The organism is Tistlia sp. (assembly GCF_040905785.1).
Classification (GTDB): Bacteria; Pseudomonadota; Alphaproteobacteria; order Kiloniellales; family DSM-21159; genus Tistlia.
The window spans coordinates 62866-113083 of sequence record NZ_JBBDQW010000045.1 but is presented as its reverse complement, the minus strand read 5'-3'; the positions used below and the strand labels follow the sequence as shown (position 1 = coordinate 113083).

Below are 50218 nucleotides of genomic sequence, written 5' to 3'. Positions count from 1 at the left end.
CCCCCCCCCCCCCCCCCCCCCCCCCCCGGCCCCTCCCGCGAGCCCCATTGCGCCCTGCGCCCGACCTGCCTACCTGGCGCCGCGGCGCCGGTCGCGATGATGGTCTGCGAGCGCCCCGACCAAGCTTCGGGCTGACGGCACCGCTCGTGCCGCCTCCGCGCGGCCCGCGCCCCTTCCTGCCTCTTGCCGCTTGCGGGCCTGCCCCGCGGAAACGAGAAACGGCGGAGCGCTGGAGCCCCCCCCCGTTCCAGGGCCGGCGGCCCTGGAACGCCTGGCCGGTCGAGAGGCTACTGGGCCGGTTGCTGGTCCGGCTGCAGGTTCTGCAGCACGCTGGTGATGCTGTCGGCCGTGTTGGAGGTGGAGCTGCTGCTCGAGGTCGCGTTCTGGCCACCCTCGGAGCCCTGGCCGACCTCGACCGCCCCGGTCGCGTTGTTCAGGATCAGGCAGCTCGAGTTCGCGGTCGCGGTCGAATCGCCGCCGCCGCCGCCGCACACCAGGGTCGTGGTGTCGTAGTTGATCGTCGGCTGGCCCGCCGAGCCGTCGCGCCGCTCGAAGAAGCCGCTTTCGGCCTGCTTGATGATGACCGCGATCCCGGCGCGGTCGCGGGCGCCGGCCGACCAGGGACTGTCGAACATCTGGGCCTGCGCGGCCTCCGGATGCATCAGCGCCACGAGGGCGGTCAGCGCGGTGGCGGCGAGGGCGCAGTCGGCGACGAGGCGGCCGGCGCTGCGCTTCTGGGTATGCTGGATCGTCATGATGCCGTCTCCCGGCTTGGAAAAAGGCGGGGGAGGGCGAGGCCAGGCCCCACCCTCCCCCCAGGGGACGAAGGATCAGTCGTCGCCGAACGGATCGCCGCCCAGGGGCGAGGTCACCGTGACGCTCAGGTTGTTGCCGATCGCCGTGGCGACGGAGGAGACGATCGGGCGATCGATCGCCGCCAGGTTGTCGTAGTTGTTGATCGAGACGTCGTAGACGTTCGACAGCGCCGAGACGTCGGCGTAGGAGAACTGCTTGACGTCGGCGATCAGGATCGCGTCGTCGGCCGTGGCGGCCGCCACCTCGACGCTCTTCAGGTTGCCGACCGCGGTGGCACTGCTGTCCACCGTGGCGTTCAGGATGTCGTTCACCTGCGAGGTTGCCGAAACCTGCGCCGGCGTCAGGAACGACAGCGAGGCGAGCGCACCGGAGAGGTCGCCGACCTCGCCGGTGCCGAACAGCACCTGCGCCTCGTGGATGTCGGTCTTGACCTCGCTCTGAATCGAAGAGGCGTTGCCGACCGCGGTCGCCGAGCTGACGACCTCGGGCAGTTCGAGCGCCGCGTCGAGGACCAGCGCCTCCGCCGGGTCGCCGATCAGGATCGTCCCGAGGTCGACCGACGCGCTGTCGGTTCCGCCCGGGTTGATGCCGCCGCCCGCGACGCCGACCGTCAGGTTGCCGGTTGCGCCCTGCGGGCCGGTGTAGGTGGCCGTCGCCTCGGTATCGATTGCGATGCCGACCGAGGAGGCCTCGAGCTCGAGCTCGAGGCTGCCAAGGTCGACCTCGATCTGGCCGCCCTCGCCCTCGGGCCGGTTGTTGTCGACGCCCGAGACGTAGGATTCGGCGGTGACGTCGCCGATCTGCACCTGCAGGTTCTCCAGAGCGACGATGCCGCTCGGATCGAGGAAGGTGTAGATGTCGATCTCCTGGTCGATGTCCGTCCAGGCGTCGAGATGCCACTTCCACTCGACCTCGGTGAAGGCCATGGCGGGGGCGGCGAGAAGTCCGGCCACCGCACCCAGTGCAGAAGCCGACAGAAGACGGGACCTATTCATTGCTTGCTCTCTCCTCGTCGTCAGAGAACCGCTCCAGGTGATCGCTCATGAAGTCGGTCCTCACGAGGTCGCACCCAGGGGATTTCGGCAGGCCGAGGAACTCCGTCAGGATCTGGTAGACGGACATTTCGACGACCGACCTGACGCCGAGCTGGAGCGGTTCGTTCCTGATGCGCCCGGCGTCGAACTCGACCAGCGTGTCGCCGAAGAAGCGGAAGATGTTGGCTTCGACCTCGAAGCCGTAGATCTGCTTCTGCAGGCTGGTCACGTAGGGAACGGAGAAGTCGCGCGAGTTCACGACGCGCAGGTCGAGCGCGACATTGATGATCACCGTGCGCGCGCCGCCGCCGATGCCGCGGACAAAGAGCTGCGCGCCCTCGCTGACGATGTTGTAGTTGAGCTCGGTCAGCGCCCCGACGACGACGAAGTCGGACGCCGGCAGCCGGGTGTACTGAGTTAGCGGGCGGGTCAGCCGGCCCTGCTCGGCCAGGCGCACCTCCGCGAGCGGGATCCGCAGATCGAAGCGCTCGACCAGGTTCGCCTTGCCCGACTTGTAGAAGGCGCTCATCACCATTTCGGTGACGCCCTGGGACAGGGCGTAGCCGTTCTCGTCGTAATTGATCTGGCCGGTCTTGTCGGCGACCTCGCCGACCGCGAAGACCGGCAGATTGGTCGCCGTGAAGTTATGCAACTCCGCCAGGCAGCTGCTGTAGGGCGTCTGGTTGTCGGTCACCGGAAAGCTGTAGACCGGCTCGACGCCCTTCTTGGGGTAGGGTCCGGTGGCGCAGCCGGTGAGGCCGAGCGCGCCCGCCAGGGCGATTGAGACGATAGGTTTGATCATGTTCGACCCCGTGGCCCCCCAAGGCCTTCGCTCGTTGTTCGATCAGCGCCGAGTGGCGCGCTTGGTCGGATTGTCCCGGCAAAGCGGGTCCGGCTGGAATCGACCAAACGGACAGAAAGGGCGGAATTCCGCGCCCTTCGCATCGCCCGAACGGGCCGATCCGGCGCAGGCGAGGGCAGGCGAGCCCCTTCGGGCTATTCCTTTGGAGGGCGCCGGTCCGGCCCTTCCGCGTGCTTGAGACTCGTGGCGCGCCTCACGCTAACTGGAGGAATCGTGGCGGCTTCGGGACCGCGCGCTGCAAGCCCGCGGACGACGGCGTCGCTCAGCTCGAGCCCGGGCGGGCGGCACGGACTGGCGGCATTGCGCGGCTGAAGGACAAGGCCTGGACATGCGCATCCTCGTGCTTTGCGCCGATCGCTCGCAGGCCGAGTCGATGGCCGAGCGCCTCAGTGCCGGCAGCATCCACCAGGTGGTCAGGGCGAGCGGGTTCGAGCAGGCCCTTCACTACGACCTGAACGGCTTCGACGCGGCCCTGGTCTGGTTCTCGCTGCTGCACGCCCTGGAGGAGTCGATGCTGCACGCCTATACCCAGGTCTCGCGGCGCATGCCCGTGGTCGCGGTCCTGTCCCGCAGCGCCTGGTCGGAGCGCCGGCCGAGGGTTCTTCTTGCCGACGGCTGGGTCTTCCTCGACGAGGGACCGGTCGAACCGGCGGCCGCGATCAGGCTGGCGACCGCCGGCTACTGGGTCCTGCCGGATTTCGTCGTCCGCGAGCGCCTGAGGCTGGCGGTGCCCAGCGTCGCCTGCCGTGCGCTCAGCAACCTGCAGCTGACGGTGCTCCGGCAGCTCGGCACCGGCCGGACGAACCGGGAGATTGCGAACCACCTGCGTTTCTCGGAGCCGAAGGTGAAGAAGGTCGTGCACGAGCTCATCACCCGGCTCGGGCTGACCAATCGCACCCAGGTCGCGGTCTTCGCCGCGCTCGCCGAAGAAGGTGGCGAGCGGGAATCGCAGGCGGGGGCGCGATGACGCGCGACGCCCTGGGCCGGCGTCGCGCGAAACCGAGTGTGACCCTGTCTCCCCCGGGCGGCCGAACGACCTGGCGGAATCGCTGTCGCGACGCCCGCCAGGTCGCGTTCCTGCCCCCTAGGCGGAGCCCAGGCTGGCCGGGCTGGCGACTCGCGCGCCGGCAACCGGCGGCGTGCAGTTGCGCTTCAGCGCCCACATCGCCGCCTGCGTCCGGTTCGAGGCCCGGGTCTTCTTCAGGATCGATTTCAGGTGGACCTTCACCGTCGATTCGGTGATCGCGAGCTTGCGCGCGATCAGCTTGTTCGAGTCACCGGTGATCAGGCAGCGCAGGATCTCGGCCTCGCGTGCCGACAGGTGGCAGGCGCGGATCTTGTCCATGCAGACCTGCGGCTCGACCAGTTGCCGGGTGTAGTCGACCATGATCGAGGCTAGGCGCGACGGGAAGACCTTCTCGCCGACTTGGACGAGCCGCAGGCTGTCGGCGAGCGAGTCCCGGCCGATGTCCTTGAGCAGGTAGCCGTCGAGTCCGGCCGCGAAACACCCGCCCATGTTCTCTATGTCGATATCGTCGCTCATCAGCACGACATGCGTCTTCGGAAACAGCGAGCGCGCCTCGGTGACGGTGTCGACCGGGTCGGAGGTTCCGGTCGCGGTTTCGATCAGGATTAGCCCCGGGGACTTGCCGCCCCGCGCGCGAACCAGGTTCGCAAGCTCGCGCAATCCGACGGCCTCGATGATCTCGCCGAGCTTCATGTTGCTGATCAGGGATGCGAGACCGGCCCTGAACAGAGTGCTGTTGCCGATGACGCCGATTGTGGCCCCCTCGACGGCTGTGATCCCCTCCTTGTCGCTGAGCATGACATCTTCCCTCCTGTAACGAGCGGACAAACCGCTTCAGCTTTTTTTGAGTCGAACGCCCCCAAAGAAAGCCCCGTGCCCCGGCGCTTCGAGATGTCGGCCCCTGCCATGGTTCCCTCGCGCTCGGACGAACTGAAGAACGCGAGTACAACCACTGAGAAGCGACTCTAGATTGAAACGCCGGAGATTGTAAATGGTCTGTGCTAGTCGCCTACTTGTGCAAGCGCCTGGGTGAAGCCGACCAGGGAGATCGGCGCGATCACCATTGCCGATCCCGCCTGGTAGGCGACGACGCCCTCGCGGGCTCGCTTGAAGGCCTGCTCGACCTCCGGGCCAGCCTTGACGCTGACGGCGGCCTGGCAGAGTGCATCGCTGCAACTCGAAACGGCGAGGCCGGCCGACCAGCCGCCGTTCAGGCGGATGCCGACCGGCTGCCCGACCGTTGCCTTGGGATCGAGGCGCAGGAGGATGCGGCGGCTGCCGCCGTCGGCGGGCACCGCGACGACGATCTGCACTCCCTGGGCGTCGTAGTGGGCGGCACAGCTTTCCTGGTTGCAGGTGACTCTCCATTCCTCGACAGCCCGGGTTTCAGCATTCGCCTTGCCCGTTTCCGCCAGAAATCCAAGAGCGCTTCCCAAGATCCCGAATCCTGCTAATAGTTTGTAGGTGCAACGCATCGTGGCCTCCCTATAGTGCGATCTGATACTCACGATGGGAGCCATCTTAACCCGAACTTCGGCAATGAAATCATTGCCCAGGCTTGGCAAAGCCAACCTAATCTGTACTAGCCAGATTACGTCACTTCCCCCTTTCGAATAATGCGGCTAGCCCGATCCGGACGGACAGGTAACGACGCAAAGGGGGTATCTACCCTTAAATGCCGTTGAGACTTGCTGCGGGTGACCCCAGTCTCCGAGACTGATGCTCGTGCCTCCCGCGACCGGCGGGGGTGCGGCCGGTCAGAAGGAATACAGTTGTCATGTCAGCGATCTCTCTCTCGCGCCTTTCGCTAGCCGCACTGGCCCTGCTGGGCGGCCTTGCGCTGGCCCAGCCGGGGCAGGCGCAGCTCAACAACCAGCCCTTTTCGTTCCGCACTCCGGACGGGGGCCCGGGAATGAGCTTCGCCGGCCGCCAGGCGATCATCGACGCGAAGTTGCTCGACGCCCGGCCGGCCAATCTGCTGCGCGGTCCGGGCGGGGAACTCGTATCGGTCGAGAAGGGCCCGGGCGGGACCGCGATCGTCCGCGATTCCTCGGGCGCGCCGCTGCCGGGCTATCGGGGCAGCAGCTGGCGCGGCCCGGGCGACTTCGCCGGCTCGTTCAACAGCTTCTTCGTCCCCGGACCGGGCGGCGTCGGCTTCGGCTTCCGCTTCGCCACCGCGGCGGGTGCGGTGATCGGCGGCTGGACCGATCTGCTGGGCGCCTCCTTCAGGGCGGCCGTCTCCTCCTATGCGGCGGAGAGCCCGCTCAACGACTGGATCGCCATGGTCGCCTTCCTGCCGCCGCTGCCAGGGACAGAGCCCGCGGAGGCGGACGCACAGCCCTGAACCGGACGCGGTCGAACGCGGACCGGGCGGGACCGATCCCGCGGCTCAGTCGCCCTGCTAGATGCCCGCGGCCGCGCCCGGCCTGCGCGATACGCCGAGCGCGCGTCGGACGTCCCGGCTGGCCGCGCGGTAGGAGGCCGCGCGCACCTTGACGCCTTCGCCGAGCAGCCGGTGGACGGCGGGCAGGGCGTGGAAGGGGGCCGCCGGCCAGGCGTGGTGCTCGGCGTGGTAGGGCATGTTCCAGGCCAGCAGGCGCAGCAGCGGCCCGGTCCGGGTCGTGCGGCTGTTGGCCAGCGGGTCCGCGACCTCGGGGCAGCCGGTGTGCTCGGCCAGCAGGTAGAGCCGCAGCAGCGGCTGGCCGACCAGCAGCGGCAGCAGCCAGAGCCAGACCGCCGCCCAGCTCTGGAAGGCGAGCGAGAGCGCCGCGACCAGCGCGTAGACCGCCAGCATGATCCGCGCCTCGGCGGCGACCGCCCGCCGCTCGCGCGGCGGCACGAAGGCATCGGCATTGCGTCCCGCCGCGTTCCTCAAGATCGTCGCCACGGTGCCGCGCCAGAGCGGCAGGCCGCTGACGTGCAGCAGGTAGGCGCCCAGCCCCTGCGGCCTGGGCGTCGCCAGCTCGGGGTCGCGCGCGGAATCCTGGGTCCAGCGGTGGTGCGCCAGGTGGAAGTGACGGAACCAGCGCGGCGGGATCAGGATGACCAGGCCGCAGAGCCACGCGAGGGCGCGGTTGAGCCCGCGCGCGGCGAAGGGCGTGAAATGGACCGCCTCGTGCAGCGCGCAGAACAGGAAGACCAGGGCGACCCCCTCGGCGAGCAGTGCCGGCAGCACCCACAGGCTGTCGCGGGTGAGCCAGACCAGCGCGCCGGCCGCCGCGATCAGGCCGAGGTGGGCGGCGAGCTGCGCCAGGCCACGGGCGTCCGACGGCACCGAGAGGGCCTTGAGGGCGGCTGCTGTCGCGGCATCGAACGTCGGCATCCTGGCATCCTAGGGCGGGGAGCGGCCTTCAGTCGATGCCGCCGAGCGCGCGCAGGCTCCGCCACAGCCGCGCCGCCTCCTCGACGCGCCGAGGCGCGCCGCTCTGGCCGTCCTCCTCCCATTGAAGCCGCCCCGACGCCTCAGGCGCCGAGGAAGACGCAGCGCACGAAGGCGCGGTAGAGCAGGATCTGGCGGCTCAGCGCCTGTGGCTCGCGCATCACCTTGGCGACGATGATGCCGCCGTCGGCGAGCGCCGAGAGCATGTCGGCGAGGTCGTCGAAGTCGACCGCCACGCGCGGCGGATGGTGCTCCGCAATGGCGTCGAAGCGCGCCCGGAAGCGGCGGCGCCAGCGCAGCATGCCGGCGGCGTTGAGCTCGTGGATCTCGCGCTTGAAGAGGTTCTCCTGGTAGCAGACCGAGGCGACCAGGCAGCCCGGGTGGCCGTTCGGCAGGTCGGCCAGGGTGTCGGCGAGCATCTTGAGGCCGACCAGGAAGCCGTGGAGCGGATCCTCGTTGAGCGCGTCGGCCCGCCCGAACAGCTCGTCGAACAGCACCTCCTCGCGCTCCAGGTAGCGCTCGAGCAGAGCGGTCGCGAGCGCGCCCTTGTCACGGAAATGGTAGAAGAACCCGCCCTTGGTGATGCCGACGGCGCAGATCAGCTCCTCGATGGAGGTCGCGCCGAAGCCCTTTTCCAGGACCGCGGTCTCGGCGACGTCGAGGATCTGCTCGCGCGTGTCGCGCCTTGGCCTGGGTGTCGCCGCGCCGGGCGCGGCGGTCGTCGGCGCCGGCGCGCCGGGTGCGGGCTGGGGTGCGCCGCGGCGCAGCGCCCTCGTTCCAAGAGCCTGCATGTCCTGCCCCTTTCAGCCGTTCCCCGACCTCATGCAACCATGGGAAGGCAGCGAATTTCGCACAACCTTTACCACCGGTACAGTGGCCATGCGACGAGGCTGTGCAGCTGCTACCCCGGCCCCGGCAACTACACTTCAGCGGGGCGGGGCCAAGGGCGCGGCGCCGGTGGCGTTGCCAGCCTCGACCGCCGCGCCTATAAACCGGCTCGATGACGACGATGGTCCGGGTGCCCGCGAGGCAGCCGCCCGGCGTCGCGAGAGTTCGGGAAAGGGCCCCCGGGTGGACTACGCAACCGCACGCCTCAACATGGTCGAGAGCCAGCTGCGCACGAACCGGATCGTCGATCCGGCGCTGATCGCGGCTTTCGAGCAGCTGCCGCGCGAGCGCTTCGTGCCGGAGAGCCGGCGCGGCTTCGCCTACGTCGACGAGGACCTGCCGATCGGTGGCGGCCGCTACCTGATGGAGCCGATGGTGCTCGCCCGCCTGATCCAGGCGGCCGCGGTCGAGCCGGGCGATTCGGTGCTCGACGTCGCCGGCACCGGCGGCTACGGCACCGCGATCCTGGCCCGCTTGGCGGCAAGCGTCGTGCTGCTGGAGCCTGACGGCGCCCTGGCCCAGGCCGCGGAGGCGACGCTCGACCGCCTGCAGGTCGACAACGCCGTGGTCGTGACCGGCGACCCCGCCGAGGGCTACGCCCGCCAGGCGCCCTACGAGGCGATCGTCGTCGAGGCCGCCCTGGCCGAGGTGCCGGCGGCGCTGCTCGACCAGCTCGCAGAGGGCGGGCGCCTGGTCGCGCCGCTGCTCGAGCAGCCGGGCCTGTGCCGGGGCGTGCTGCTGCGCAAGGATCGGGGCACGGTCTCGCAGCGCATGCTCTTCGATTGCTCGACGCCGGTGCTGCCGGGGTTCGAGCGCAAGGCGGGCTTCGTCTTCTAACGCTGGAAAATCCCACGGGAATCAGGCACAGACTCTGCGGAGGCTTGGCGGCCGGTCCCGAGTGAAGGCCTCGCCCAAGGAGGCGGGTCGACGACGGGAGGGGCTCCCGGGCCCGCGCGGCAAGGGACGGAAGGTTCTCGGTGGCTCGAAACGCAGCGCGAAACGGCTTCCACTCCGCTCCGACCGGTGGCGGGTTGCGGGCGCTGTTGCTCGGCGGCCTGGTGCTGTCGGCCGGGCTGCTCGCCGGCGCCGGCGCCCAGGGGCAGACCCTGGTGGACGCCCTCTCGACGACCTACAGCAGCAACCCGACGCTTTCGGCGGCCCGCGCGCAGCTGCGCGCGACCAACGAGCAGGTGCCGCAGGAGCTGTCGAACTGGCGGCCCAGCGTCGCGGTCACGACCTCGGCCGGCGTCGCGACCAGCCGCAGCAGCACGCCGACCACCCGGCGCGCCGGGGAAGACGACTTCGAGGGCACGACCCCGCTCTCGGCCGACCTGACCGTGACCCAGCCGCTCTACCGTGGCGGACGCACGGTCGCCGGCACCGAGCGCGCCGAGAACGAGGTCTATGCCGAGCGCGCCCGCCTGGCCTCGACCGAGCAGCAGGTCCTGCTGAACGCCGTCACCGCCTTCATGAGCGTCTGGGCCGACGAGGCGGTGCTGCGGCTCAACATCAACAACGAGCAGGTGCTGCAGCGCCAGCTTCAGGCCAGCCAGGACCGCTTCGAGGTCGGCGAGATCACCCGCACCGACGTTGCCCAGTCGGAGTCGCGCCTGTCCGGCGCGACCGCCCAGCGCGTCGCCGCCGAGGGCAACCTGCGCGCCAGCCGTGCCGTCTACCGGGAGGTCGTCGGCACCGCCCCGGGCACCCTGCGCCCGCCCGGGCCGCTCCAGGGCCTGCCCGAGACCAGCGGCGAGACGGTCGCCAGCGCACTGGTCCAGAATCCAGACGTCGTCGCCGCCTCCTTCTCGGAGCGCGCCGCCGAGCGCGCCGTGCGCCAGAACATCGGCGCGCTGCTGCCGAGCGTGAATCTGGTCGGCGAGCTGACCCACACCGACGAGACGAGCATCCCCGACAGCAGCGGCGACAGCGGCAGCCTGCTCGCGCAGCTGAGCCTGCCGATCTACCAGCAGGGCTTCGTCTCCAGCCAGGTGCGCGAGGCCAAGCAGATCCTCAGCCAGCGCCGCCTGCTGGTCGAGGAGGCCCGGCGCAATGCCGAGCAGGAGGCCGTCGACGCCTTCGAGGCCCTGGCGACGGCGCGCGCCCAGATCCTCGCCTTCCAGGCCCAGGTCGATTCGGCGCAGATCGCGCTCGAGGGCGTGCGCCAGGAGAATGCCGTCGGCGCGCGCACCGTGCTCGACGTTCTCGACGCCGAGCAGGAGCTGCTCGATGCCCAGGTCAGCTTGGTCGGCGCGCAGCGCGACGTGATCGTCGCCGGTTTCCAGGTGCTCGCCGCCCAGGGGCGGCTGAACGCCATCGAGCTCGGCCTGCCGGTCGAGGTCTACAATCCGGAGCTCGACTACCGCGCTGTGCGCGACAAGTGGTTTGGCTTGAGCGCTCCCGGTGAATAGTCTATGGGCCCGAATCACCGGATCGTCTTCGATTCGTAACCTGAGGCGCGTCCCGCACGCGATGGCTGCATGAGCGACAATCAGGGCCAGAGCGAACCGTCCATGGAGGAGATCCTGGCGTCGATCCGCCGGATCATCTCCGAGGAGGACAGCGACGAGGCCAAGGCGCCGCTCGACCCGGCGGCCCCCGCGGCCGAGGGCGACCCGGAGGAGGCGCCGGGCGAGGGCGAGGGCGACGAGGACGATGTCCTCGAGCTGACCGAGCAGGACGCCCTGCCGGAGGAGGAGCCCGACGCCGTCCTCGAGCTCGAGGAGGCCGACGCGCTGCCCGAAGACCGGGAGCCAGAGGTCCCGCCCGAGCCGGCGCCGGCGCCGGAGCCTGAGCCGGAGCCTGACCTCGAGCCCGAGGCGGCGGGGCCCTTTGCGGTCGCCGCCGAGGCCGAGGTCGCCGCGCGCGAGGTGGCGCCCGACGCGGCCGACGAGGACGCCGCCTACCAGGAGGCAGGCGACGAGGACGCAGGTGATGCGGAGGCGGGCGGCCGGGACGTCTTCGAGGCCGCGGCCGCCCCGGATCACGAGGAGGCAGGAGAGCCGGCGATGAGCGACCGCCCCCACGATGGCCTGGTGTCGGCCTCGACCGCCGCGGCGACGACGGCCGCGCTGTCCGAGCTCACGCGCCGGCGCCGCGTGCCGGCCTCGACGGCCGCGCCGAGCGGCGGGGAGAGCATCGAGGCCTTCGTCGCCCGCCTGCTCGAGCCGCACCTGCGGGACTGGCTGGACGAGAATCTCGAGCCGTTGGTCGAGCGGGTCGTGCGCGAAGAGGTGCGCCGCCTGGCGCGCCGCGCCGAGGACGACTGAGCCGGGAAGGCCCCCGCCGCGCCCGTTGCGCCGATACCACGCCGGGCCGCGCCCGTCTGGACATCCCGTCATCGCCGACTATTGTGGCGCCGCCGCGTTTCGCCCGGCCCGCCGGCTGGCCGGAACGCCGCCTCTGACAGCGAACCCCTGACCGGGAGACCGATCGGCGATGGCCGAGCTCGAGAAGACCTACCGTCCCAAGGAGGCCGAGGCCCGCCAGTACGAGCGCTGGGAGGACAGCGGCGGCTTCGCCTGCGCGCCCAAGGCCGGCGCCCGGCCCTACACCATCATGATGCCGCCGCCGAACGTCACCGGCAGCCTGCACATGGGCCATGCCCTGACCTTCACGATCCAGGACGTGCTGGTCCGCTGGCACCGCATGCAGGGCCGCGATGCGCTGTGGCAGCCCGGCTCCGACCACGCCGGCATCGCCACCCAGATGGTCGTCGAACGCCAGCTCGCCGAGCAGGGGATCGACCGCCGCGACCTCGGCCGCGAGGGCTTCGTCGAGAAGGTCTGGGAGTGGAAGGCGCAGTCGGGCGGCACCATCAACCGCCAGCTGCGCCGGCTCGGCGCCTCGCCGGACTGGGCGCGCGAGCGCTTCACCATGGACGAGGGCCTGTCACACGCGGTGCGCCTGGTCTTCGTGCGGCTGCATCGCGCGGGCCTGATCTACCGGGACAAGCGCCTGGTCAACTGGGACCCCAAGCTGCTGACGGCGATCTCCGACCTCGAGGTCCAGCAGACCGAGGTCCAGGGCCAGCTCTGGCACTTCCGCTACCCGGTCGAGGGGCAGGAGGGTCGGTTCCTGGTCGTCGCCACGACCCGGCCGGAGACCATGCTGGGCGATACCGCGGTCGCCGTCCATCCCGACGACGAACGCTACCGCGACCTGGTCGGAGGGCACCTGGTCCTGCCGATCGTCGGGCGCCGGATTCCGGTCGTCGCCGACGAGCACGCCGACCCCGAGACCGGCTCGGGCGCCGTCAAGATCACGCCGGCCCACGACTTCAACGACTTCGAGGTCGGCCGCCGGCACGGCCTGGAGATGATCAACATCTTCGACGCCCAGGCCCGCCTCAACGAGGAGGTGCCCGAGGCCTACCGCGGCCTCGACCGCTACGAGGCGCGCCGGAAGGTGGTCGCAGAGATCGAGGCCGCCGGCCTGCTCGAGCGCGTCGAGGAGCATCTGCACACGGTGCCGCACGGCGACCGCTCCGGGGTCGCCATCGAGCCCTGGCTGACCGACCAGTGGTACGTCGACGCCAAGACCCTGGCCCAGCCCTGCATCGAGGCGGTCGAGCAGGGCCGCACCGTCTTCGTGCCGCGCCAGTGGGAGAACGTCTTCTTCGAGTGGATGCGCAACATCCAGCCCTGGTGTATCTCGCGCCAGCTCTGGTGGGGCCACCAGGTGCCGGCCTGGTACGGCCCGGACGGTGAGATCTTCGTCGAGATGAGCGAGGCCGACGCCCAGGGCGCGGCGCGCGCGCACTACGGCCGCGAGGTCGAGCTGCGCCGCGACGAGGACGTCCTGGACACCTGGTTCTCTTCCGGCCTCTGGCCCTTCTCGACGCTCGGCTGGCCGAGCGAGGAGGCGGACGTCCAGCGCGACCTGGCGCGCTACTACCCCGGCGACGTGCTGGTCACCGGCTTCGACATCATCTTCTTTTGGGTCGCCCGGATGATGATGATGGGCCTGCACTTCATGGGCGAGGTGCCCTTCCGCACGGTCTACATCCATGCGCTGGTGCGCGACCAGCACGGCCAGAAGATGTCCAAGTCGAAGGGCAACATCATCGATCCGCTGGAGCTGATCGACGAGTACGGCGCCGATGCCCTGCGCTTCACCCTGGCCTCGCTGGCGGTGCCCGGCCGCGACGTCAAGCTGGCCCCCGAGCGGGTCGCCGGCTACCGCAACTTCGCGACCAAGCTGTGGAACGCCGCGCGCTTCTGCCAGCTCAACGGCTTCGCTCTCGCGCCGGGCTACGATCCCGCCGCCAACCGGGTGACGCTGAACCGCTGGATCGTCTCCAAGCTGGCGAGCCTGGAGCGCGAGGTCGCCTCGGCGGTCGCCGCCTACCGCCTCAACGATGCCGCCGCCCAGCTCTACCAGTTCGCCTGGAACATCTTCTGCGACTGGTACATCGAGCTCGCCAAGCCGACGCTGAACGGCGTCGAGGCGGCCGCCGCCGCCGAGGTGCGGGCGACCGGCGGCTACGTCATGAACCGGTTGCTGCGGGTGCTGCATCCCTTCATGCCGTTTCTGACCGAGGAGCTCTGGTCCGCCTTCTCCGCGCCCGGGGAGCGGCTGCTGATGACGGCGCGCCTGGGCGACCCCGACGCCCTGCCGGGTGCGCCCGAGGCGATGCGCGAGATCGACTGGCTGATCGAGACGATCACCCAGGTCCGCTCGCTGCGCTCCGAGATGTCGGTGCCGCCGTCCGCCGCGCTGGAGCTGCTGGTGCGCGACGCTTCGCCGGAGACCGAGCGCCGGCTCGGCGAGCTTGGCGAGCCGCTGCGCCGCCTGGCCCGGCTCAGCGCGGTCCGCGGCGGCCAGGCGGCGCTGCCCCGGGACGCCGTGCAGTTCGTCGTCGAGGAGGCGACCTACGGCCTGCCGCTCGGCTCGGTCATCGACGTCGCCGCCGAGCGCAAGCGCCTGGAGAAGGAGGTCGGCAAGCTCGACAGGGAGCTGGCCAAGATCGAGGGCAAGCTCGGCAACGAGCAGTTCCTGGCCAAGGCGCCGGAGACGGTGATCGCCGAGAACCGCGAGAAGCGGGACGAGCTGGTCGCCCTGCGCGACCGCCTGCGCCTGGCGACGGCGCGGCTGGAAAGCATGTAGGGGACCGGGCGCCCGGCGCATGACCGCCATCCCCGAAGCGGGATGGCGGCGGCTGGGGCGCCTGGGCTACCGTCCCAGCGAAGACAGCGCCCACGGCCGGGAAGGGCCGGGACCGGGAAGGGGAGAATGCCGATGCCGCTCGACCACGCACCGCCGAGGTTCGACAAGTCCAAGCTGCCGAGCCGCCACGTCTCGGTCGGGCCCGACCGGGCGCCGCACCGCAGCTACTACTACGCGATGGGCATGACGGCCGAGGAGATCGCGCAGCCCTTCGTCGGCGTCGCGACCTGCTGGAACGAGGCGGCGCCCTGCAACATCTCGCTGTCGCGCCAGGCCCAGGCGGTGAAGATGGGCGTCAAGGCCGCCGGCGGCACCCCGCGCGAGTTCACCACGATCACCGTGACCGACGGCATCGCCATGGGCCACCAGGGCATGAAGTCGTCGCTGGCCAGCCGCGAGGCGATCGCCGACACGGTCGAGCTGACCATGCGCGGCCACTGCTACGACGCTCTGGTCGGGCTCGCCGGCTGCGACAAGTCGCTGCCCGGCATGATGATGGCGATGGTCCGCCTGAACGTGCCCAGCGTGTTCATCTACGGCGGCTCGATCCTGCCCGGCCGCTACAAGGGCAGGGACGTGACCGTGGTCGACGTCTTCGAGGCGGTCGGCCAGCACCAGGCCGGCAACATGGCCGACGCCGACCTCCACGCCCTCGAGTGCGCCGCCTGTCCCTCGGCCGGCTCCTGCGGCGGCCAGTTCACCGCCAACACCATGGCCTGCGTGTCCGAGGCGATCGGTCTCGCGATCCCCGGCTCCGCCGGCGCGCCGGCGCCCTACGAGAGCCGCGACGCGCTCTGCGAGCAGTCCGGCCACGTCGTCATGGATGCCCTGGCCAGCGGCATCCGCCCGCGCGACCTGGTCACCCGTAAGTCGCTCGAGAACGCCGCGCGCGTCGTCGCCGCCTCGGGCGGCTCGACCAACGCCGGCCTGCACCTGCCGGCGCTGGCCCACGAGGCCGGCATCGACTTCGACCTCCACGAGGTCGGCCGGATCTTCAAGTCGACGCCCTACATCGCCGACCTCAAGCCCGGCGGCCGCTACGTCGCCAAGGACCTCTACGAGATCGGCGGCGTGCCGGTCATCATGAAGGCGCTGCTTGACGGCGGTTACCTGCACGGCGACTGTCCGCAGGTCAACGGCAAGACCCTGGCCGAGAACCTGGCCGACGTGACGATTCCCGAGGATCAGGACGTCGTGCGCACGACCGCCAAGCCGATCACCCCGACCGGCGGCGTCGTCACCCTGCGCGGCCGCCTCGCGCCCGAGGGCGGCATCGTCAAGGTCGCCGGCATGAAGGTCCTGAAGTTCCGCGGCACCGCGCGCTGCTTCGACTGCGAGGAAGAGGCCTTCGCCGCGGTCCAGCGCCGCGAGATCAAGGAAGGCGACGTCGTGGTGATCCGCTACGAGGGCGCCAAGGGCGGCCCCGGCATGCGCGAGATGCTCTCGACGACCTCGGCGATCTACGGCCAGGGCCTGGGCGAGAAGGTCGCCCTGATCACCGACGGCCGCTTCTCCGGCGGCACGCGCGGCTTCTGCATCGGCCACGTCGGCCCCGAGGCCGCGGTCGGCGGGCCGATCGGCCTGCTGAAGGACGGCGACGTCATCGTCATCGACGCGGTCGAGGGCACGCTCGACCTCGAGGTCTCCGACGAGGAGCTGGAGGCGCGGCGCAAGACCTGGAGGCCGCGCGAGACCGACTACCAGTCGGGTGCGCTGTGGAAGTACGCCCAGCTCGTCGGCCCGGCCGAGAAGGGCGCCGTGACCCACCCGGGCGGCGGCGCCGAGACGCACTGCTTCGCGGACATCTAGGAGTCGGCTATCCCTCGGTCGGTGCCCGCACGCTTCCTGGTTCGACAGGCTCACCATGAAGCGATGGAGAGTCCGCGCCGACTTCCGGGCGCGCTGCGTGGTTCGACAGGCTCACCATGAAGCGATGGGGAGTCCGTGCCGGCTTCCGGGCGCGCTTGATGGTTCGACAGGCTCGCCAAGAAGCGACGGGGGAGGCTGCGCAGGCGTCCGGGCCTGCTTCATGGTGAGCCTGTCGAACCATGAAGCAGGCGCTGCGCCGAGCGAGCGGACGACGCCCAGGTGACCAACCCCGACCAGCGCACGGCCTACGGCGTCGCCTGCATCATCTCGGCCAGCTTCTTCACCTCGCTGGCCGGGCCGATCGTGCGCGAGGTCGAGAACGCCGACGGCTGGGCCCTGCAGTTCTGGCGCCAGGTCTGGTTCCTCGGCTTCATCCTGCTGTTCCTGCTCTGGCGCCACGGCCGCAGCGGCCTGCCCCGGGCCTTCCTGGCGATCGGCCGGCCGGGGCTGATCGGCGCCGGCGCGCTCGCCGTCTCCTTCGCCGCCTTCATCTTCGCGATGATGGAGACGACGGTTGCCAAGGTCGTCTTCATCGGCGCGACCTCGCCCTTCATCGCCGCGCTGATCGCCTGGGTCGCGCTCGGCGAGCGGCTGAAGCCGATGACCTGGCTGGCCATGGGCGTGGCACTCTGCGGCATCGTCGTGATGGCCGGCGACGGCCTGACCAGCGGCCAGGGCCACGGCGTCCTGCTGGCGGTGATCACGACGCTCGGCTTTGGCATCACCCTGGTCTGTCTGCGCAGCCGCGCCGACCGTGACATGCTGCCCTCGATTGCGCTGGCCGGCCTGCTGGCGCTGCTGGCCGGCGCGGTCATGGCGCCGTCGCTCGCGATCAGCGGCCACGACATGCTCGTGGCCGCCGCCTTCGGCGTCCTGCAGCTCGGCTTCCAGTACGTGCTGATCGCGATCGGCGCGCGCCACGTCCCGGCCGGCGAGGTCGCGCTGCTCGGCCGCCTGCAGCTCGTGCTCGGCCCCTTGTGGGTCTGGATGACGGTGGGCGAGCAGCCGAGCCTGCTGACCGTGGTCGGCGGCGCCATCGTGGTTTCGGCGATCGCCCTGCAATCGACGATCGCGCTGCGCCGGCGGGCGCCGATGACGCCCTGACGGCGCCCTGACGGCGCACCGACGGCGCCCTGGCGGCGCGCTGGCGGCGCAGGTCAGTCGTCGCCCGCGGTCTCGTCCCGGCGGACCCGGCGCGGCAGGCGGCGGCGCAGCTGGCGGCCCAGGCTGCGGCCCAGGCCGCGAGCGCGCTGCAGGCCGTGCATGGCCTCCAGGCGCTGGCGCAGGTTCGGCCGGTGGAGGGCCGAGGCGACGATCGCCTCGACCAGCTCGTCGAGCTGCAGGCCGGCGCGCAGGACGCGGCCGTCCTCCACGACGCGGGCGACCAGGGTGGCGCGGCCGATCCGCAGACGCGCGCCCGGCTGCAGCGGCGCCTTGAGGTGGGCCGCGAAGCCGTCGGCGACGCTGAGGCCGCGGTCGGCCTCGCCGAGGTCCAGCTCGTAGAGCTCGGCCACCTCCTCGAGCTGCGCCTCGCCGTGCAGCGCCAGCTCGCCGAAGGGCGCGGTCAGGCGGCGGGTGACGTCCGGCGATTCCTCGAACAGGCGGTCGAGGCGCTGCACGCGGTCCGGCGGGGTCAGCATGTAGACGTAGTCGCCGACCCTGAGGCCGCCGGCCTCGGCGGCGTTCAGGATCTCCTTGTCGCGCACCACCAGGACCGCGCGTGCCCAGGGGGGCAGGTGGTTCAGGGCCAGGATCAGGCTGTCCGGCGCGATCGGATAGCCGACCATCTCCTGATCGACCTGTCCGGGGATGTCGAGCTCGATGCGCCGCACGCTGGGCGCCGTGCGCTTCAGCGCCATGCCGAGGAAACGGGCGACGCCGGTCAGGGTCCAGCCCTGGATCAGGAGCGAGGTCAGCACGACGAAGAAGGCAATGTTGAAGAAGGCCTCGCCGAAGGCGACGCCCGAAAGGGTCGGGATCGCCGCCAGGAAGATCGAGACGGCGCCGCGCAGGCCGACCCAGGAGATGAAGAGCTTCTCCTTGTCCTCGAAGCCGAAGGGCCAGAGGCACAGCCAGACGGCCAAGGGGCGGGCGACCAGCAGCAGCACCAGGGCGATCAGGATCCCGGGCAGCGCGTAGTCGAGCAGGGTGGCGGGCGTGACCAGCAGGCCGAGCACCAGGAACATGACGATCTGGCACAGCCAGGTCGCGGCGTCGTGGAAGCCGACGATCGAGGGGTAGGCGCGCACCGGCCGGTTGGCGGCGACCAGGCCGGCCAGGTAGACGGCCAGCAGGCCGCTGCCGCCGAGCAGCGAGGTCGCGGCATAGATGAGGACGGCGCCGGCGACGACGAACAGGGGATGCAGGCCGCCCGGCATCTGCAGCCGGTTGAGCAGTGTCACGATCGCGAAGCCGCCGGCGAGACCCGCGGCGGCACCGATCGCGCCCTGCTCGACGAGCCGGCGCAGGACCTCCCAGCCCGGCGTGTCGGCGCCGACGAGCAGCAGCTCGGTGAGCGCCAGCACCAGGAAGACGGCGATCGGGTCGTTGGTGCCGGACTCGATCTCCAGCACGGCGCCGACCCGGCTCTGCAGGCGCAGGCCGCCGGTGCGCAGCAGGAAGAAGACGGCGGCGGCGTCGGTCGAGGCGACGATGGCGCCGAGCAGGAGGCCCTGCAGCGGCGACAGGCCGCCGATCAGCAGGGCGGCGACGGCACCGGTCACGCTGGCGGTGATCACCACGCCGAGCGTCGCCAGCAGCAGCGCCGGAGCGAGCGCGCCCCGGAAGATCGCGAGGCGCGTGCGCAGGCCGCCGTCGAACAGGATCACCGACAGCGCCAGCGAGCCGACGAGGTAGGTCGTCTGGTAGTCGTAGAAGACGATGCCGCCGGGCCCGTCCTCGCCGGCCAGCATGCCGAGCACCAGGAAGACGAGCAGCAGCGGCGCGCCGAATCGGGTCGCGACCAGACTGGAGAAGATGCCGAGCAGAACCATGGCTGCGCCGATCAGCAGGATCGCGTTGACGAAGGCGACGCTGGCCATGGTGGAAGAGGCAGCCCTTTCGATCGGCACGGCGGCGCGACCGGCTCGCGCCGACTCGATCATAGCAGCACGGGCCGGCGCTGCGAGCCTTGGTTGCGGCGCCGTGCGAGGAATCAGGAACAAGGATTGCGCTCGACCGTTCCTCTCGGCGGGGGCCTCCGGGCCATGGGGGGCGCATGGACAAGCATTGGAGCAGAGCCATGGCTCGTTCGACCTTCTTGCCGCTGCTCGCCGCGGCCGCCCTGGCCGGTGGCGCGGCGCTGCCGGCCTACGCCCAGTCCACGACCACGACGACGACGACCACCACGACCAAGTCGGTGGGCGGCATCACCAGCCGGACCACGGTCACCGAGGAGACCTCCGTGCTCGGCGAGCCGTCCGACGCGCTCGAGATCGACCGCCAGGCCGTCCCGGCGCCAGGGACCGCCGTGCAGTCGGGCACGTCGGCGGCCGTGACCGGAGCGCCCTCCGCGCAGGACGAGGTGATGACGCGGGACGGCATCCGCTACGCCTGCACCGGCGTCGCCCTCGACAGCCGCGAGGATCCGCGCTGGCGCGCGTTCCCCGCCAAGCTGGTCTTCACCGTCAAGGGCGGCGGCTACCTGCCGGACGTCTTGACCCGGATCGAGGACCGGCAGGGCAAGGCGGTCTTCACCGCCAAGTGCGACGGCCCCTGGCTGCTCGTCGACCTGCCGGCGGACCGCTACCGGGTCGTGGCGACGGCCGAGGATCCTCAGGGCAGGGTCCACCAGCGCACGGCCGACATCTCGGTCGGCGCCGGCAGGCAGAGCGAGACGATCATCCGCTTCGACGAGATCCCCGGCTGAACCTTGCCGCCGTGACCAGGGGGACCGGCGCCGCGGGCCGGCCAGGGGCGCGCCCTTCCTGCCCAAGCCCTTACACCGAGGAGGAACTGGCGGCGGCCCTGGGCCGCCTGCCGCTGCCGGAAGCGGCCAGCGCCCAGTCAGGCAGCGACCAGTCAGGCAGCGACCAGTCAGGCAGCGACCAGTCAGGCAGCGCCCCGGCCGGCGCTGTGCGGCAGGCGGCAGGGCGCGCGCCTTAGCGCGCCGGCGGAGCGCCCTTCGAGGGCCTGATCCACTCCAAGGGCCAGGGGTTCAGCCTGCGGTTCTACCGGCTGGCGGCGTAGGCCGTTTCCTTCCGCGCCGCCTCCAGGCGCAGCTCGCCGAGCGCCTGCCGGATCACGCTCCCGGCACCCTGCAGGGCGAGCGTGGCCATGATTGCCGCGACCAGCACGTCGGGCCACAGGGTCCCGGTGCCGAAGACGCCGAGGGCCGCGACCAGCACCGCCAGGTTGCACAGCACGTCGTTGCGCGAGCAGATCCAGACCGAGCGGCGGTTGCTGTCGCCGCCGCGGTGGCGCCACAGCAGCGCCAGCACGACCAAGTTCGCCGCCAGGGCGGCGAGGCCGACCAAGCCCATGGTCGGGGCGTGGGGCAGGCCGCCGGCGGCGATGTGCCAGGCAGCGGTGCCGAGCACCCAGATCCCGAACAGGCCCATGGTCGCGCCCTTGACCAGCGCGGCACGCGCCCGGGCGCGCAGACCCAGGCCGACGACCAGCAGGCTGATCGCGTAGTTGCCGGCGTCCCCGGCGAAATCGATGGCGTCGGCCTGCAGCGACACGGAGCCGGCGGCGAAGGCGGCAACGATCTCGATCAGGAAGAAGCTGGCGTTGATAGCCAGGGCGATCCATAGGATCCGGCGATAGCCCGGATCGGCTCGGTTGTCAGCTTGCGGATGGCCGTGGCAGCAGTGGGCGCTCATGCACGAAAGGTAGTCGGCCCGGGGGCCGATGCCCAGACACCGGCTGCGCGTCAAGCTGACCCGCCGTGACGTCGTCCTCGGCCTCCCTCCCAGAATGCTCCGCACAGCTTCCTGCCGAAGGTTGGGACGGCTGCAGGGGCTGCGCGAGGCGATTTCCGAGCGTTGACTTTTTTCTTCTTGTGCTTCTCTGGGCGCCCGTCAGAGTCGCTCCTCCTGCAGGCCATGCGGGATTTTACCGTTGCGGGTTCTACTTTTAATCGACACACCCACATTGCGAGTGGGTCGGCTATTCGAGGGCGGGAGCGATGGCGCTGGGCGGGGCGGGGAGCGGCGGCTTGGCGCGCGCGATCGCGCGCCGATTCCATCTCGCGACCGGGTGCCTCGTCCTCCTGTTCCTGGCCAGCGGGGGGCTGCTGCTCGGCTACCTCGGACACAGCCTGGATCGGCAGGCGGCCGAGCAGAGCGCGCACCTGGCGACCACGGCGGTGCGACAGCTCGAGGCCTCGGATCTGTCTCACGTGTACGATTTCGCCTACTGGGACGACAGCGTCGCCTTCGCGCGCGGCGAGCGCGACCGCTTCTGGGCCGACGAGAACCTCGGCCCCTGGTCGATGGCGACCTACGGCTTCACCGGCGCCTTCGTGCTGGGCGCCGACGACAGCCTGCTCTACGCCGCCTTCGCCCGCGACCGCGGCAGCGAGGGCGAGGGCGAGGGCGAGGCGGGCGAGATCGAGGCCCTGCCGCCCGGCCCCCTGCTCGGCGAGGGCCTGGCGCGGCTGACGGAGGCGGCACGGGCGGCGCCGATGGACGACGCGACGCCGGCCAGGGCCTACTTCCGCCAGGGTGACGAGGTCTTTCTCGCGGTCGCCGCGGCGATCACCTCCGAGTATCCGAGCGAAGCCGAGCTGCAGCGTGGGCCGCGGCCGGTCCTGCTCTATGTCCGCAGGCTCGACGAGGCGCTGCTGGCCGACCTGGCGGCGCGCTACCTGCTGCCCGACCTGCGGCTGATGCCGACCGACGGGGTGCTGCCGCAGGAAGCTTCGGGGCAGGATCGGCTGGCGCTGGAGGGCCCCGACGGGCAGCCGGCCGCGCTGCTGGCCTGGGCGCCGCCGCGGCCGAGCGCCGATGCGCTGGCCCGGGCCGCGCTGCCGGGTGCGCTGGCGCTGCTGCTGTTGCTCGCGCTAGTCGGTGCCATCCTGATGGCGACGCGGCTCGCCGGCCGGACCATCGCGGGCACGGTCGAGGCGCTGGAACGCTCGAACGCCGAGCTGCTGGTCGGAGAGCGTCTCGCGCGAGAGGCCCGCGACGAAGCCGAGCGGGCGAACCGGGTGAAGACGGTGTTCCTGGCCAACGTCGGCCATGAGCTGCGCACGCCGCTCAATGCCGTCCTCGGCTTCTCCGACCTGATCCGCCGCCAGGTCAAGGGGCCGATCGGCGACCCCGCCTACCGAACCTACGCCGAGGACATCCACGCCGGCGGCGAGCACCTGCTGCGGCTGATCGACAACATCCTCGACCTCTCGCGCATCGAGGTCGGCGCCTGGGACCTCGATCCGACACCCGTCGACCTGCGCGCGGCCACCGAGGAGGTGCTGCGCTTCCTGGCGCCGCTGGCCGAGAAGCGCAGCATCGAGCTGGCCGTCGAGCTGGAAGACGCGCCCGGCTCGATCGTCGCCGACCGCCGTGCCCTGGCGCAGATCGTCACCAACCTGGTCGGCAACGCGATCAAGTTCACCGACGCCGGCGGCCGGGTGCGGGTGCGCTGGATCCGGGGCGAAGCCCGCGGCGAGCCGGGCACCGCCGTGCTGCAGGTCCTCGACAGCGGCGTCGGCATCTCGCCCGGCGACCTGGAGGCGATCCTGCTGCCATTCGAGCGTGGCAGCGACCCTGTGGCGCGGCGCCGCGAGGGCTCCGGCCTGGGCCTCGCCATCGTCAAGTCGCTGGTCGAGCTGCACGGCGGCCGCCTGGAGATCGACAGCGCGCCCGGCGAGGGCACCTGCGTCACCGTCCTACTGCCGGCGCCAAGGGAGGCCGTGGCGGCCTAGATTTCGGAGCCTTGCCTGCCGGGCGGTCCGCCGACTAGGCTGCCGGTCCCACCGCTTCGCCTTCCTTCGTCGTCACACTTCCGAGGAGATTGCGCGTGAAGATCGCCGTCGGCGGCTTTCAGCACGAGACCAACACCTTCGCGCCGAGCAAGGCGGACTTCCAGGCCTTCGCCAAGGGCGGCGCCTGGCCCGCCCTGAGCCGCGGCGCCGAGGTCTTCGAGGTGCTGGCCGGGGTCAACCTGCCCTGCGCCGGCTTCATCGAGGAAGCCCGCGCCGGCGGCCACCAACTGGTGCCGCTGTCCTGGGCCGCGGCGACGCCCTCGGCCCACGTCACGACCGACGCCTTCGAGCGCATCGCCGGGCAGATCCTCGAGGACCTGAAGGCGGCGAGCGGCCTCGACGGCCTCTATCTCGACCTGCACGGCGCCATGGTCACCGAGCGCCACGAGGACGGCGAGGGCGAGCTGCTGCGCCGGATCCGGGACCTGGTCGGACCCGACCTGCCGCTCGTCGTCAGCCTCGACCTGCACGCCAACGTAACGCCGGCCATGGTCGAGCTGTCCGACGCGCTGGTCGCCTACCGGACCTACCCGCACGTCGACATGGCGGTCACCGGCGGCCGCGCCTACCGCCTGCTGGCGACCCTGATGGGCGGGCGCAAGCTCGCCAAGGCGCGCCGGGCGCTGCCCTTCCTGATCCCGCTGACCAGCGGCTGCAGCCTGATCGAGCCGGCGCAGTCGCTCTACGACTCGCTGGGCGAGCGCGAGAGCCTGCCCGGCGTCGCCTCCCTGTCCTTCTCGGCCGGCTTCTCGCCGGCGGACATCTGGCACTGCGGGCCGAGCGTCGTCGCCTACGGCGAGGATCCGGCGGCGACCGCGCGCGCCGCCGCCGAGCTCGAGCAGGCGGTGCTGGCCGAGGAGGCCGCCTTCGCCGGCACCATCATGTCGGCCGAGCAGGCGGTCGCCCACGCCATCGCGGTCAGCGGCAAGGCGCGCCGGCCGGTCGTGCTCGCCGACACCCAGGACAACCCCGGCGCCGGCGGCAACGGCGATACCGTCGGACTGCTCGCCGAGCTGGTGCGCCAGCGGGCGCCGCGCGCGGTGATCGGCCTGATCTTCGATCCGGTGGCGGCCGAGCGCGCCCACGCCGCCGGCGAGGGCGCGACCCTGGAGATCGGTCTCGGCGCCCACAGCGGGCTGGCCGGCCACGCGCCGCTGCAGGGCGCCTACCGGGTCAAGAAGCTCGGCGACGGCAAGTTCGAGTGCACCGGCCCCTTCTACCGCGGCGCCCGCATGGCGCTCGGGCCGATGGCGCTGCTCGAGCTCGGCGGCGTCGAGGTCGCGGTCGCCTCGAAGAAGGCGCAGCTCGCCGATCGCGAGATGCTGCGCCACCTCGGCGTCGACCCGGAGGACCGGGGCATCGTCGCGGTCAAGTCCTCGGTGCACTTCCGCGCCGACTTCCAGCCGATCGCCGAGCAGGTCGTGGTCGCAGCGGCGCCCGGGCCGAACCCGGTCGACCACCTGCAGCTCGACTACCGCCTGCTCAGGCCGGGCGTGCGGCTGATGCCGAGCGGGCCGCTGTCCACGGGCCCGAAGGCCTAGCCTGGAGGCGGCGCCGGGGTCAGCCGCCCGGAAAGAGCTGCTGTCCGAGGTAGCCGGCGGCGAGGCCGAGGGCGGTGCCGGCGACGATCAGCACGGCGCCGCGCAGGCGCTCCCGGCGTCGCTTCCCGGAGCCGACGGCCGGCGCCGCGGCCGGGTCGCCACCCTCGGCGACGTGGCGGGCGAGGCGCCGCTCCCGCTGGGCGCGCTCCAGCAGCAGGACCACCAGCCAGAAGCCGAGCGGCAGCACGACCAGGTCGTCGAGGAGCCCGACGCCGGGGCGCGTGTCGGCGACCAGGTCGTTCGGAAAGGCGCCGTAGGCGAGCAGGGCGAGCGCCAGCAGGATCGCGACGGCGCGCTCCCTGCGCCCGCGGCGCACGCGCGTGCGCCGCTCGAGCAGGACGCGGCGAACCGTCTTCGAGCCACCCTTCAGCGGCAGGTCGCGTAGGCGCCGGCCTCGGCTCGTGGTCTTGCTGGTCGCCATGGCATGCCTTTCCGACTCTGTCGCCTGCGACAGCCTAGCCGAAATCTCAGGTCCAGGGGCCGCGCCGTCCACGGCGCTGCCAGGGACCGCTCCTCGGCTCTTGGTCGGGGTCCTGGCCCTGCTGTCCGGGCAGGACGACGCGCAGGCCGCGCGGCGGCTTCTCGCCGCCGAACAGCGGCACCGCGCGGCGCTTGAAGGGTACGACCAGCACCAGGCCGGCGACGAAGCCGCCGATGTGCGCCCACCAGGCGACGCCGGCCTCGCCGGCCGTGTCGCCGGCCGCGGCGAACAGCTGCAGGCCGAACCAGAAGACCAGCAGCAGCCAGGCCGGGATGTAGAGCGGAATGAAGCCGATCGGCACCAGCACCTTGGACTTCGGGCTGAGCAGCAGGTAGGCGCCGAGCACGCCCGAGATCGCGCCGCTGGCGCCGATCATCGGCGTGCCGGGGTCGGAGGTGGTCGCGAACTGGGAGAGGGCGGCGACGACACCACAGATCAGATAGAAGGTTAGATATTTCCTGTGACCCATTGAATCTTCGACATTGTCGCCAAAGACAAGCAGGAATAGCATGTTGCCGATCAGGTGCATCCAGCCGCCGTGCAGGAACTGCGAGGTCAGCAGGGTCAGCCAAGCCGGCGCATGAACGACGCCGGCCGGCAGCTGGGCGTCGCCGGTCAGCAGCGCCGGCACCATGCCGAAGCCGTAGATCGTCTGGACGTAGTGCGCCTCGTCGCCGCCGATCTGGTAGAGGAATGCGACCACGGACAGCAGGATCAGAGTCCAGTTGACCCAGGGATAGCGCAGGAAGGTGCGCTCGTTGGTGTCGTGAAGCGGCAGGAACATGGCCCAGGTGATGTGGGAGCGGCCGCCCGTCGCGGCCAGAAGGAATGTCTCGCGGTCCACAGGCTAGCCTGGATCGGCAACCTTTGCCCGGCCATTCCCCGCGCAGGCGGGAGCGGGTCCGGGATTGCGGGCTACTCAAGTACGCACCAGACCGGCACGTGGTCGGAGGCCTTCTCGCGGCCGCGCACCTCGCGGTCGATGCCGGAGGCCGAAAGGCGGTCGGTAGCCTGGGGCGACAGCAGCAGGTGGTCGATGCGGATGCCTTCGTCGGCCTGCCAGGCGCCGCGCTGGTAGTCCCAGAAGGAATAGCGGTGCGGCTCGCCATGCAGCGCCCGGAAGGCGTCGGTGTAGCCGAGCCAGAGCAGGCGCCGGAAGGCGCGGCGGGTCTCCGGCAGGAACAGCGCGTCGCCGGCCCAGGCGGCCGGGTCGTGGCAGTCCTCGGGCTCGGGGATGACGTTGTAGTCGCCGCCCATCACGACCGGCCGCTCGTCGGCCCGCAGCTGCTCGGCGCGCGCCGCCAGGCGCGCCATCCAGGCCAGCTTGTAGTCGTACTTCTCGCCGGGCGCGGGATTGCCGTTCGGCAGGTAGAGGCAGCAGACCCGCACGCCGAAGGTCGTCGCCTCGAGGTAGCGGGCGTGCGCGTCCGCCTCGTCGCCCGGCAGCCGCTGGCTGACCTCCTCGAGCGGCTGCTTCGAGAGGATCGCCACGCCGTTGTAGCTCTTCTGGCCGTGCACCGCGCGGTGATAGCCCAGCGCCTCGATCTCGAAGTGCGGGAAGGCCTCGTCCTGGCACTTGGTCTCCTGGAGCAGCACGACGTCGGGCTCGGCCTGCTTCAGCCAGTCCAGCACGTTGGGCAGGCGCGCCTTGATCGAGTTGACGTTCCAGGTGGCGATCTTCGGCATGGGGATGGTCTTTCCGGGTCGCGGGCGGGCGGGAGCGGGGCCCTTCTTAGCCGATTGCGCGGCGCCGTTCAGCCCCGCGCGTCGGCCTTCGGCGCGTCCGGCCCCGCGGTAGGGGCCTGCAGCACCGGCTCGGCGCGCAGACGCGGCACCGCGAAGTCGAGGAAGGCGCGCAGCCTGGCGCCGGCGCGGCGGCCCTCCGGATGGACCAAGTGCACCGGGATCTCCGTCGTCTGCAGCTCCGGCAGCACCAGTTCGAGCCGTCCGTCGGCGAGCTCGGCGGCCGCCTGGTAGGATAGCACGCGGGCCAGGCCCTGCCCGTCGACTGCGGCGGCGACCGCGACCTCGGCCGTGTTGACGCTGAGCGGCGCCGTCGGCCGGAGCGAGCGGCGGCCGGCGCCACTCCCGAACAGCCAGTCGCGCACCATGCCCTCGCGGTCGAAGACGATCGCCTGGTGATCCGCCAGGTCGTCCAGGCTGCGCGGGCGGCCGCAGCGGGCGAGATAGGCCGGCGAGGCGACGAGCTGCGGTCTCAGCGTGCCGACGCGCAGGGCGCTCAGCCCCGAATCCGGCAGCTCGGCGATGCGCAGCGCGACGTCCTGGCCCTCCTCGATCAGGTCGACCACGCGGTCGAGCAGCAGCAGGCGCACCGAAACCTCCGGGAAGGCCCGGCGGAAGGCGAAGACCAGCGGGGCGACGTGCCGCCGGCCGAACAGGACCGGCGCGGTCACCGCCAGGGTGCCGCGCGGATCGCTCTGGGCGCCGGCCGCCGAGGCTTCGGCCTCCTCCAGCTCGGCGATGATGCGCCGGACGTCGGCCAGGAAGCGCTGCCCCGCCTCGGTCGGCCGGACGATGCGCGTCGTGCGGTGCAGCAGCCGGGCGCCGAGCCGCGCCTCCAGGGCCGCGACCGCCCGCGTCACCGCCGGCGGCGACAGGCCGAGCCGGCGCGCTGCAGCAGCGAAGCCGGCCTGCTCGGCGACCGCGACGAAGATGCGCAGGCTGTCCAGGCGGTCCATGGGAATTATTCCGCAGACTGGAACAGTCTCTTGTCAATCCTCGCCATTCCAGCGGAGTGGGGAAGGGCGCATCTATCGACGTACCCGCCAACGAGGAGGACGCCATGGCCATAGAGACCGACGTCGCCGGGACGCTCTCGCCGATCCGGTTGCACGACTTCGCCCTGTCCGGCCACGCCCACCGCGTGCGCCTGTTCCTTTCGCTGCTCGGCCTGCCGCTCGAGATCGTCCCGATGGGCCTCGCCGGCGGCGCGCAGAAGCGCCCCGCCTTTCTGGCGATCAACGCCTTCGGGCAGGTCCCGGTGATCGAAGACCCGAACGGCGCCGGTCCGGGCGGCGAGCCGCTGGTGCTGGCCGACAGCAACGCCATCCTCGTCTATCTCGCCGGGCGCTACGACCCGAGCGGACGCTGGCTGCCGCGCGAGCCACTGGCGGCGGCGCGGGTCCAGCGCTGGCTCTCGGTCGCCGCGGGGCAGCTCAACGACGGCGCGGCCCGCGCCCGCATCCTCACCCTCTTCGGGCGACCCGGCGACCTGGAGCAGGCTCGGCAGATCGGCCGCGACCTCTTCGGCGTCATGGAGCGGGAGCTCGGCGGCTCAGCCTTCCTCGCCGGCGAGGCGCCGACCATCGCCGACCTCGCGTTCTACGGCTACACGGCCCACGCGCCCGAGGGCGGCATCCCGCTCGAGCCCTTCCCGCGAATCCGGGCGTGGCTGGCGCGCATCGAGGCGCTGCCCGGCTTCCTCGCCATGCCGCGCTCGGCGGTGCCGGCGTAGGGGCGGTCTTCTGTATCGCTGGTCGCCGCGGCGTGGAGGAGCTGTCCACGATGTCCCCGGACGCCCGGGCTCGTTTGTCCCCAGGAGAACCGCCATGGACGTGATCGAGAGCGATTCCCCCTTTCATGCCGGCGAGCGGGCGGCCCAGGCCCGCGCCGGCGTGCGCGAGCGCACCGAGCGCCAGGGCCGGCGCATGATCCGCGGCTTCCTCACCGAGCAGCACCGCCTGTTCTTCGCCCAGCTGCCCTTCCTGCTGGTCGGCGCTCTCGACGCCGAGGGCCAGCCTTGGGCGACGCTGGCGAGCGGGCGCCCCGGCTTCCTGTCGTCGCCCGACCCGCAGAGGCTGGTCGTCGAGGCGCGGCCGCTCGGCGAGGCGGCGCTGGGCTTGGCGCTGGCGCCGGGGGCGCCGCTCGGGCTGCTCGGCATCGAGCTGGCGACGCGGCGGCGCAACCGGGCCAACGGCCGGGTCCTGGCGAGCGAGCCGGCCGGCTTCGCGCTCGCGGTCGAGCAGGCCTTCGGCAACTGCCCGCAGTACATCCAGGTGCGCGAGCCGCTCGCCGCGCCGGCGGCGATGCCGCGCGACGGCGGGCGCGAGGGCGCGAGCCTGTCGGTGGCGGCGCGCGCGGCGCTGGCGGCGGCCGATACCCTCTTCCTCGCGACCGCCTCGGCGGCGCCGCGCGCGGGGGTCGGCGATCCGCGCGAAGGGCTCGACGTCTCGCACCGCGGCGGCCGGCCCGGCTTCCTGCGGGTCACCGATGCGGCGGACGGCGGCTCCCTGGTGACGCTGCCGGACTTCCGCGGCAACTTCGCCTTCAACACCCTGGGCAACCTTGCGGTCGAGCCGCGCGCGGGGCTGCTGGTGCCGGTCTTCGCGAGCGGCGACCTGCTGCTGCTCGCCGGTACCGCCGAGGTGCTGTGGGACGAGCCCGAGATCGCGCGCTTCGCCGGCGCCGAGCGGCTGCTGCGCTTCCGGGTCGGGCAGGGGCTGTGGATCGGGCAGGGCCTGCCGGCGCGCTGGACGCCCGCCGTCGAGGCGCCGCAACTTGCGGCGACCGGCGCCTGGGACGAGGGCTACTCCAGCAGGTCGTAGTGGAAGACCTTGGAGATGATCTGCCAGCGGTCCTCGACGAAGATGAAGGTCAGGAGGTCGGTGAAGTACTTCGGCCCGATCGCGCAGTGCACGCGGGCGAGCGCCGTGACCGGTCCGGCGAACTCGATCGAGACGATCTGGTCCCGGCGCGTCTCCTGGCGGCTGGCCGGCGCGACGCGCTCGCGGACGATCGGCAGGTATTCCTCCATGCCCAGGTGCACGAGCGGCCCGCCGCCGGGGCAGTCGGTCGCGCAGGCGTAGCGCGCCTGCGGGTGGAAGACCCGGGCCAGCAGCTCGGTGTCGCCATTGTAGAGGCCGTCGAAGTAGTCCTGCAGCACTGCCGCCATGGCGGCGTAGCGGTCGTCCATCGGTCCTGCCTTCCCCTGCTCGTCGCTCCCGCGCCGGTTTCGGCGCGGCCCGATTCTTAGCGGGGAAGCCGGGACGGCGAAAGCGCCACTTCAGATCGCGAAGGAGGAGCCGCAGCCGCAGGAGGAGGAGGCGTTGGGGTTCTGGACTTTAAAGTAGGCGCCCATCAGGTCCTCGACGAAGTCGATCTCGCTGCCCTTGAGCAGTTCCAGCGAGACCTCGTCGATCACGACCCGGGCGCCGCCGCGCTCGAACAGGCGGTCGTCCTCGCCGGTCGTCTCGTCGAAGTCGAAGCCGTACTGGAAGCCCGAGCAGCCGCCGCCGGAAACCGAGATGCGCAGCATCGGCCGGCCGCCTTCCTGGGCGGCCAGATTGGCGATGCGCCGGGCGGCGTTCTCGGTGATGCCGAAGTCCTCGAGGCTCTCGATCGTGCTCATGGTCGCTGGTCCCTCGTTCTGCACATCCGAATGTAGTGCAGCGAGGCCTTCGCCGGAAGGGGGGCGCCCATTTGCCATGGGTTCCGCCCCGCCGGCTCTGCTACAAGGCGGGCACCATGGTCCAGACCAGCTCTCCCCACGCGCCGCGCGGCCGGGCGCCCTATGCCTGCCGGCCGGAGGACAGCCGCGGCCGGCTGCACCGCGAGGCCGAGAGCGCGACGCGCAGCGCCTTCCAGCGCGACCGCGACCGCATCGTCCACGCCGGCGCCTTCCGCAAGCTGCAGTACAAGACCCAGGTCTTCGTCTACCACGAGGGCGACTACTACCGCACGCGCCTGACGCACTCGCTGGAGGTCGCCCAGATCGCCCGCTCGCTGGCGCGCGCCCTCGGCCTCGACGAGGACCTCGCCGAGGCGCTGGCGCTGGCCCACGACCTCGGCCATACGCCCTTCGGCCACGCCGGCGAGCGCTCGCTGCGCGAGGCGATGCGCGAGCTCGGCGGCTTCGACCACAACGAGCAGGCATTCCGCGTCGTGACCAGGCTGGAGGCGCGCTACGCCGAGTTCGACGGCCTCAACCTGACCTGGGAGACCCTGGAGGGCCTGGCCAAGCACAACGGGCCGCTGAGCGCGCCGCGCGACAGCCTGGCGCGCTTCTGCGAGGCCTTCGACCTGGAGCTCGCCGGCCACGCCTCGGCCGAGGCGCAGGTCGCGGCGCTGGCCGACGACATCGCCTACAACAACCACGACATCGACGACGGCCTGCGCGCCGGCCTGCTGGAGATCGAGGAGCTGCGCGCGGTGCCGCTGGTCGGCGCGGTCCTGGAGGAGGTCGAGGGCGCCTACCCGGCGCTCGAGCGCGGCCGGCTGATCCACGAGACGGTGCGCCGGCTGATCGGCCTGATGGTCGACGACCTGCTGCGCGAGACGCGCCGGCGCCTCGCCGAGGCGGCCCCCGACAGCGCGGCGGCGGTGCGCGCCCTGGGCCGGCCGGTGGTTGCCTTCTCGGAGGACATGCGGCAGAAGGAGCGCGCCCTGCGCCGGCTGCTGTACGAGCGGGTCTACCGGCACTACAAGGTCAACCGCATGACCCAGAAGGCCGAGCGGGTCGTGGGCGAGCTCTTCGCGCTCTACCTGGAGCGCCCGGACTGCCTGCCGGACGCCTGGCAGGCCGCGGTCGCCGAGGCCGAGGCGGCCGCCGGTGGCGCGGCCGGGCAGGCGGGCCGGCAGGGCCGCGCCCGGGTCGTCGCCGACTACATCGCCGGCATGACCGACCGCTACGCCCTGGAGGCCCACGAGAAGCTCTTCGACCCCTATTCGCGCCTGTAGGCGGCAGGTGCCCTGCCGAGCTTCGCCCTTCGACAGGCTCAGGGTGACGCCCGGCCCGAGGGTTGGCGCCTACAGTTCCGTCGCTTCATGGTGAGCCTGTCGAACCATGAAGCGCTCATCAGGCAGACGGTAATCTTCAAGAAGAAAAATGAACATTTTCAAAGACTTTCAGGTACGAATTGAGTCGATGCTTAAGGCTCTGGCCGCCGAAGGCGCGCTGCCGGCGGGACTCGACCTGACGCGCGTCACGGTCGAGCCGCCGCGCGATCCGGCGCATGGCGATATGTCGACCAACGCCGCCATGGTACTGGCCAAGCCGGCCGGGCTGAAGCCGCGCGACCTGGCCGGGCTGCTGGTCGAGCGCCTGGCGCGCGAGCGCGGCGTCGTCGACCTGGCGGTCGCCGGCCCGGGCTTCGTCAACTGGCGCCTGGAGGACCCGCTGTGGCAGGGCCAGCTGGCGACCATCCTTGAGGCCGGCGAGGCTTTCGGCGAGAGCGCCCTCGGCGCGGGCCGCAAGGTCAACGTCGAGTACGTCTCGGCGAACCCGACCGGGCCGCTGACCGTCGGCCACGCGCGCGGCGCCGTGGTCGGCGACGCGCTGGCGGGGCTGCTCGCCAAGGCCGGCTTCGACGTCACCCGGGAGTACTACATCAACGACGCCGGCAACCAGGTCGACGTCCTCGCGCGGACCGCGCACCTGCGCTACCGCGAGGCCCTGGGCGAGGCGATCGAGGCGATTCCCGCCGGCCTCTATCCGGGCGAGTACCTGAAGGAGGTCGGCCGGGCGCTGGCCGAGCGCGACGGCGACCGCTGGCTCGGCCGCGAGGAGGCCGACTGGCTGGCGCCGGTGCGGGCCTTCGCCATCGAGCGGATGATGGCGCGGATCCGCCAGGACCTGGCGGCGATCGGTGTCGAGCAGTCGGTCTTTGCCTCGGAGCGCGCCCTGGTCGAGAAGGGCGCCGTCGAGGCGGTCTTCGAGAACCTGGAGCGGCGCGGCCTGCTCTACGTCGGCACCCTCGAGCCGCCCAAGGGCAAGACCCCCGAGGACTGGGAGCCGCGGCCGCAGACGCTGTTCCGGGCCACCGACTTCGGCGACGACGTCGATCGGCCGCTGAAGAAGTCCGACGGCTCCTGGACCTACTTCGCCAACGACATGGCCTACCACCTGGACAAGTTCCGGCGCGGCTTCGCGACGCAGATCGACGTCTGGGGCGCCGACCACGGCGGCTACATCAAGCGCATGCAGGCCGCGGTCCAGGCGCTCAGCGAGGGCGACGCGCGCCTGCACATCGTGCTCTGCCAGCTGGTCAAGCTGTCCCGCGGCGGCGTCGAGGTGAAGATGTCGAAGCGCGCCGGCACCTTCGTCACCCTCTCCGAGGTGACCGAGGAGGTCGGCAAGGACGTGCTGCGCTTCATCATGCTGACCCGCAAGCACGACGCGCCGCTCGACTTCGACCTGGCCAAGGTCCTGGAGCAGTCGAAGGACAATCCGGTCTTCTACGTCCAGTACGCCCATGCCCGCGCGCACTCGGTGCTGCGCCACGCCGCCCAGGCCTTTCCGGACCTGCAGCAGTCCGCGGAATCCCTGGCCCGCGGCCCCCTGCATCGCTTGACCGACTCGCATGAGCTTGGTCTGATCAAGCTGCTTGCCGGGTGGCCGCGCCTGGTCGAGTCGGCGGCCGAAGCCTACGAACCGCACCGCATCGCCTTCTACCTCAACGACGTGGCGGCGGCCTTCCACGGCCTCTGGACCAAGGGCAAGGACGAGACCAGTCTGCGCTTCCTGGTCGCCGACGACGCCGAGCTGACCGCCGCCCGGCTCGCGCTGCTCCGGGCGGTCGCCCTGGTGATCGCCTCGGGCCTCCGGATCTTCGGAGTCGAGCCGCTCGAGGAAATGCGCTGATGCCCTCCGACCGAATCAGGCAGAACGAGATGACCGGCGACCTCGGCCCCGACTACCTGAAGGGGCGCCGCGGCGCCGCCGGCAGCGACCTCGCGGGCCAGGGCTATGGGAACCAGGGCTTCGGGGGCGATCCCGAGGAGGGGCCGCGCCGCTCCCGCCTGCTGCCCCTGGTCATCGCCTTCTTCGCGCTCGCCGCCTTCGCCGGGATCGTCTGGTACGCCTACGAGTGGGGCGTCGGCGAGGTCGAGCCGGAGCACCTGCCGGTGGTCCAGGCGCCGAGCGGGCCGATCAAGGAGAAGCCGGCCGAGCCCGGCGGCCTGGAGGTGCCCTACACCGACTCGACCGTGCTCAACCGGACCGAGGGCGACACGGGCGGCAACCGGGTCGAGAGCCTGCTGCCGCCGCCGGAAGAGCCGGTCGAAGTGCCGCCCGCGCCGGTCGAGGTCCAGGCGCCGGAACCGCCCGGCGAGCCCGTGCCGGAGACCGCCGCCGACGCGCCGGCCGCGCAGGACGACCCGTCGGGCCTGCCGGACCTGCCGCAACCAGCGGAGAGCGAGACCTCGGCTTCGGAGGAGCGCGCGACCGAGCAGCCCGACCCGAGCGAGACGCCGCTTGCCGAGCAGCAGGTCGCCGAGCAGCCGGTGGTCGCGCCCGAGCCGGTCGCCGAGGCGCCGGCCGAGACCAGCGTCACCGCCGAGGAGGCGCCCGCGCAGCCGGAACCGGCCGCCACGCCCGAGGCCGCCCGGCCTGAGACGGCCCCGTCCGAGACCGTCACGGCCGAGACGGCCACCTCCGAGACGGCCACGTCCGAAGCCGCGACGCCCCCGGCCGAGTCGCCCGAGGCCGCGCCGGCCCCGGCACCCGCGGCGGGCCCGGTCGAGCCGGGCAGCTGGGTGATCCAGCTCGCGGCGCTGCGCCAGGAGGCGGCGGCCCGGCAGGAGTGGTCGCGCATCCAGCGCGCCAACGAGGCCCTGCTGGGCGCCATGCCGCTGCAGCTGGAGCGCGCCGACCTCGGCGCCCAGGGCGTCTACTATCGCATCCAGACCGGGCCGCTGCCGAACCGGGCCACGGCCCGGGATCTCTGCGCGCAGCTCAAGGCGGCCGGTCAGGACTGCATCGCCAAGCAGAGGTAGCCGTGGCCGAGCGCGCCCGGACGAGAGGCACGAGCGAGAGCGCGAGCGGCGGCGGGCGCGCCTGGTACGGCGCGCGCACGACGGCGACGATCGTCGGCTGCGAGGGCCTGAGTCTGTCCGCCGAGGAGCGGCGGCTCTTCGCCGAGTCCGACCCGCTCGGCTTCATCCTCTTCGCCCGCAACGTCGACTCGCCGGGGCAGGTCGCGGCGCTGGTCGCGGCGCTGCGCGAGGCGGTCGGCCGGGAGGCGCCGGTGCTGATCGACCAGGAGGGCGGCCGGGTCCAGCGCCTGAAGCCGCCGCACTGGCGCCAGGCGCCGCCGGCCGAGCGCTTCGCCGAGCTCCACGGCCGCGACCCCGGCCGCGCGCTCGAGCTGCTGCGCCTCAACGTGCGGCTGATCGCGGCCGAGCTCGCCGAGCTCGGCATCGACGTCGACTGCCTGCCCTGCCTCGACCTGCGCCTGCCCGAGGGCCACGGCGTGATCGGCGACCGCGCCTACGGCAGCGACCCGGCGGCGGTCGCCGCCCTCGGCCGCGCCGCCTGCGAGGCCCTGCTGGCCGGCGGCGTGCTGCCGGTCGTCAAGCACCTGCCGGGCCACGGCCGGGCGACCGCCGACAGCCACCTCGAGCTGCCGCGCGTCGAGACCGACCTGGAGACGCTGCGCGCGACCGACCTCGCGCCCTTCCGCGCGCTCGCCGACCAGCCGCTCGGCATGACCGCCCACATCGTCTTCGCCGCGATCGACGCCGAGCGCCCGGTGACGACCTCGCCGGTCGCGCTCGAGCGGCTGATCCGGCAGGAGATCGGCTTCGACGGCCTGCTGATGTCCGACGACCTCTTCATGGAGGCGCTCGAGGGCAGCCTGCCGGAGCGCGCCGCCGCCTCGGTGGCGGCCGGCTGCGACTGCGTGCTGGTCTGTCACGGCTCGGTCGCCGAGCGGCGCGCGGCGATCGAGGCGAGCGGTCTGCTGGGCGAAGCGGCGCGGGCGCGCGCGTCGCGCGCCGCGGCCTGCCTGCGGGCGCCCGAGCCCTTCGACCGGGCGGCCGCGCTCGCCGCCCTCGGGGAGGCGTTGGCGTGAGCGGCCTCGAGTTCGCCGAGGACAGCGCGGCGCCGAAGCCGCTGGTCGAGCGGCTGGTCGTCGACGTCGAGGGCTACGAGGGCCCGCTCGACCTGCTGCTCGAGCTGGCCCGCGACCAGAAGGTCGACATCACCAAGATCTCGATCCTGGCGCTCGCCGAGCAGTACCTCGCCTTCATCCAGGAGGCGCGCAAGGTGCGCCTGGAGCTCGCCGCCGACTACCTGGTGATGGCGGCCTGGCTGGCCTACCTGAAGTCGCGCCTGCTGCTGCCCTCCCCCGAGCCCGACGGCGAGGAGCCGAGCGGCGAGGAGCTGGCCGCGGCCCTGCGCTTCCAGCTGCAGCGCCTGCAGGCCCTGCGCGACGCCGGCCAGAAGCTGGTCGCGCTGCCGCAGCTCGGCCGCGACACCTTCGGGCGCGGCGAGCCGGAGCGGGTGCGCACGCGCGAGACGGTGGTCCACGAGGCGACGCTGTACGACCTGCTGACCGCTTATGGGCGGATCCGGCGCAAGCCGGGCGAGCACAATCTGCGGATCGCCCGCATCGACCTCTACTCGGTCGAGGAGGCCGTCCAGCGCCTGACCGCCATGCTCGGCGAGATGCCGAGCTGGCGCACCCTGGCCGCCTTCCTGCCGCCGCTGCCCGGCGCGAGCGACCCGCTGGCCTCGCGCTCCGCGCTCGCGGCGACCTTCGTCGCCAGCCTCGAGCTGTGCAAGCGCGGCCTGCTGGACCTGCGCCAGGAGCGCAGCTTCGCGCCGATCTTCCTGCGCTCCCGCCCCGAGGGGGAACGCGACGCGGGCGAGGAGGCCGGCGACCCGGCGGCGCCGGAGCAGGGGCGGTGAGCGAGGATCGCTTCCAGCGCCTGCGCCTGCTCGAGGCGCTGCTCTTCGCCGCCTCGGAGCCCCAGGCGCCGGCGGTGCTGGCCCGCCACTTCCCCGAGGACACCGCGCTGGACAGCCTGCTCGAGGAGCTGCAGGAGCGCTACGCCAACCGCGGCGTCCACCTGGTCCGCCTCGGCGAGCGCTGGGCCTTCCGCACGGCGCCGGACCTCGCGGGCGCCTTCGAGCTCGAGCGCACGACGACGCGCAAGCTGACCCGCGCCGCCATCGAGACCCTGGCGATCGTTGCCTACCACCAGCCGGTGACCCGCGGCGAGATCGAGGAGCTGCGCGGCGTGGCGCTGTCCAAGGGCACGCTCGACACGCTGCTCGAGGCCGGCTGGATCCGCCCGCGCGGCCGGCGCCGGAGTCCGGGCAAGCCGGTCACCTGGGGCACCTCCGACGCCTTCCTCGAGCACTTCGGCCTGGAAAGCCTCGACAGCCTGCCCGGGATCGAGGAGCTCAAGGCCGCCGGCCTGCTCGATTCCCGGCCGGCCGTGACGATCCTGGGCGAGCGCGGCCTGCTGCCGCCGCCGAGCGGCCTGAAGCGCGAGGAGGGCGAGGACGAGGAGGACGAGGACGAGGAGGACGAGGACCCGCTCGGCGCCGACTTCGGCGAGGACCTGCTGCCCGAGGAGGCGGCCGAGCTGCCCGGCGAGGTCCCGCCCGGGGAGGAGGAGCGGTGACGCGGTCCGGCGGAGTGCCGTGGATCCCGGATCGCAAGGCTCGCCACCCGAAAGCCTGACGGCTTTCGGGCTCGCCTAACGTCCGGGATGACGGGGAAAGGGCGCCCGTGAATCCTCTACCCTCCGGGGAGAGGGTGCCGAGCGGAGCGAGGCGGGCGAGGGGACGCCGCCGCACTTCCGTTGCCTTTGGGCGGGCGGGGCACTAGCTTCGCGACCTCGTCGCATTCTCAGTCGCGCACCACGAAAGCCCGCACCGCCGCCATGGCCGCCCTCGACTTCGAGTCCGTCAGCCACCACTACGGCCGCCTGCGCGCGCTCGACCGGCTGTCGCTGAGCGTCGGCGAGGGCGAGGTCGTCTGCCTGCTCGGCCCCTCGGGCTGCGGCAAGACGACGGCGCTGCGGCTCGCCGCCGGCCTGGAGGAGCTGCAGACCGGGCGCGTCCTGATCGGCGGGCAGGTCGTCGCCGACGCCGAGCGGGACCTGCCGCCCGAGGCCCGCGACGTCGGCCTGATGTTCCAGGACTACGCCCTCTTCCCGCACCTGCGCGTCCTGGAGAACGTCGCCTTCGGCCTGAGGCGGCGGTCCGCCGCCGAGCGCGAGCGGCTGGCGCTCGAGGCCCTCGAGCGCGTCGGCCTCGCCGACTACGCGCGGGCCTACCCGCATACCCTGTCGGGCGGCCAGCAGCAGCGCGTCGCCCTGGCCCGCGCCCTGGCGCCGGGGCCACGCCTGCTGCTGCTCGACGAGCCCTTCTCCGGGCTCGACCAGCGGTTGCGCAACGAGATCCGGGACAGCACCCTGCACCTGGTCAAGGCGAGCGGCGCGGCGACCCTGATGGTCACCCACGAGCCGGAGGAGGCCATGTTCATGGCCGACCGCATCGTCCTGCTGCGCGGCGGCCGCCTGGTCCAGGCCGGCACCCCGGTCGAGTGCTACTTCCGGCCGGTCGACGCCTTTGCCGCGGCCTTCTTCGGCGAGGTCAACCGGCTGTGGGGGCGGGTCGAGGGGGGTCGCGTGCGCACGCCGCTCGCCGCGCTCGATGCCGGCGGCCTGCCGGAGGGGGCAGAGGTCGAGGTGCTGGTCCGACCGGAAGGCCTGCGGCTGCTGCCGCCGGGGGCGGCGGGGGGCGCGCCGGGGGAGCGCTCGGACGGCCTCGGGGACCTCGAGGCCCGCGTCATAGCCGCGCGGCTGCTCGGCCGTACCAGCCTCGTGCACCTCAGCCTGCAGCCGGCGGAGGGCGCGGCGTTGCACCTCCACGCCCGCGTGCCGGGGCGCTTCCTGCCCGACGACGGCGACCTCTTCTCGCTCGCCCTCGATCCGGCGCAGGTCTTCGTGTTTCCGGCCACAGGGCCCATATCAGTGCAGGGCGCAACGGGCGCGGCCGGGGCGGAGGCCACCGGCGAGGCCGTTCCGGAGGGCGGCGCTGCCGTCGCGGAGACGCCCTGAGCCGGGCCGTTCCGGGCGACAGCCGGGTCGGCGAAGGCCTGGGGCGCTTACCGGCGCGCCCGATCACCTGTCGTTGCTTGGGGCGGGCGTTTTTGCGATAGTCCGCCCCCAACGACAGCCCTGGTACTTCGGCAATACGAGGAGAGCGCCCGGCATGGGTAGTTTCAGCATCTGGCACTGGCTCATCGTTCTCGCGGTGGTCGTGCTTCTGTTCGGCGGCGGCGGCAAGATCCCGCGCCTGATGAAGGACGTCGGCACGGGCATCAAGCAGTTCAAAACCGGCCTGAAGGACGACGACAAGAAGGCCGACGGCGACGGCGACGGGGACGACGACGCCAAGGCGATCGGCAAGGACAGCGCGGCAGCCTCTTCGACGGTCGCCCCGAGCGAGAACAAGAAGGCCGCAAACGGCTGATGTGATGCGCGGTCGCGGGGCAGCAGCTTCCGCGCCGAGCCAGGAACGACTTCGCGATGCTCGACATCGGGTGGACGGAGATGGCGGTCATCGCCTTCGTGGCGCTGATCGTCATCGGTCCCAAGGATCTGCCAACGGCGATGCGGGGCGTCGCGAAATGGGTGCGCAAGGCGCGCTCCCTTTCGCGCGAGTTCCAGTCGGGCCTCGACGAGATGATGCGCGAGACCGAGCTGGACGAAGCCAAGAAGTCCATCGAATCGGTGCGCCGCTACCGGGTCGACGACCTCGTCGAGAAGGAGGTCGACCCCACCGGCTCGGTCAAGCGCGACCTCGAGGAGATCGAGGACGAGGCGCAGGACCGCCGCACGGCGACCGCCGCGCCGGCGCGCAGCACCCCTGCCGCGGACGCCGCGAAGAAGGCGGGCGAGACCGGATCTGGCGAGACGGAGTCGGGCGGGCCGGGTAAGTCGGGGAACGGCACCGGCAAGCCGGCCGGCGCGGGCCGCAGCGTCAGCCATCCCGCCCAGATGGCCCCCGGCAATTCCGTGAGGCCGCCCGCGGCCTCCGGCACGGCCGAGGCATCCGCAAAGGCTCCCGCTCCCAGCCCTGCAGCCTCCAAGCCGGCAGCCTCCAAGCCGGCAGCCTCCAAGCCCGCCGCTTCCAAACCGGCTGCTGCCAGGACGAGCGCCGCTAAGCCGGCGAGCAAGCCCTCGGCAAGCAAGTCGGGCGCCACCAGGACGGGTTCGACCCGCAGCGGCGCGGGCGCGACGAAGGCGGCGCCGAAGACCAAGGGCACGAAGCCGGCGGGCGGCGGCGCGTCGGGCAAGTCCCAGGGGCCGGGCTCGGGAGCCGCTGAATGAGCGCCGGGGACGAGGCCGTCGAGGGCAACAAGATGCCCCTGCTCGATCACCTGATCGAGCTGCGCCAGCGCCTGTTCTACAGCATGATCGGGCTGGTGGTGGCCTTCGTGGTCTGCTTCTACTTCGCCCAGGACCTCTACAACTTCCTGGTCCAGCCGCTGGCCAACCTGCTGCTCGACCAGGGCACCGAGGTCAACGGCGTCTACATGCAGCCGGAGAACCAGCCGCCGCCGCGGATGATCTTCACGGACCTGACCGAGGTCTTCTTCACCTACATCAAGGTCGCCTTCTTCTTCGCGGCCTTCATCATGTGCCCGCTGTTCCTGGCCCAGCTCTGGCTGTTCATCGCGCCGGGCCTCTACAGGAACGAGAAGCAGGCGCTGGCGCCCTTCCTGATCGCCTCGCCGCTGCTGTTCCTGCTCGGCGCCTCGCTGGTCTACTTCGTCATCCTGCCCTTCGCCTGGGACTTCTTCCTGCAGTTCCAGACCCCCGGCGGCGAGGACACCCTGGCGATCCAGCTCGAGGCCAAGGTCGCCGAGTACCTCTCGCTGACCATGAAGCTGCTCTTCGCCTTCGGGCTCTGCTTCCAGCTGCCGGTGATCATGACGCTGCTGGCGCGCGTCGGCCTGGCCAGCTCCCAGGGCATGCGCGAGAAGCGCAAGTACGCCATCGTCGGCGTCTTCGTGGTCGCGGCGATCTTCACGCCGCCGGATCCCCTGAGCCAGATCAGCCTCGCGATCCCGATCATCGGCCTCTACGAGATCTCGATCCACATGGCGCGCCTGGTCGAGAAGAAGCGCGCCGAGCGCGAAGCCGAGCTCGACCGCGAGCTGGACGAGTAGGCCCGCCGGCCGCCCGCGCGGACGCAAGGTCGCCAGGCGGAACTCCTCGGGCCGCCAGGGCCTTCCTGCCCCGGAGAAGGGTTCGAGGAGGTCGGATGGACAGGGAACGCGCAGCCGCCTTGCGCGCCGCCTTCGGGCTGGCGGGCCAGGTCGCGCTGGTCACCGGTGCGGCCAGCGGTCTCGGCCGGGCCAGCGCGCTCGCGCTCGGCGCCGCCGGCGCCCGCGTCGCCCTCGACCATCTGCCCGGCGAGGAGGCGGCGGCCGAGGCGGCCTGCCGCGAGATTGCCGCGCTCGGCGGCGAGGCCGTCGCCCTGGCCGCGGACGTCAGCCGCGAGCAGGAGGTCGAGCGGCTCTTCGCCGGGACGCTCGAGCGCTTCGGCGACCTGCACATCCTGGTCAACAACGCCGGGCTGCAGCGCGGCGCGCCCTTCCAGGACATGACCCTGGCGCAGTGGCAGAAGGTCATCGACGTCAACCTGACCGGCCAGTTCCTCTGCGCGCGCGCCGCCGTCCGCCACTTCCTGGCGCGCGGCCCCCAGCCGGCGGTCTCCAGCGCGCTCGGCAAGATCCTCTGCATCAGCTCGGTCCACGAGCGCATTCCCTGGGCCTTCGAAGCCAACTACGCGGCCTCGAAGGGCGGCGTCTCCCTGCTGATGCAGTCGCTGGCCCAGGAGTTCGCGCCGAGCCGCATCCGGGTCAACGCGATCGCCCCCGGCGCCATCCGCACGCCGATCAACCGCACGGCCTGGGACAGCCCCGAAGCGCTCGACCGGCTCCTGGCCCTGATCCCCTATGGCCGCATCGGCGAGCCGGACGAGGTCGCCGGGACGGTGCTGTGGCTGGCCTCGGACCTGTCGGACTACACGACCGGCGCGACCCTCTTCGTCGACGGCGGCATGGCGCTCTACCCCGGTTTCCGGGGGGCCGGATGAGCGCAGAGCGCACCAGCCCGCCGATCGAGCACTACGGCTTCATCGGCAACCTGCGCTCCTGCGCGCTGGTCGGCCGCGACGGCTCGATCGACTGGCTGTGCCTGCCGCGCTTCGATTCCGACGCCTGCTTCGCGGCGCTGCTCGGCGGCCCGGAGCACGGCCGCTGGCGGATCGCGCCCAAGGGGGAGGTGCTGCGCGTCGAGCGCCGCTACCTGCCGGACACGCCGATCCTCGAGACGGTCTTCGAGACCGCGGACGGCCGGGTCAGCGTTACCGACTTCATGCCGCTCGGCCCCGGCGACCCCTCGGACAGCCGCACCGGCGAGGTGGTCCGCCTGGTCGTGGGGCTCGAGGGCCGGGTCGAGATGGCCATGGAGCTGATCCTGCGCTTCGGCTACGGCCGCACCGTGCCCTGGGTGCGGCGGCGCGACTACGGCCTGCGCGCCGTCGCCGGGCCCGACGCCGTCGAGCTGGTGACGCCGGCGGGGCTCCGGGGCGAGGCCATGACGACCTGTGCCGACTTCCTGCTGGAGGCCGGCGAGACCATGCCCTTCACCCTGGCTTACCACCCCTCGATCGAGGAGCCGCGCTTCGTCGACGACCGCCGGGTCGTGCTACAGCGCACGGCGGTCTGGTGGCGGGAGTGGACCGGGCACTGCAAGCTGCCGGAGGGGGCGCCGCCGGCCTGGCGGGAGGCGGTCCAGCGCTCGCTGATCACGCTCAAGGCCATGACCTTTCAGCCGACAGGCGGCCTGGTCGCGGCGCCGACGACCTCGCTGCCGGAGCAGCTCGGCGGCAGCCGCAACTGGGACTACCGCTACTGCTGGATCCGCGACGCCACCCTGACGCTCTACGCCCTGGTCAACTCGGGCTACTTCGAGGAGGCGGGGGCCTTCCGCGACTGGCTGCTGCGCGCCGCCGCCGGCGATCCCGGCCAGCTGCAGATCATGTACGGCCTGCGCGGCGAGCGCCGCCTGACCGAGGTCGAGCTGCCCTGGCTGCCGGGCTACGCCGGCAGCCGGCCGGTGCGGATCGGCAACGGCGCCCACGACCAGCTGCAGCTCGACGTCTTCGGCGAGCTGATGGACTCCCTGCACCTGGGGCGCCGCTCCCACCTCGGCCACTACCAGGCGGCCTGGCGGCTGCAGCGCACCCTGCTCGAGCAGCTCCGCGAGCGCTGGCGCGAGCCCGACGAGGGCATCTGGGAGGTGCGCGGCGGCCGCCGCCATTTCACCTACTCGAAGATCATGTGCTGGGTCGCCTTCGACCGCGGCATCCGCGCCGCCGAGGAGTTCGGGCTGGAGGGGCCGGTCGAGGACTGGCGGGCGAGCCGCGCCGAGATCCGTGCCGACGTCCTGGCCCACGGCTACGACGCCGAGCGCAACACCCTGGTCCAGAGCTACGGCAGCGAGGCGCTCGACGCCGCCCTGCTGCTCGCCGCCGAGCTCGGCTTCCTGGAGGCGGAGGATCCCCGCTTCCGCGGCACCGTCGAGGCGATCGAGCGCGAGCTGCTGCACGAGGGCTTCGTGCTGCGCTACCGGCCCTCGGAGACCGACGACGGCCTGGCCGGCAGCGAGGGCAGCTTCCTGGTCTGCAGCTTCTGGCTGGTCGACGCCTACGTCCTGCTCGGCCGGCTCGAGGAGGCGACCGCGCTGTTCGAGCGGCTGCTGGCGGTGCGCAACGACCTCGGCCTGCTCGCCGAGGAGTACGATCCCCTGGCCCGGCGCCAGCTCGGCAACTTCCCGCAGGCCTTCTCCCACGTCGGCCTGGTCAACAGCGCCCACAACCTGCTGCGCGCCCGTGGGCCCGCCCGCCAGCGCGCCAACCACGGCAGCACGCCCTCCGCCGACGGCGAGCGGCCGCAGACGGGCGGCGTCGAGCGTCGCTGAGGCCAGCTTACCTCTCCCCGCCGGGGAGAGGTCGAAACCCGCGGTATTATGTAGCAAGCACACCAAGCCTGCTGCTGCCGGTCGGCCGGTAGGGCTTGAGCCATGAAGAGGCTCACGCTCGCCAAGGCGGCGGTGGCCGCGCTCGCGCTAGTCGGAATCGTTGCCGTCTGGACACGCGAAGAACCGTCCGTCTGGGAACTGACGGCCGACGCTGCTGAACAGCAGTCGGAAATTCGTGGAGTGCCCACCGTCTTCAAAGGCGGTCTCATACTCGATACGGCCGTAGGCGTAGAGTGCGAGGGCACCGGACTTCATCGGCTCCTTCCACTTCGCCCAGTCCTGGCGGTCGAGCACAAATTCGTCGAAGGACTCCTGGCCCGGCGCCAAGTCCGGCAGGCTGCGGGCCTGAAGGCCATCAACGCCGGGCACGTCTTCCGGGGCTCCGAACACATCGAATCCGTATCGCATCCGGCCCTTTCGAGAGGGAGTGGCGCCGCAGTTCTTGAAGACCATGCGAACTCTCGGCAAGACGCCGTAGACAGCCTCTGTCTCCATCTCCATCCGGTCCAGAACGACATAGGCGCGCAACTGCGCCATGCCGATGCTTCTCGTTACGGCGACAGTCTCATCGGCGGCGCGAGTGGCGTTCCTCGCCTCATCCACAGCGCTTCGCGCAGCGTTGGCGGCTTCCCTGGTGTAGTGGAGCGTCCGCTTGACCAGAACCACACCAACGAACGTGACGACCACAGACAGGGCGGCCGCAATGAGCATCGGGAGCGCCCAGCGAGCCATGGCCTTCTGGGCTTCCAAATCTTCTATTTCGCGCTTCTCCTGGCGCTCACGTGCGGCGTCGTCTTCCTCGGATACAAGCTCGCGGATAGCGGCCTCGATGCCTTGGAGCGCGGGCGCAAGGTTCGGGGCGCCTGCCGACTCTTGGGTAGTGTCCTGCTCGCCTGCGGCGTCGGCTTCTGGCTGCTCTACGGCGGCTTCTGGCTGGGCTCCGAGGGCCGGCTGTGGCGCCTCCTGAGCGCCGGCCTGCCCCCCGCACAGCAGCAGGAACGCGCCAGCCAAGGCTATCCGTCTGAATTCCCCCATGCCGCAGAGGATACGCAACTCCGGGCAGAACAGGTAGCGTTCGGACTCGCTACTGCTGGCGGGTCGGGTAGGATCGTATCGTGCAGATCAGGCAACTCATACGATTCGCCCTGTCGGCGCTTGCGGCGCCGCCGCTTGTCATTCTCTACCTCAATATCGAGAAGGTTGCTGAAGACCAGGGCTGGGATCGCATCCTGGTCAACATCTCCGGCATTGAGGAATGGCCAGTGACCGCGTTCCTCCTGCAGCCCTGGGCGGCCGTCGCCTCCCTTTGCTTTGTCTGCTTCGTGGCGGGGATATGGGCCGATACGCTCTTGAGGCGACTAGACCGAAGGGCTCCAACAAAGCAGCAGAGACTACAGAATTTGGGCCTTTCCCTGATTGCCCTATCTGAAGAGATAGAGCGGCAGCTAAGCTTGATTAATAGTGGAATTTACTACGCCACGAAAGCAAAAGTTCTGGTGATGGCAGAGTCTATGCGAAAGGAGGGCTTCCCTACTCCGAGGATAGACCCGGACAGAACGGATGAGCAGTATCTCCGATGGGTCCGATACGGGACTCTGATCGGAAATTATCTTGTGAATGGGCACGGGAAGGAAGCCAAGCGGCTCGCCAAGTCATTTCCGCAGGACGACTGGCCTGACCCACGACCCCAGCACCAACTAGACCGATCAGCCGCCGCTAATCGTAAGAGATCGGCATCCCAGCCCTTCTAAGCACTGGAGCAGAAAGGCAGCCGTGAACTTGCCCCGGCTTATCTTGTTCCGAAGGTTCCTTCCATCCTCCTGCACCCCGATTGCCGCCAGCCTCTCGACTAGCTGCGCGTAGGTGACGCCCTGCCGGGCCATCTCGCCGCGCACGATCCCGCGCGCCTTGGCTTCCCAATCCGTCCGCTCTGGCATGTCCGACGCTCCTATGATGATCGTTGTCATCATATAGCGTGCTATCGCACTTGACAAGGTGACGCAGTGTCACTATCTCTGATGCAGACGCACTGGAGATGATGACAAATGGCCCAACACTTCCTTCTCTCAGCGAAAGCCCGGGACCCTCAGCGTGGTCCAGGTCGCGCGCATGACCGAGGAAGAGGCTCGGGCCACCTTCCGCGCGATCCGCTGGGCCACCAGCGACGGCGACCCGGTTTGCCCCCGCTGCGGCTGCCTGGCCATCTACGAGTACGCCGCGCGCCCGATCTTCAAGTGCAAGGCTTGTGGGCATCAGTTCAGTGTCACCAGCGGGACGATCTTCGCCAGCCGCAAGCTGCCGGTGCGCGACTACCTGCTGGCCATCGCGATCTTTGTGAACGCCGCCAAGGGCATGTCGGCGCTCCAGCTCGGCCGCGATCTCGATGTGCAGTACAAGACGGCTTACGTGCTGGCCCACAAGCTGCGCGAGGCGATGGCTGCCGAGAACGAGACGATGACCCTGAGCGGCACCGTGGAAGTCGATGGCGCGTACTTCGGCGGCTACGCCAAGCCGGAGAACCGGAAGGCCGACCGCAAGGATCTCCGCTTCAAGGCCAACCAGACCGGCAAGCGCCGCGTCGTGGTCGTCATGCGCGAGCGCGGCGGGCGCACGCTGCCGTTCGTCTTCAACAGCGAGGGCCAGTCCCTCCCGACGATCCTGGCCCGCGTCGAGCCCGGCAGCACGATCCACGCTGACGAAGGCTCCGGTTGGGACGAGCTGCACACCCGCTACGAGATGCGCCGCGTCAACCACAGCGTCAGCTTCTACGACGAAGGCGCCTGCACCAATCAGGCCGAAAGCTACTTCTCCCGCCTGCGTCGCGCCGAGATTGGCCAGCACCACCACGTCTCCGGCCGCTACCTCGGCTTCTACGCTGGCGGGATGGCATGGCGCGAGGACAGCCGCCGTAAGGCCAACGGGGCGCTCTACTGATCGCCGCTGCGGCGTCGGCTCCGGTGTCCCGGCAGTGGAAGGGGTACTGGCAGCGGGAAAGCCGGGGTTGACTGCATAGCGAAGTTATCGAATTATACCCTATCTTAGCTATAACTAGGTAACTTCGATATGGACCCGATTCGAAATCCGTACGCGCCTGGGGCTGGGACACCGCCACCAGAACTTGCTGGCCGCTCTGATGAACTGAACACGGGCACGGTCGCTTTGCAGCGAATCGCAGCGCGCAAACCGACCCAAAGTCTTGTGCTTGTTGGCCTCCGGGGTGTCGGCAAGACCGTTCTCCTTAATAAGCTAAACAATTCCGCAGACGAATTGGGCTTTAAGTCGATCTTCATTGAGGCGCATGAAGGAAAGACGCTCCCGGAGCTTATGGTTCCCGGACTTCGGTCCATACTATATTCTCTAAGCACGATTGAAGATGCAAAAGATAAAGCTCGTCGTGGCTTCCGTGTCTTAAGAAGTTTCTTGGGAGGACTCAATGTCAAGATTGGAGAAATCGATATCGGCCTTAGTGTCGATCCGGAATCCGGCGTGGCGGACAGCGGCAGTATTGAAGCCGATCTGCCAGAGCTAATTTCTATTGTTGCAGAGGCCGCCCAAGCCGCCGGTAAACCAGTTTCCATATTTGTTGATGAATTGCAATATTTATCGCCAGAAGAATTTAGCGCCCTCATTATGTCTATACACAGAATAAACCAGAAATCACTGCCATTGCTTCTTATCGGCGCCGGCCTCCCTCAGATACATGGTCTCGCAGGGAATTCAAAATCGTACGCCGAGAGGCTGTTCCGGTTCCCGGAAATTGGTGCACTCGACGAGAAAGACGCTGTTGACGCGATTGCAAACCCAGCTAAGGACGAGGGGGTCTCTTTTCGCAGAGATGCAATAGAAAGAATACTATATTACACCCAACGGTATCCATACTTCCTCCAGCAGTGGGCATATGAATCCTGGAATGCTTCTGAATCAGAAGTTATCGATTCCGATACTGTGGAGCGCGCCACCATTTTAGCGGTCGAAGAATTGGACAGGAGTTTCTTTAAGGTTAGGTTTGATAGATGCCGACCTTCAGAGAAAAAATATATGCGAGCCTTGGCAGAACTCGGAGAAGGCACTCACCGGTCTGGTGACATAGCCGAGGCGCTGGGGGTGAGAGTTACCTCTGCTGCGCCTACGCGAAATGCTTTGATCCGGAAGGGAATGATCTATTCGCCCGCGCATGGCGATACCGCATTCACTGTCCCCCTCTTTGACCAATACATGCGGCGAGTAATGCCTGATTTCGGAAACTGAGAGGGTTAGCAGCTCTGAGGGCCAGCCATCACTTCCCACACCACCCCGCCACCTTCCGCCCGAACACGCCGTACCGCGCCCCCCGCGGCCTGCCGGTCCAGCGCCTTACAGACCCTCCGGTGAATGTCGAAGCGCGCTTCGGGTGCCATGCCCTTCCGATCCATGACGGCATTGCGAAGCTGCGGCGCCGTCTGGGGGCCACCCTCGCGTAGCAGCGTGAACAGCAGCCGCGTCAGCTCGCCGCGCTGGAACGTGCGCGGGCCGGGTGCGGATGGGTCTCTGTTCCGCGCTGGCCGTAGTGCCGACCAGCCGCAGCGTGCCGTCTATGTGGCCGAGCTGGTCCTGCAGGTCCGCAAGCCTGTCCTTGGCCTGCTCAATGTCCCCGAGGATGCGGGCGCGCTTGTCCATCAGCGCGGAGATGACGTGCGGCTCTCCCATCCCCCAAGCCTAGCGTTTCTGCGGCTTTCGGCCGATAGGCGGCTAGGTGTGCTTGCTACATAATACCGCGAAACCCGCCCTCGCGGGTTTCGGGTGAGGGGCGGGCACCGGCACCCGCGGAGCCCCCGCCGCCGCTACGACCGCGCGTCGTGGAAGATCAGGCCCAGGGTCATGCGGTGGCCCCGGCGCAGCGGGCTGACGCCGTGGCGCAGCTGGGCGCGATAGGCGCCGCGCGTGCCCTCGACCGGGCGCTCGGCGACCGGGAAGAGCACGGCCTCGCCCTGGCGCAGGGGCGCCACGCGGCCGATGGACTGGCGACGCGGGCGCTGCTCGACCAGCAGGAACTCGCCGCCCTCGAAGTCGCTCTCAGGCGACAGCAGGAGCGTCGCCTGCAGGGGAAAGACCAGCTCGCCGTAGAGGTCCCGGTGCAGGCAGTTGTAGTCGCCGGGGCCGTAGCGCAGCAGAAGCGGCGTCGGGCGCGTCTGGCCGGCCGCGTGGCAGCGCGCCAGGTAGTCGGCGTGGCGCGCCGGGAAGGATGGCCCCAGGCCCAGGCGCCGCCGCCAGGCTTCGGCGATCGGCGCCAGGCGCTCGTAGAGCGCGCTCCTCAGCGCCTCGACGAGGCCGGGCAGGGGGGCGTCGAAGTAGCGGTACTCGCCCTGGCCGTAGCCGTGGCGCGCCATCACGACGGTCTTGCGGAAACCCGCCGGCCGCTCGTAGAGCGCGGCCAGCTGCCGGCACTCGCCGGGCGTCAGCAGCGGGCCGGTCAGGCCGAAGCCCTGGGCGTCGAGCCCGGCCGCGAGCCCGGCCCAGTCCAGGGCCGCAACCCGCGCCGCCGCCGTCGATTCCTGTCGCATCCTCGTCTCCCTCGTCTCCCTCGTCCCGCCGGTCCGGCTCCGGCGCCCGGCCACTCGGGTCCGGTCTGCCACCTGGGGCGTGGCCGCGTCCCTCCGGATCTTGTGCGGCAGCGATGCTGGCACGGCCCTGCGCGACTCGGTAGCGCCGGGCGAGGCCGGGAATTGCGGCCGGGAATAGCGGCCGGGAATAGCGATTGAGGCGCTTGCCGGCGCCCGTTATATTCCGCGGGATATATCGAGGGGGAGCCGCCGACCCGTGCCGAGCCTGCAGCGCCGCCGTCTTCTCGCCCTCCTCTCGGGCGCGGGCCTCGCAGGCGCAGGCCTGCTCGGCCTGCCGCGGCCGGCTGCGGCGGAGGGCGGGCGGCCGCTGGTCGCCGCGGCCTCCGACCTGCAGTTCGTCCTGCCCGAGCTGGCCGCCGCCTTCGAGGCGGAGACGGGGGCGGCCGTGGAGCTCACCTTCGGCTCCTCCGGCAACATCGCTCGCCAGATCCGGCAGGGCGCGCCCTACCAGCTCTACCTCTCGGCCGACGAGGATTACGTGCTGGGCCTGGCGCGCGACGGCTTCACGCGCGGCGAGGGCAGGCTCTACGCCCTCGGCCGCCTGGCGCTGCTCGTGCCCGCCGGCTCGCCGCTCGAGGCCGACGGCTCGCTCGCCGACCTGGCGGCGGCCCTGCGGGACGGCCGCGTGACCCGCTTCGCCATCGCCAATCCCGAGCACGCGCCCTACGGCCGGCGGGCGGAGGAGGCGCTGCGGCACGCCGGGCTGTGGCAGGCGATCCGGCCGCGCCTGGTGCTCGGCGAGAACGTCGCCCAGGCCG

Annotated in this window: 46 protein-coding genes and 1 pseudogene (1 of these 47 cut by a window edge); 29 read left to right on the top strand and 18 right to left on the bottom strand. The window is 71.1% G+C overall.

Annotation, left to right across the window (positions count from 1 at the left end):
• Positions 1-287: 287 nt before the first annotated feature.
• The 3 genes from WD341_RS11115 to WD341_RS11105 form a co-directional block, all read right to left on the bottom strand.
• Positions 288-755 carry a hypothetical protein gene (locus tag WD341_RS11115; protein WP_368425519.1) on the bottom strand — a complete coding sequence of 156 codons (468 nt, stop codon included), beginning with the start codon at positions 753-755 and terminating at the stop codon, positions 288-290.
• Positions 756-830: 75 nt separating this feature from the next.
• Complete coding sequence (locus WD341_RS11110; protein WP_368425518.1) at positions 831-1811, bottom strand: hypothetical protein; 981 nt, start codon at positions 1809-1811, stop codon at positions 831-833.
• A complete protein-coding gene (locus WD341_RS11105) occupies positions 1804-2652 on the bottom strand; it encodes a CsgG/HfaB family protein (protein WP_368425517.1) in 849 nt (282 codons plus the stop codon). The genes WD341_RS11110 and WD341_RS11105 overlap by 8 nt, the downstream gene beginning before the upstream one ends.
• A gap of 388 nt (positions 2653-3040) precedes the next feature.
• Between WD341_RS11105 and WD341_RS11100 the strand changes: the two genes are divergently transcribed.
• Complete coding sequence (locus WD341_RS11100) at positions 3041-3679, top strand: response regulator transcription factor (protein WP_368425516.1); 639 nt, start codon at positions 3041-3043, stop codon at positions 3677-3679.
• Between the two features lie 117 nt (positions 3680-3796).
• Here the strand turns inward: WD341_RS11100 and WD341_RS11095 are convergent, their stop codons facing one another.
• Both WD341_RS11095 and WD341_RS11090 read right to left on the bottom strand, forming a co-directional pair.
• Positions 3797-4537, bottom strand: a complete 741-nt coding sequence (locus WD341_RS11095) for a LuxR C-terminal-related transcriptional regulator (protein WP_368425515.1) — start codon at positions 4535-4537, stop codon at positions 3797-3799.
• A 203-nt stretch (positions 4538-4740) separates the two neighbouring features.
• On the bottom strand, positions 4741-5214 hold the full coding sequence (locus WD341_RS11090) for an invasion associated locus B family protein (RefSeq protein ID WP_368425514.1): 474 nt from the start codon (positions 5212-5214) through the stop codon (positions 4741-4743).
• A gap of 302 nt (positions 5215-5516) precedes the next feature.
• On the opposite strand from WD341_RS11090, the gene WD341_RS11085 reads away from it, so the two are divergent.
• Positions 5517-6083: a hypothetical protein gene (locus WD341_RS11085; RefSeq protein WP_368425513.1), complete on the top strand. Its 567-nt coding sequence runs from the start codon at positions 5517-5519 to the stop codon at positions 6081-6083.
• Positions 6084-6140: 57 nt separating this feature from the next.
• Here WD341_RS11085 and WD341_RS11080 read toward each other — a convergent pair whose 3' ends face one another.
• Both WD341_RS11080 and WD341_RS11075 read right to left on the bottom strand, forming a co-directional pair.
• Positions 6141-7061: a fatty acid desaturase gene (locus WD341_RS11080; RefSeq protein ID WP_368425512.1), complete on the bottom strand. Its 921-nt coding sequence runs from the start codon at positions 7059-7061 to the stop codon at positions 6141-6143.
• 140 nt (positions 7062-7201) lie between these two features.
• Positions 7202-7909, bottom strand: coding sequence for a TetR/AcrR family transcriptional regulator (locus WD341_RS11075; protein ID WP_368425511.1), 708 nt, complete (start codon positions 7907-7909; stop codon positions 7202-7204).
• A gap of 280 nt (positions 7910-8189) precedes the next feature.
• Here WD341_RS11075 and WD341_RS11070 point away from each other — a divergent pair, with 280 nt between their 5' ends.
• The 6 genes from WD341_RS11070 to WD341_RS11045 all read left to right on the top strand — a co-directional run bounded on the left by WD341_RS11070 (position 8190) and on the right by WD341_RS11045 (position 17144).
• Positions 8190-8843 (top strand): protein-L-isoaspartate O-methyltransferase, encoded by a 654-nt coding sequence (locus WD341_RS11070; protein ID WP_368425510.1) that lies wholly within the window; start codon positions 8190-8192, stop codon positions 8841-8843.
• Between the two features lie 140 nt (positions 8844-8983).
• Positions 8984-10414 (top strand): TolC family outer membrane protein, encoded by a 1431-nt coding sequence (locus tag WD341_RS11065; protein ID WP_368425509.1) that lies wholly within the window; start codon positions 8984-8986, stop codon positions 10412-10414.
• 69 nt (positions 10415-10483) lie between these two features.
• On the top strand, positions 10484-11272 hold the full coding sequence (locus WD341_RS11060; RefSeq protein WP_368425508.1) for a DUF2497 domain-containing protein: 789 nt from the start codon (positions 10484-10486) through the stop codon (positions 11270-11272).
• Between the two features lie 169 nt (positions 11273-11441).
• Positions 11442-14111 (top strand): valine--tRNA ligase, encoded by a 2670-nt coding sequence (locus tag WD341_RS11055; RefSeq protein ID WP_368425507.1) that lies wholly within the window; start codon positions 11442-11444, stop codon positions 14109-14111.
• Between the two features lie 132 nt (positions 14112-14243).
• The gene (gene ilvD, locus WD341_RS11050) at positions 14244-15980 is read left to right on the top strand and encodes a dihydroxy-acid dehydratase (protein WP_368425506.1); all 1737 of its coding nucleotides are present in this window, start codon (positions 14244-14246) and stop codon (positions 15978-15980) included.
• A gap of 279 nt (positions 15981-16259) precedes the next feature.
• Positions 16260-17144, top strand: a complete 885-nt coding sequence (locus WD341_RS11045; protein WP_368425505.1) for a DMT family transporter — start codon at positions 16260-16262, stop codon at positions 17142-17144.
• A 53-nt stretch (positions 17145-17197) separates the two neighbouring features.
• Here the strand turns inward: WD341_RS11045 and WD341_RS11040 are convergent, their stop codons facing one another.
• Positions 17198-19081 (bottom strand): potassium/proton antiporter, encoded by a 1884-nt coding sequence (locus WD341_RS11040; protein ID WP_368425504.1) that lies wholly within the window; start codon positions 19079-19081, stop codon positions 17198-17200.
• Positions 19082-19281: 200 nt separating this feature from the next.
• Here WD341_RS11040 and WD341_RS11035 point away from each other — a divergent pair, with 200 nt between their 5' ends.
• Complete coding sequence (locus WD341_RS11035) at positions 19282-19908, top strand: hypothetical protein (protein WP_368425503.1); 627 nt, start codon at positions 19282-19284, stop codon at positions 19906-19908.
• A 301-nt stretch (positions 19909-20209) separates the two neighbouring features.
• Here WD341_RS11035 and WD341_RS11030 read toward each other — a convergent pair whose 3' ends face one another.
• Positions 20210-20863 carry a cation transporter gene (locus WD341_RS11030; protein ID WP_368425502.1) on the bottom strand — a complete coding sequence of 218 codons (654 nt, stop codon included), beginning with the start codon at positions 20861-20863 and terminating at the stop codon, positions 20210-20212.
• 335 nt (positions 20864-21198) lie between these two features.
• On the opposite strand from WD341_RS11030, the gene WD341_RS11025 reads away from it, so the two are divergent.
• Together WD341_RS11025 and WD341_RS11020 are read left to right on the top strand one after the other, a co-directional pair.
• Entirely contained in the window at positions 21199-22908 is a 1710-nt protein-coding gene (locus tag WD341_RS11025; protein ID WP_368425501.1) for an ATP-binding protein, read from the top strand.
• Between the two features lie 95 nt (positions 22909-23003).
• Entirely contained in the window at positions 23004-24509 is a 1506-nt protein-coding gene (locus WD341_RS11020; RefSeq protein WP_368425500.1) for a M81 family metallopeptidase, read from the top strand.
• Between the two features lie 19 nt (positions 24510-24528).
• Here WD341_RS11020 and WD341_RS11015 read toward each other — a convergent pair whose 3' ends face one another.
• The 4 genes from WD341_RS11015 to WD341_RS11000 form a co-directional block, all read right to left on the bottom strand.
• The gene (locus tag WD341_RS11015; RefSeq protein ID WP_368425499.1) at positions 24529-24990 is read right to left on the bottom strand and encodes a DUF1232 domain-containing protein; all 462 of its coding nucleotides are present in this window, start codon (positions 24988-24990) and stop codon (positions 24529-24531) included.
• Between the two features lie 46 nt (positions 24991-25036).
• Positions 25037-25894 (bottom strand): rhomboid family intramembrane serine protease, encoded by an 858-nt coding sequence (locus tag WD341_RS11010; protein WP_368425498.1) that lies wholly within the window; start codon positions 25892-25894, stop codon positions 25037-25039.
• A 71-nt stretch (positions 25895-25965) separates the two neighbouring features.
• Positions 25966-26736, bottom strand: a complete 771-nt coding sequence (xth, locus tag WD341_RS11005; RefSeq protein WP_368425497.1) for an exodeoxyribonuclease III — start codon at positions 26734-26736, stop codon at positions 25966-25968.
• A gap of 68 nt (positions 26737-26804) precedes the next feature.
• Positions 26805-27749: a LysR family transcriptional regulator gene (locus tag WD341_RS11000; protein WP_368425496.1), complete on the bottom strand. Its 945-nt coding sequence runs from the start codon at positions 27747-27749 to the stop codon at positions 26805-26807.
• A 104-nt stretch (positions 27750-27853) separates the two neighbouring features.
• On the opposite strand from WD341_RS11000, the gene WD341_RS10995 reads away from it, so the two are divergent.
• Positions 27854-28525: a glutathione S-transferase family protein gene (locus WD341_RS10995; RefSeq protein WP_368425495.1), complete on the top strand. Its 672-nt coding sequence runs from the start codon at positions 27854-27856 to the stop codon at positions 28523-28525.
• Between the two features lie 94 nt (positions 28526-28619).
• A complete protein-coding gene (locus tag WD341_RS10990; RefSeq protein ID WP_368425494.1) occupies positions 28620-29615 on the top strand; it encodes a pyridoxamine 5'-phosphate oxidase family protein in 996 nt (331 codons plus the stop codon).
• Here the strand turns inward: WD341_RS10990 and WD341_RS10985 are convergent.
• Both WD341_RS10985 and erpA read right to left on the bottom strand, forming a co-directional pair.
• On the bottom strand, positions 29597-29983 hold the full coding sequence (locus WD341_RS10985; protein ID WP_368425493.1) for a nuclear transport factor 2 family protein: 387 nt from the start codon (positions 29981-29983) through the stop codon (positions 29597-29599). The genes WD341_RS10990 and WD341_RS10985 overlap by 19 nt on opposite strands.
• 90 nt (positions 29984-30073) lie before the next feature.
• The gene (gene erpA, locus WD341_RS10980; protein WP_368425492.1) at positions 30074-30418 is read right to left on the bottom strand and encodes an iron-sulfur cluster insertion protein ErpA; all 345 of its coding nucleotides are present in this window, start codon (positions 30416-30418) and stop codon (positions 30074-30076) included.
• 116 nt (positions 30419-30534) lie between these two features.
• Here erpA and WD341_RS10975 point away from each other — a divergent pair, with 116 nt between their 5' ends.
• The 12 genes from WD341_RS10975 to WD341_RS10920 all read left to right on the top strand — a co-directional run bounded on the left by WD341_RS10975 (position 30535) and on the right by WD341_RS10920 (position 43800).
• A complete protein-coding gene (locus tag WD341_RS10975) occupies positions 30535-31746 on the top strand; it encodes a deoxyguanosinetriphosphate triphosphohydrolase (RefSeq protein WP_368425491.1) in 1212 nt (403 codons plus the stop codon).
• Between the two features lie 148 nt (positions 31747-31894).
• Positions 31895-33649, top strand: a complete 1755-nt coding sequence (argS, locus tag WD341_RS10970) for an arginine--tRNA ligase (RefSeq protein ID WP_368425490.1) — start codon at positions 31895-31897, stop codon at positions 33647-33649.
• The gene (locus WD341_RS10965) at positions 33649-34782 is read left to right on the top strand and encodes an SPOR domain-containing protein (RefSeq protein WP_368425489.1); all 1134 of its coding nucleotides are present in this window, start codon (positions 33649-33651) and stop codon (positions 34780-34782) included. Before argS ends, WD341_RS10965 begins: the two co-directional genes overlap by 1 nt.
• A gap of 2 nt (positions 34783-34784) precedes the next feature.
• Positions 34785-35858, top strand: a complete 1074-nt coding sequence (gene nagZ / locus WD341_RS10960; protein ID WP_368425488.1) for a beta-N-acetylhexosaminidase — start codon at positions 34785-34787, stop codon at positions 35856-35858.
• A complete protein-coding gene (locus WD341_RS10955; RefSeq protein ID WP_368425487.1) occupies positions 35855-36697 on the top strand; it encodes a ScpA family protein in 843 nt (280 codons plus the stop codon). Before nagZ ends, WD341_RS10955 begins: the two co-directional genes overlap by 4 nt.
• Entirely contained in the window at positions 36694-37419 is a 726-nt protein-coding gene (scpB, locus tag WD341_RS10950; protein WP_368425486.1) for an SMC-Scp complex subunit ScpB, read from the top strand. The genes WD341_RS10955 and scpB overlap by 4 nt, the downstream gene beginning before the upstream one ends.
• Positions 37420-37680: 261 nt before the next feature.
• Positions 37681-38862 (top strand): ABC transporter ATP-binding protein, encoded by a 1182-nt coding sequence (locus WD341_RS10945; RefSeq protein ID WP_368425485.1) that lies wholly within the window; start codon positions 37681-37683, stop codon positions 38860-38862.
• Between the two features lie 154 nt (positions 38863-39016).
• Positions 39017-39277: a twin-arginine translocase TatA/TatE family subunit gene (locus WD341_RS10940; RefSeq protein ID WP_368425484.1), complete on the top strand. Its 261-nt coding sequence runs from the start codon at positions 39017-39019 to the stop codon at positions 39275-39277.
• Positions 39278-39333: 56 nt separating this feature from the next.
• Positions 39334-40137 (top strand): Sec-independent protein translocase protein TatB, encoded by an 804-nt coding sequence (gene tatB / locus WD341_RS10935; protein ID WP_368425483.1) that lies wholly within the window; start codon positions 39334-39336, stop codon positions 40135-40137.
• Positions 40134-40979 (top strand): twin-arginine translocase subunit TatC, encoded by an 846-nt coding sequence (tatC, locus tag WD341_RS10930; protein ID WP_368425482.1) that lies wholly within the window; start codon positions 40134-40136, stop codon positions 40977-40979. The genes tatB and tatC overlap by 4 nt, the downstream gene beginning before the upstream one ends.
• 95 nt (positions 40980-41074) lie before the next feature.
• Positions 41075-41911, top strand: a complete 837-nt coding sequence (locus tag WD341_RS10925) for a glucose 1-dehydrogenase (protein WP_368425481.1) — start codon at positions 41075-41077, stop codon at positions 41909-41911.
• Positions 41908-43800, top strand: coding sequence for a glycoside hydrolase family 15 protein (locus tag WD341_RS10920; RefSeq protein ID WP_368425480.1), 1893 nt, complete (start codon positions 41908-41910; stop codon positions 43798-43800). The genes WD341_RS10925 and WD341_RS10920 overlap by 4 nt, the downstream gene beginning before the upstream one ends.
• Before the next feature lie 147 nt (positions 43801-43947).
• Here WD341_RS10920 and WD341_RS10915 read toward each other — a convergent pair whose 3' ends face one another.
• Complete coding sequence (locus WD341_RS10915) at positions 43948-44895, bottom strand: hypothetical protein (protein ID WP_368425479.1); 948 nt, start codon at positions 44893-44895, stop codon at positions 43948-43950.
• Between the two features lie 80 nt (positions 44896-44975).
• On the opposite strand from WD341_RS10915, the gene WD341_RS10910 reads away from it, so the two are divergent.
• Positions 44976-45611 (top strand): hypothetical protein, encoded by a 636-nt coding sequence (locus WD341_RS10910; RefSeq protein WP_368425531.1) that lies wholly within the window; start codon positions 44976-44978, stop codon positions 45609-45611.
• Here the strand turns inward: WD341_RS10910 and WD341_RS10905 are convergent.
• The gene (locus WD341_RS10905; protein ID WP_368425530.1) at positions 45567-45743 is read right to left on the bottom strand and encodes a DUF6471 domain-containing protein; all 177 of its coding nucleotides are present in this window, start codon (positions 45741-45743) and stop codon (positions 45567-45569) included. The genes WD341_RS10910 and WD341_RS10905 overlap by 45 nt on opposite strands.
• Positions 45744-45905: 162 nt before the next feature.
• Between WD341_RS10905 and WD341_RS10900 the strand changes: the two are divergent.
• Both WD341_RS10900 and WD341_RS10895 read left to right on the top strand, forming a co-directional pair.
• A pseudogene (locus WD341_RS10900) lies at positions 45906-46865 on the top strand (IS1595 family transposase).
• 58 nt (positions 46866-46923) lie between these two features.
• Positions 46924-48108: an AAA family ATPase gene (locus tag WD341_RS10895; RefSeq protein WP_368425478.1), complete on the top strand. Its 1185-nt coding sequence runs from the start codon at positions 46924-46926 to the stop codon at positions 48106-48108.
• Between the two features lie 572 nt (positions 48109-48680).
• Here the strand turns inward: WD341_RS10895 and WD341_RS10890 are convergent.
• Positions 48681-49400 carry a 2OG-Fe(II) oxygenase gene (locus WD341_RS10890; RefSeq protein ID WP_368425477.1) on the bottom strand — a complete coding sequence of 240 codons (720 nt, stop codon included), beginning with the start codon at positions 49398-49400 and terminating at the stop codon, positions 48681-48683.
• 256 nt (positions 49401-49656) lie between these two features.
• Between WD341_RS10890 and modA the strand changes: the two genes are divergently transcribed.
• A protein-coding gene (gene modA / locus WD341_RS10885; protein WP_368425476.1) for a molybdate ABC transporter substrate-binding protein crosses the window boundary here: on the top strand, positions 49657-50218 show its 5' portion. Its footprint extends 251 nt past the window's final position; the window shows 562 of its 813 coding nt (coding positions 1-562); the start codon lies at positions 49657-49659; its stop codon lies off the right edge, out of view.

Coding starts and splice junctions, on each gene's coding strand:
- WD341_RS10990 (WP_368425494.1), top strand. CDS start 28,620: ATGGACGTGATCGAGAGCGATTCCCCCTTTCATGCCGGCGAGCGGGCG.
- WD341_RS11115 (WP_368425519.1), bottom strand. CDS start 755: ATGACGATCCAGCATACCCAGAAGCGCAGCGCCGGCCGCCTCGTCGCC.
- WD341_RS11090 (WP_368425514.1), bottom strand. CDS start 5,214: ATGCGTTGCACCTACAAACTATTAGCAGGATTCGGGATCTTGGGAAGC.
- WD341_RS11075 (WP_368425511.1), bottom strand. CDS start 7,909: ATGCAGGCTCTTGGAACGAGGGCGCTGCGCCGCGGCGCACCCCAGCCC.
- argS (WP_368425490.1), top strand. CDS start 31,895: ATGAACATTTTCAAAGACTTTCAGGTACGAATTGAGTCGATGCTTAAG.
- WD341_RS11110 (WP_368425518.1), bottom strand. CDS start 1,811: ATGAATAGGTCCCGTCTTCTGTCGGCTTCTGCACTGGGTGCGGTGGCC.
- WD341_RS11000 (WP_368425496.1), bottom strand. CDS start 27,749: ATGGACCGCCTGGACAGCCTGCGCATCTTCGTCGCGGTCGCCGAGCAG.
- WD341_RS11055 (WP_368425507.1), top strand. CDS start 11,442: ATGGCCGAGCTCGAGAAGACCTACCGTCCCAAGGAGGCCGAGGCCCGC.
- WD341_RS10895 (WP_368425478.1), top strand. CDS start 46,924: ATGGACCCGATTCGAAATCCGTACGCGCCTGGGGCTGGGACACCGCCA.
- WD341_RS11100 (WP_368425516.1), top strand. CDS start 3,041: ATGCGCATCCTCGTGCTTTGCGCCGATCGCTCGCAGGCCGAGTCGATG.
- WD341_RS10915 (WP_368425479.1), bottom strand. CDS start 44,895: ATGGGGGAATTCAGACGGATAGCCTTGGCTGGCGCGTTCCTGCTGCTG.
- WD341_RS10890 (WP_368425477.1), bottom strand. CDS start 49,400: ATGCGACAGGAATCGACGGCGGCGGCGCGGGTTGCGGCCCTGGACTGG.
- tatC (WP_368425482.1), top strand. CDS start 40,134: ATGAGCGCCGGGGACGAGGCCGTCGAGGGCAACAAGATGCCCCTGCTC.
- WD341_RS10975 (WP_368425491.1), top strand. CDS start 30,535: ATGGTCCAGACCAGCTCTCCCCACGCGCCGCGCGGCCGGGCGCCCTAT.
- tatB (WP_368425483.1), top strand. CDS start 39,334: ATGCTCGACATCGGGTGGACGGAGATGGCGGTCATCGCCTTCGTGGCG.
- WD341_RS10925 (WP_368425481.1), top strand. CDS start 41,075: ATGGACAGGGAACGCGCAGCCGCCTTGCGCGCCGCCTTCGGGCTGGCG.
- WD341_RS10965 (WP_368425489.1), top strand. CDS start 33,649: ATGCCCTCCGACCGAATCAGGCAGAACGAGATGACCGGCGACCTCGGC.
- WD341_RS11015 (WP_368425499.1), bottom strand. CDS start 24,990: ATGGCGACCAGCAAGACCACGAGCCGAGGCCGGCGCCTACGCGACCTG.
- xth (WP_368425497.1), bottom strand. CDS start 26,736: ATGCCGAAGATCGCCACCTGGAACGTCAACTCGATCAAGGCGCGCCTG.
- erpA (WP_368425492.1), bottom strand. CDS start 30,418: ATGAGCACGATCGAGAGCCTCGAGGACTTCGGCATCACCGAGAACGCC.
- WD341_RS11030 (WP_368425502.1), bottom strand. CDS start 20,863: ATGAGCGCCCACTGCTGCCACGGCCATCCGCAAGCTGACAACCGAGCC.
- WD341_RS11105 (WP_368425517.1), bottom strand. CDS start 2,652: ATGATCAAACCTATCGTCTCAATCGCCCTGGCGGGCGCGCTCGGCCTC.
- WD341_RS11060 (WP_368425508.1), top strand. CDS start 10,484: ATGAGCGACAATCAGGGCCAGAGCGAACCGTCCATGGAGGAGATCCTG.
- WD341_RS11035 (WP_368425503.1), top strand. CDS start 19,282: ATGGCTCGTTCGACCTTCTTGCCGCTGCTCGCCGCGGCCGCCCTGGCC.
- ilvD (WP_368425506.1), top strand. CDS start 14,244: ATGCCGCTCGACCACGCACCGCCGAGGTTCGACAAGTCCAAGCTGCCG.
- WD341_RS11080 (WP_368425512.1), bottom strand. CDS start 7,061: ATGCCGACGTTCGATGCCGCGACAGCAGCCGCCCTCAAGGCCCTCTCG.
- WD341_RS10985 (WP_368425493.1), bottom strand. CDS start 29,983: ATGGACGACCGCTACGCCGCCATGGCGGCAGTGCTGCAGGACTACTTC.
- WD341_RS10905 (WP_368425530.1), bottom strand. CDS start 45,743: ATGGCCCGGCAGGGCGTCACCTACGCGCAGCTAGTCGAGAGGCTGGCG.
- WD341_RS10920 (WP_368425480.1), top strand. CDS start 41,908: ATGAGCGCAGAGCGCACCAGCCCGCCGATCGAGCACTACGGCTTCATC.
- WD341_RS11095 (WP_368425515.1), bottom strand. CDS start 4,537: ATGCTCAGCGACAAGGAGGGGATCACAGCCGTCGAGGGGGCCACAATC.
- WD341_RS10995 (WP_368425495.1), top strand. CDS start 27,854: ATGGCCATAGAGACCGACGTCGCCGGGACGCTCTCGCCGATCCGGTTG.
- WD341_RS11040 (WP_368425504.1), bottom strand. CDS start 19,081: ATGGCCAGCGTCGCCTTCGTCAACGCGATCCTGCTGATCGGCGCAGCC.
- WD341_RS10940 (WP_368425484.1), top strand. CDS start 39,017: ATGGGTAGTTTCAGCATCTGGCACTGGCTCATCGTTCTCGCGGTGGTC.
- WD341_RS10945 (WP_368425485.1), top strand. CDS start 37,681: ATGGCCGCCCTCGACTTCGAGTCCGTCAGCCACCACTACGGCCGCCTG.
- WD341_RS11085 (WP_368425513.1), top strand. CDS start 5,517: ATGTCAGCGATCTCTCTCTCGCGCCTTTCGCTAGCCGCACTGGCCCTG.